This is a genomic window from Okeania sp. SIO2B3, assembly GCF_010672525.1.
GTDB lineage: Bacteria > Cyanobacteriota > Cyanobacteriia > Cyanobacteriales > Microcoleaceae > Okeania.
Window position 1 is genome coordinate 140946 of record NZ_JAAHGH010000004.1, and the last position, 49587, is coordinate 190532.

Genomic DNA, 49587 nt, shown 5'->3' on the forward strand with positions numbered 1-49587 from the left:
GAACGTCCCTACAGGGTTTTGCTTGTGAATATGTGGTTCATCAATTTGAAAAGCGCTGTAAGCGGACATGATCTAATACCAAATTCAAAAAAGGTAGTTACATCTTAATTTGTGATTTATTCCTAAAAGAAAAAATTATAAATTCCATAAATTCTAAAATTTTCACCTTTTTTCCTCTTGAATATTTATGTTTTTCTTTCCCTGTTGCCTGTTCCCTGTTCCCTGTTCCCTGTGTCGTCACGCTTTGCAATATTTTATGAAATTGGTATAATTGGGTAGATCAGGATAATTTTTTGTCAATTTAACTAGACAAATTTTGCCTTTAATATCTTGGCAATTAGACGAATTTTTCTCTGCATTCTAAATTGGGGAATAGACTTTTTCTATCCCCCAACTTCTTAATATTAGGAACTAACTTTGATTGTAATCTGAATCTTATTTGCAGCAGAGGGAACACGCCATTTTAATAGCGATCGCTTAATTTCCTCTACAATTTTTTTATCCTTCAAAGTGGAAACTTCATCATCTAAAATTACTCGAAGTACGCGATCGCCTTTTACCTGCAATTCCAAAACTATTTCACCATGAATATTTGGCGGTAAATTCACATTCTGTAGATGCTGTTGCAGATTTTTTTGCCCTGCTGCATCTAACCCGATAACTTGGATAATTTCCAAAGGAGCATCAGTTGACTTGCTTGAAACTTCTTCATCTATATCGTCTAGAACGATATCATCATCTGCATCTGAAAAGAGATCGATATCATCTTCTTCATACATACCGGAATCGATAAAATCACCTGCGCCGAGATCGTAAGACAATTCAATTGTTTCGGGAATTGTAATCGCTCTTTCCATTTCTTGCTCCATCCAATTTGTTGCTTGAGGTGCTGATGCTTGTATATTTTTACTTGATCGCTTCTTTAGGCTAGCATTTGAATATGACATACTGTGAGCTGCATATTTGTGTACTTGAGGTATTGGAGATGCTGCACCAAAAATTCCCTCATAACTCACTCCCTCTGCCATTTCCACAGGAACTTCCATCGAAATACTCTTACCACCAGGTTCAACTCGCACCTCTTGACTCACCGCAACAAACGCCGTATATTCTGACAACAATTGATAACTTAAAGCAGTCTCCGTCACCTCCTTTACCATCGACTTCTTATCATAATCAAACATCTGATTCATCAAATGCTTAATCTTTTGCCTGGCCCAAATTTGAGCAACTGCCATATTACCACTCTCAGCAAAATGAATATCGAAAGTCTGCTGATAAATTTCCCCACCAGCAGCAATACCATTAACCTGTAACTCACCTCCTACAGCATCCTGTTTGTACCCAAATAAAACCAAAGGTTGCTCGGCAAACAAATCTGGAGTTGTCACCGGATAAATTTCTGGTACTTCACCCCAACCATTCCACTCAACCTCAATTTGAGTCAATACTGGATTATTAATTTGCTGAAAAAATTTCTCTGCTACTTCCTCAGTCGGTTCATCCTGTCGTACAACCCTAGCAATACCCTGCCCAATTTCTGCCAAACGGTTAATCAAATATCGATTTACCGAACTACCCACACCAAAACTATAAAGTCGGTTGCCTGGTTGGAGTTTGTCTTGCACTTCTGCCAATACTGCCTTTTCATTGCCAATATAACCATCGGTCAACATCACAATACTCCGTAGTCTTCCCGCAGGTGGAGGCGGAAATTGCAAAACTTCCTGGATGCCATTAAGTAATTCAGTGCCACCATTTGCAGTTAATCTGTTGATATAGTTAATTGCAGTGGCAATATTTTTAGGTGTATTCGGTAGAGGTTGTTCTGACAGTTTTCTGGCAGTATTGGCAAAGTCGATAATTGTGAAAGTGTCGTTGGGGTTAAGTCCGTGAATAAAACGGCGCATCAATTCCTGACATTTCAACAATGGTTCTCCCCTTTGGGAACCGGAAGTATCCATCAGGAAAACAACATCTTTCGGCACAATTTCATCACTGCGATACCGTAAAGCGGGAATTAGATAAACGGCAAAATATCCGCCACGTTGGTCTGCTTGAGTTAATACTGTTGCTTTGGTATGATTGCTAGCAACTTGATAGCGGAGAATGAAGTCTTTATTTGGGATGGTGTCTTCATTTCCTAATTTAACCGTAACAATTTCTCTTCGCTCAGATGTTTGAATTTGGTGGGATGTAGAATTAACCTGGAAAATTGGCATCCCACAGTCTATTTCTACTGTCATACCAATATCATGTCCTGAACGAGTCGCCGGGGGAACTATTGGCGGTGTAATTTGACTAGCATCGGGAACTTGGTCTGTATCGCCACTTCCATCTATAGGTGTTCCGGGAATATAGCGAGGTCCGACTACCATGGGAAACACAAATTCATAGTCCCCACCTTCAAATTTGAGGGAGTCTGTATAGCGAATAATCACATCTATTTGTTCCCCTGGTTTAATATTTGCCAGAGACTGAGTGAAAATATTATCGCGCTGTTGTTCGAGTAACCCCGCAGTGCGACCTTGTTGTTTAGCTTGTTGATAGATTTTTTTTGCTTCTTCTCGTTTTTTGATATTGCCTTTGATTAAGCGATCGCCGATTTTGATTTCCATTTCATCGACTGCTGCTTCGTCTGGTAGTGGGAAGACATAAGTTGCTTCTAGGGGTTCGGTGAATGGGTTTTCAAATTGTTGAGTAACTTCTACCCTGGATAGGTTGCCCGCTATTTTGGCCTTAACTTCCGTGTGTTTGAGCGGAAAAGTCAGTTTCTCTTCTGAGGATAGAATGTATAATCCAGTTATAGTTGGTATGGTTGCAGACATGAATTTCTATGCTCCTAATAGCTATAGATTTTTTTTGTAGTATTTTAATTCTTCTTGTAACACATCCTAACAATAATTGTCTGTTAAGAATTGTGTTTTATAATTGTCACCCTAAAAATATAGGTTCAGTAGCTGTTGCTTGCTAACACCAAAAAATATAGACTATCCTAGATAAACATCTACAAAATGTCTAGGAGGGGTGAGTCCCCATCTTCCCACCTCCCCTTTCAAATTGATGAACCACATCTTCACACATCAAACCTTGTAGGGACGTTCCATGGAACGTCCCTACTGTGGTCTACCCAAATGAAAACTGCTGTAATTGTAATTAAACAAACTGGATATAAAAATAGGTAGATGATTTCCAAATATCCCCTACCTAATATTTATTAGACATCTGGTGATAATCAAAAATAAAATCAATTATTGCACATAAATTATCAATTATTTTTCCCTACTCCCTACTCCCTATTCCCTACTCCCTACTCCCTACTTCCTTTTTTCCGGAGATATTTACAGGATTTACGCACGGATAGTAAATCAAGAGGGCGAATGCCATTCGCCCCTACATATGGCGTCTTCAAGGTTGATTTGCGTAAGTCCTGATTTATTTATAGCAAAAAACGGTTGTGTATCCTTGGTAAAATTACAAATTTTTCTGTTTATTCTTAGCAAATATCAACAACTCTTGAGCTTCTTTATAATAAGTTGTTCCTGGCTTAATATTCTCTAACTGATTAATAATTAATTGAATTTTATTCGCCAGTATACCACGATTAGAAGTATTATCAACAGCATATCTTTGCCAATCTGCAATTAAATTTTTAGCCTGTTTAAAAGCTATTTTTGACTCTTTTTCTGCTTGCAACCGCATCTTGACATTAGCTAAATTAACCTGATATTCTCCCAGTTTAGTCTGTGCTTCCAAATAAGCTGGGTTATCTCCTGGTATTTTCTGTAATTGATTAATTGCTTGTTCCCATAAACTCGCGACCACTTGCCATTGTTGCTCTGGATGGGGTCCATTTTGGGCAGCTATAGCCGCTTGCATACCAAATTGTTTTGCCACTTGCATAAAAGTGAAACTGAGTTTACTTCCCTTAGCTAAACCCGCCTCTATTTGAAAATCTCGCTTTGTCGCTGCTAACTTTGGTTTCACCATTTTTCCGGCGAGAGTAGTAGGAGGAATTTGCTCTAACTTATCTATTGCCGCTTGCCAGTCAGCGATCGCTTGTTGTTTGTCTGTTGGCGTTGTCGCTTGCTCATACTGTTGTTTAGCAGTTGTAATAGTTTTCTCTGCTTCTGTCAACAATTTTTGAGCATTTTTCTCTTGAAACGCCCTTGCTTCTATTTGCCCCACTCTTTTTCTCGCCCTATCAAATTCATCTACAGTAAATTGCCAAGAACAACTAAAAAAGGTGCAATATCGTTGGGGATAATAACCCAAAAACCATACTGGCAAACCATCAAGGTGTTTTTGCGCTTCAGCAACTCTCTCTGACCCCAAATTAATATCAGCACTAGAAGTTGCTTTATTTATCAATTGGTCTGCTTGTTCAGTTTTAGCGATCGCCTCTCGATAGTTACGATCCATACTTATATAGCTAGGTAATAACACCATTGGTGCGACACTTGCTACTGGTCTACGAATCATGGGATAAGGTAAATTTGCTACCCAAACTAAACCAGCTACTCCCAAAACAGCTAAACCTCCTAACTGAAATAATATGGCTTTTCCTGTGGGATGGTTTTCTTTTACAGCTTGTTTGAGAACTTTTTCGCTAAAAGTGGGATATTGGTCTATAATCAATGGTCGTAATTCTTCTAATTTAACAGGTTCGCCAGACTGCATCCGTAATTTTTCTAATCGTTTCATTACGATTTTCTGGCCTATTTCCCCTGTTAAATCTTCTTTGGATAATTTTTTGATTTCTTCGCTTAATATTTCGTAAGCATAATTATAGAGACGTGGCATAACTTAATCTCCAGTATATCATTATTTCTAGTTTAGCCGAAATAAATTGTTAAATCATCAGAAAAAATATTAATTTTACTTAACTATTTAGGAGCAAAAATATCTGTAAAAATACTGATTTATATCAATTAGATAAATATTTGCTACAAATAACAATCTGTAGGGGCGAATGGTATTCGCCCTTGCTATATGCAGAGTCTCTTCGTAAGTCCTGTTTAGGTTACTATTTACTCAAGGAGTAATTACGGAACAACGTCTTAAACTAATTATTTATAATGTAGAGTAGGAGATAATTATAGAATGGAAAAGTTAGAAAAATACAGAAATTATATTGAGCAAATAATTAAAGAATACGGACAATATAAACCATCTTATGGAGAGGTAGAAGTACAAACAATTTTTGACCGCGATCGCGACCATTATCAACTTTTAAATGTTGGTTGGGATGGCAATGAAAGAATATGAGGTTGTGTTTTACAAATAGATATTAAAAATGAAAAAATCTGGATACAACATGATGGTACGGAAATTGGTATTGCGGGTGAATTAGTAGATTTAGGAGTGTCTTCATCAGATATTATTCTGGCTTTTCATGCTCCTTATAAACGAAAATATACAGGTTTTCCTGTGGAGTAAAAAGAGGTAGTAGGAATTAGGTAGAGATGTTGTATATAACGTCCGTACAAAGTAGGAGGAAATAATTAATTTTATTTTTTATTATTGGAGATGTTTAAGATAGCATTTATCATTAAAGATGAGGTACATTTACGATCCCTCTAAATTCCACTTAGAAAGGGGGACTTTGAAAGCTCCTCCTTTTTGAAACGGTTCCCCCCTTATTAAGGGGGGTTAGGGGGGATCTAAATTTTTGTTGACCGCTGAAGCACTTAATTTACTTTTTTCTACAAGTTTTTGCGGAGAATATCTAAGTACAATTTTAAGACTTTTTCTTTTATTCCTTTATCTGAATTTATATTTGTGATTAAGAGATTTTTTTGCTCTTTCTTTTGTTTTGTTTCTAAACTAGGTATTTCGGCAGTCCATAAACACGGCAGTACACCGTCTAATTCTAAGTTAAGGTCTTTATATGATGACCACCCCTCCTGCTTTTGCCAACCCAAATTTTCGCAAAAATTATTCAAAACCTCTATTGGCGAGTTTTTTGTCTTATCCTTCTTACGGTAAATTTTCTTTTGAACACTGAAGCCAAATTTACCCCCGCTATATTTCACCCAAAGTTGATCGATAGTACGAAGGTCATCAGAAGAGAAGTTTTCAATGGCTTTTGAGTATTGTGAGTATTCAAAGTCGCTTAAGCTTAAGCGCAATAATGGAAATCTGTACATTTGTATTACTCCGTATCCTACTATTGCTCCTCCTCCTACTACTCCTGCTATTGCTCCTGGTACTGCTGCTCTTACTGTTAATGCTACTCCTGCGGCTACTCCGTATCCTACCATAAATCCAGATACTGCTCCTGCTAATATTCCTGAAGGCAGAGATTCACTAAATTCCACTTCCATTTTTGCTTTCTTTACTCTTTTCACTCCTTCTGCTTTTTCTATTAATGCACATAATAATCCCCCTACTCCTGCTAACCCTAATACTAATACTGAAACTTCTAATAATCCTCTCCATATCGCCACTCTTACTCCCACTACTGCTCCTAATAAAGCTGCTGGAACAAACCCTACTATTATTTCTCTCCAAGCTGATAAGTATTTTTTAATTTTATTTGCCTGAAGTATGAGATCAAAAGTTTCATCATTAGCTTCTTTCCACTTACCTGCTGCTAGTAACTCACGAAGCTTGAAATATTTAGGAGATATCCCTTGTGATGAAACTTGCAGTAGCTTTTTAACCGCTCCATTTTCAAAAATATACTTTTTGTCATTATTATTTGATGTCATTTTAGAGCAAAGTAACTGTTGAATTTTTGGGTAATTATTAATCCAATAATTTGCATTTCCTTTGTCCTTTAATGGCATTATTGAGTTATTTACCTGAGAATATCGATCGATAGCAGATTTTTCTAACTCAGCAAGTAGTTGATTATTATTTTTAAGTTCAACAAGAAGACGGGGGTATTTAAGTGTTAGTGCAGTAAACTTACCTATCTGTTCTATAGTTATCGTTTGTCTCTCAGCAAAAGTAACTCCAATAGAATAATAAGCAATATAAGTTTTTAATGTCAGGGCATTAACATATTGTTTTAAGCGACGGGGGTTATTATCAAAAAAAGGAGCAACTATTTCGATCAGGTTAGCAAGATTTTCTGGTTCTAAGTCTTTTTCAATAACTGGGAAAATAGGTAATTCTGTATAGGAAATCTCTGTTTCTTGAAATTCTGATATTTGCTCTAAAATTGCAGATTCTCTTACTTCTGCTTCTGCCTCTTCTTGTGGTGAAGAATATCTGTTGAAAATTTTGGCAATTAAACTATAAAGAATCCCAAAAAGGTATTTTTTTTCGTAATTTTCTATTTTTCTCTGATTTTCAGATACTTTTTCCAGAAAATTATTTAACGTATTTGGAGAAGATTCAGGAACAGAGAATGATAATTGCACAAACTTTTCCAGAAAACTAAAACCATAGTCTACTTGTTTGATCGACCTATCATTTCCATTTTCCAACTCTTGATTTTCTTTAGCAATTGAAGCTAGAAAAGGAATCACATTTTTTTGTTTAAAAGTTATAGATGCTGCCACCTTTTCCCGATCCATTCCCAAAATAAAAATCAAATTTGGGTCATCAGGAATCATCATATTTAGACCTTGCAATAGATCGGCAGCTTTACCTAATTCACAACGGTCAAGGTCATCAATAAAAACATAAATTTTCTCATCTTTACCTACATAAGCACCAACAATTTTCGAGAAATCTTCGTGAAACTTTTCAATAAAAGCAACTTTCTTTTCATAATCAGGAGACTCAAGATATTGAGTTAAATCCATTTTCGGGTCGCCAATTAAATCTCTTATTATTCCCAAAATTTTTCCTATTCCAGCAGCAGAACTACTAATTCCAACCAGTTGTAACAAAATATTTAAAGAAAGATTATTTGCATCTTCATTATTCGTTGATTCTGAATCTTGATTATTATTTTCCTCTGTCTCATTATTAGTTGTTTCAGCATCTTCCTTTTGACTTTTATCTTCCTCCTTTGAATCCGATTTCAGAATGTCAGCCAAATTTTCAGACAACTGATAAATTCCCTCAAAGCCAAATTTCCAGTATACAATTGGAATAGCTACAGTAATACTAGAAATCAACGAAACCATCACTAAAGTCTGAATAGCTTTAAACGGTTTATCTTTAAAATTTAAACGATAAATAAATAGCTGAAACCGACTGTATAAATTATAGAAAAAATCAGGAATATTACGATTTTTAGATAACTCTTCCAAAAAAGAAAGAGCAAAAGTCGCCCAAAGTGACTCTGATTTTTCATGTCGCCAAGCATTAAACCAAACAGTTTGTGTTTTTTGTTTAAATCCTAATCTAATAAATTTACCAATATCTGATAGATTGCTGAAAATAATCTGGTCTTCTTTAATTTTATGCCAAACCTCTACTAAATCTTTTTGATCTAATTCTTCAGACTTCTTAAAAATCTCCTTTTCCAACTGTTTCATAAAAGAAGATTTACCACTACCCCATTCACCTTCGATAGAAATAGTCAGTGGAGGTTTTGTATTTTCATTAGTTAAAAATTCAGCCATAGCTATCACATAAGGAGCAAAACCAAGTTCATCTTCTGTTGTTGCTTGGTCTCCGACAGTAATAATTTTGTTGGATTTATCTGTAGATTCTGACATTAGTTGATAAATTAAAAATAATCTTGATTTCTAATGATTTGTTGATAACAAAATAGGTTCAATTCCTCTTGCTTTTTCTTCCCTCCTGTCTCCTGTCTCCTGTCTCCCGTCTCCTTCTTTATGTTTAGAGATATCTATTTTTGGCGTTGTTGAATTGAAGTATGAATGCGCGATTGTTTGCTTCTGGTCAAGCCCCCGCGCATCCCCCAAAATTGGGGGACTTTTAGAATTTTATTCCCCCCAAAATTGGCTTGCTCGGCTAGCTCTGCATCATACCCAGAAAGCAACGCCCTATTTTTGTTGGGTTTATCCTCCGGATAAGCTCCGCTAACCTGACGTCAACCAAACCTACACTTGTGCTAAATAGCTAAATGCTTACGTTCAGTTTTTCCCATAACGAGTAAATTGACGCTTAAAAGCAGAATGAAAACCGATAACTATATCTGAAGTAGGTACACCCATCTGCTCTAATCTCTCAGCAACAGACTCTTCCGTACCATTATATTGAATCCAAATTTTGCCATCTATAATATCAAAGTGCATCACAGGACCAAATACTCGTTTATCCCCTTGCCAACCTACATAAGCTAGTTGATAATGGTCACGTTCTGTATCAAATATTAATTCATCTTTTACTGTATTATTAGTATTTGCTATTTCTGCGTGTGAACTCAAAATTTCCTGAACAAATTGTCGATATTGTTCTAATTTATCCATTCAGAAATCACCTCCAATTTAGGATTATAAATAATCAGTTTGACTTGATAACGTTTCAGAGAACGTTGGATAAAAGGAAGCTGAAAAAAATCTTGATAAGTTTCCACAGGAATAGCTAAATAAACAATTCGATCTGCTTCCTGTTCTTCAAGTGCTTGACAATAGTTAAGATATTGTCCCAATGCAGTATGAAATGAGCTAATATCTGAGTCTGCAACGCCAGCTTTTAATTTCTACAGCAATTTTTTCAGAACCTCTTTCTACTGCAATAGCATTTTCTGCTGCCAAATCTATTTGTAATTTGATAGCTTCACTAATCTGAATTGTCAAAGGATCGTGGGTGATATTCCATCCATCCTTGATTAGAGCATTTTTAACCTGTTGATGGAAAATGTCTTTTGCCATTGTAGATAATTTTCATAATATCAGGACTTACGCACGGATACTAAATCTAGTGAGGGCGAATGCCATTTCCTAAGGTCATGCTCCGCAAACGCCCCTACATATGGAATTTTCAATGTTAATTTGCGTAAGTCCTGAGATATTTATTTTTGTTGGGTTTATCCTCCGGATAAGCTCCGCTAACCTGATGTCAACCCAACCTACACAACCTTCTTCTCCTCTTGCTTCTTCTTCCCTCCTGACTCCTGTCTCCTGTCTCCTGACTCCTTCTTCAACCTAAACATACCGTGTCAAATTAACCCGATAACGTTCTTTTTTCGTAATCGCAACATCCCCTACTTCTAACCTTCCTTTACCCCGAATAGCAATTAAATCTCCAGTTTTTACCGTATAACTTGCCTGACTAACTTCTTTCCAATTTACCCGCACATCTCCCCCTTCAATAAAACCAACCATTTTACTGCGAGACATTCCAAAACCAGCAGAAGCAACTGCATCTAATCTCATAGAAGCTTCCACAGTTGTTAACTCTTTCTTTTTCGGTTCTCTTATTCTTAAATCACTCAATTCTAAAGGTTTAACTTTCACAGGAACAGACCGAACTTGTTGCAGATTCATTTCTAAATACTCCACCAATTCAGGTACTACTATTACCTGAGCGCCACGTTCTCCCAAAACAATAATATCCCCCGTTTTTTCTCTGATAATTCCCGTACCTAACATCGAACCAAGAAAATCTCGGTGAGTAGCAGTATCAAACAGAAAATTGCCCTCAATATTAATCGCTGTTAATTCCACACTCGAAGTATCAATAGGTAAATCTGAACGAGCGATCGCTAATCTTTTTCGTTCAGCTTGAGGATAACCACCCCAGGAAACTAACTCTACTTCTGTCAACTTTTGAAAAATTGCTTCCGACTCAAATATTTCTGGCGGTGACAAAAAATCACTCTGAGTAATTTCCCAAGTTCTGATAGCTTGTTCTGCTAGATCAATGATGCGAGTAATAGTTTCGCGATTTTCAATTCCTTTGAGAAGTTCTTCTTTTGGTAACATAATTATTTATTTAGGGAGTAGGGAGTAGGGAGTAGGGAGTAGTTAGGATATGTAGTGCGGGCATCTTGCCCGCAACCAGATTTGATATAACCCGATTTCAAATAGCGTTTAGGAGAACCTTTGTTCTCTCCAGTTATTAATTATGGTGTTGGTGATTTTGGCTATGATTGTGCTTTAATGGCAATTGCTAAACTATTAACTAAAAAGCATTTTATATTTGGCAAAATTTAGGTTTCATAGCTTGATTCACCAACGCCTTAATTATTAATTATTAATTATTAATTATTAATTATTTGAAGTATATCCTTGGATATTTTCTGGTTTAAACTGATATAAAGTACGAGTTGCTAGACGAATCAGAGCTTCTGAACCCTCAACAACAATCAAATACTTACCAGCATTAAGGCGGTTACGATAGGGAACAGCATCACCACCACCAAAAATTAGACCCACTCCACCACCAACAAAAGTTCCACCCATTGCACCAGAAATAGCCCCCAATATACCACCAATAAAATGATTACCAAATTCTCCTGCCCAAGCAAAAGTATTCAATCCTGTAATGACACTAAAAGTAACACCAGCAGCAAAGCCAAAAGGTGCAAGCCAAGTAACCATTTGTTTTGCTTGTTTACGGGCCTGTTCATTAGGATCGATTAGGCCATATTCATCAGCAGTTTGATAGCCCCGGCCCAATATTGCCACTTGTTTCATTGGCAAGTCTTCTTTTTCCAAAGCAGAATAAGCAGATTCAGCTTGAATGCGGTCTGATAATACAGCAACGAGATAATTCATAAAATTTGATCGAAGCAATCTAAAATATTTCTGACAATCAATAAAATTATAGGCCCATACTGATACTCTGAAGGGTGAGGTTAAGTCAGCAGCTAATGTTTTTGCTAAATAAAGCTGTTTCAGAAACTAAAAAATTAAACTGAAGCGGAAGTTTCAGTAGGTAAAAAAGTCACATCACTCAATTATTCAACTAATTTCCTATGCCAAAAGTTCTTGTATCCGATTCAATAGATAAAACTGGAATTGATATTATCTCCCAAGTAGCTCAGGTAGATGTCAAAACAGGTCTACCCGCAGAAGAACTTGTTAAAATTATACCAGAATATGATGCTTTAATGATTCGTTCTGGTACTAAAGTTACTAAAGAAATTATTGAAGCTGCTACTCAATTAAAAATTATTGGTCGTGCTGGAGTAGGGGTAGATAATGTAGATGTAACAGCAGCAACCCGCAAAGGTATTGTAGTAGTTAATTCCCCAGAAGGAAATACGATCGCCGCCGCAGAACACGCCCTTGCCATGATGTTATCTATGTCTCGCCATGTTGCAGAGGCTAACCAGTCAATTGCCAGTGGTAAATGGGACCGCAAAAAGTTTGTTGGGGTAGAGGTCTACAAAAAAACTCTCGGTGTTGTTGGTCTAGGTAAAATTGGTTCCCATGTAGCTAAGGTGGCGAAAGCTATGGGTATGAAAATTCTGGCCTACGACCCATTTATCTCTAAAGAAAGGGCAGACCAATTGGGTTGTAATTTGGTAGATATGGATTTATTGGTCCAAGAGTCGGACTACATTACTCTCCACATACCCAAAACTGATGAAACTTATCATTCAATTAATGCTGAAACTTTTGCAAAAATGAAGCCCACAGCTCGTATTATTAACTGCGCTAGAGGTGGCATTATTGATGAAGTTGCTTTAGCTGAAGCTTTAAAAGAAGGCAAAATTGCTGGTGCTGCTATAGATGTGTATGAAAATGAACCTCTAGAAGCTGAGTCCCCACTACGAGAGCTAGGACAAAAAATTGTGATGACTCCTCACCTGGGAGCTTCTACTGCTGAAGCTCAGGTGAATGTGGCAATAGATGTTGCGGAACAAATTCGAGATGTGTTGTTGGGTTTACCTGCTAGAACTGCAGTCAATATCCCTGGTATGTATCCTGATACATTAGAAAAACTTAAGCCATATTTGTTATTGGCTGAAACTCTTGGTAATTTAGTTAGTCAATTGGCAGGTGGACGAATTGATTTTCTGAATGTCCGTCTTCAAGGAGATTTGGCCACTGGAGATAGTAAACCAGTAGTAGTGGCAGCTCTCAAAGGTTTACTATCTCAAGCTTTGCGAGAACGTGTAAACTATGTGAATGCTTCAATTGAAGCAAAGGAAAGAGGTATTCGAGTCGTGGAAACTAAGGATGCTTCGGTCCGGGACTATACTGGTTCGTTGGAGTTGGAAGCTAAGGGTTCTCTGGGCGACCATATTGTTAGAGGTGCTTTACTTGGAGAAGATGAGATTCGGATTACTAATATTGATGGATTTCCAATTAATGTACCCCCAAGTCCCTATATGTTATTGACTCTGCACCGAGATATGCCTGGAATTATTGGTAAAATTGGTTCACTTTTGGGTAGTTTTAATGTCAATATTGCCAGTATGCAAGTAGGTCGTAAAATTGTTCGGGGTGATGCGGTTATGGTATTAAGTATTGATGATTTATTGCCGGAAGGAATTTTAACTGAAATTCTCAAAGAACCAGGAATTAGGGATGCTTATACAGTTGCTCTTTAATAGACATCTCGACCAAAAGAGGGAGTAGGAAGTAGGGAGTAGGGAGTAGGGAGTAGGGGGAAATAATTGATGATTTATTTACGATAATTGATTTTATTTTTGATTATTGGATATGTCTAATAGGTAATAAGTCATTTCAGTTATCAGTTATCAGTACCTCTGCAATTAAGGAGGCAAGAAAATCAGAAATTCTCTTCTTTTCCAGGAGATGTAATTGTTAATTATTAATTATTAATTATTAATTATTGAACCTACGACCTACCACCTACGATCTAAAACCTAATCTAAAATATAACAATCTAAAAGCTGAAATTTTTATGGCATATAACTGGTGGGAAATTAGAGTATTGTGTCACCCAAGTCTTGAGGAAGTCATTGCTTGGCGTCTAGATACTTTTGGTTGCCGAGGTACTGCAAGTCAGGTCAAAGATAATCAGTGTTTGATCTGGGCCTATATACCAGAAGAACAAGCTCAAATGTTGGACTTGTCAGCTTTGGCCGTACATTTACGTCAGGATGCCCTATGTATGAATTTACCAACTCCAGCAGTAGATTGGGATTTAATTGAGGAAGAAGACTGGGCAAGTAGTTGGAAACAATATTGGCAACCTCAAGAAATTGGCGATCGCTTTCTGATTCATCCTGCTTGGCTAGATTTACCAGAAAATTTAGATAGAATTATCCTTCGTTTAGACCCAGGAGCGGCTTTTGGTACAGGAACTCATCCTACTACGGAGTTATGTTTGGAGTCATTGGAAATGCGCTTGGGGTTGGAACCTAATCCGGAAGCTATTATTGCTGATATTGGTTGTGGTAGTGGTATTTTGTCTATTGGGGCAGCATTATTAGGGGTACGTCAGATATATGCAGTTGATATTGACCCACTAGCAATTAGATCCACTATTGGTAATCGGAAATTAAATGATATAACGGCTGAAAAATTAATTGTTGAACATGGTGATATTGAGCATTTAATTAAGTTAGTTTCTGGTCCGGTAGATGGTATAGTCTGTAATATTTTAGCTGAAGTAATTATTGATATAATTCCGCATCTGGAAGCGATCGCTAAACCTACAACTTGGGGTGTTCTGAGTGGCATTTTATTAGAACAAGCTAAATCAATTGCTGATACTTTGGAACAAAATGGTTGGGTTGTGGCCACTCTTTGGAAACGAGGAGATTGGTGTTGTTTTAATATTCGGCGTTCTTAATTTAAGAAGGTGGTAGGTCGTAGGTGGTAGGTGAAAATTTGAGAACGATTTAAGAAGGTTTTAGCTTTTATATCAAATCCGTTTAATTAGGTATAAAAATATTGTCTATCTTCACAATTACCAAATCTTTATAACTGTTTTTTCTCCTGACTCCTGACTCCTAACTTCAAAAGATTTTATACCGATGCTAACAGATTTGATATTAGGTGGTAGGTCATTTCAGTTATCAGTTATCAGTTATCAGTTATCAGTACCTCTGCCTGAAGTCAGAGGCTTGAAATATTGAACTTGATTTTTTTTCATCCCCTTGTAGAGCGGTAGCTCGCGGCGCAGCCAAGGGGAGGCTTCAGACCTTATTTTTTGGTGAAAATTTTAAGAACGAAGATATAGCAGTGGAAGGAAAGGGCGCGGACATATCAAAAACTGAAAACTCAGACAACGCCAGATTTTTCTTTCTTCACTTCTTCCCTCTTCCTTCTTCCCTCTTCCTTCTTCCTTCTGCTATAAAAATAAATATAGCTACTACAATAAAAAATATTAACTAGAACTATCAATATTTTTCCTATTGCAGAATTAATACTAGGAAATATCCACAAAGTTGCTAATAACACCAGCAAAATTTCTATCAAAGCCACAATATTTCCATAATGTTTCGGGTCCCAATAAGAAATAGGACTAATAAATCGATAATTACTAAAAGGGAAAAAATGTCTATGAGCATCATTATTATGTACTGGTAAATCACCCAGAGAATGAAACACCAAACTAATACAAAAAACTTGCATAATTTCCCAGCCAAAATAGTAAGAAATTAGTAATAAAATTATCGCTAAAGGAATAGAATGAAAAGTCGCAACAAGATTTTGTATTAATGGTTGATAATATGCTTCTGACCAAATTTTTGCTTCTGGTAACCGGACAATAAATTTTGCCCAAAAGTAGAAAATAAATATTGGAATATCTGGTAAAACTCCACCTATTACAATAGCAAGATTAGCTTGTGGTAGTTGTGGTTTAGCAAGAATAGCTAGATTAATAATGGCATGACTTGGTGTATTCATATTGAAGAAGGAAAAGGGAAGAAGGAAGAAGGAAGAAAGAAGAAAGAAGAGGGAAGAAGGAAGAAGGAAGAAGGAAGAAGATGATTTTTTTCACTACTAATTAGGGCTTGCTGATTAAACCTAAACGTCTTTAAAGTTCAAGGTTTTAGCCTTTTTAAGTATCAAAAAGTTCAAGGTTTTAAGTGGTAATGGTTCAAAAATTCAGTATTTTGGTCAAGATTTGGGCAGAAAAATTAAGGGACAAAACGCCCGCTCCTACCTCCTCGCTCATTCCAATTTCTCCCCTCCTGGGAGGGGTTAGGGGTGGGTTGTCTCCTGTCTCCTGTCTTCCCCTCCACGGTCGGGGGAGGGGCGAGGGGTGGGCTGTCTCCTGTCTCCTACCCCTACTAAAAGACTTTTGAGGGCAAACCCTAATTATAGTTAAACAGACATGATATAAAACCTGCTTCAATAAAATTATTGCTATAATAAAAGTTTGAATAATTGGTGTTGGTGAATCAAACTATGAATTAAGATGTTTGGGCGAACCGTAATCAAGATATGTAGGGACGTTGTATGCAACATTCCTACTTATTCCCTATTCCCTATTTCCTAAGCACGAAAATTATAGCTAAATTCACCAACACCGAATAATTTATATTTAGCTAAACTAATTAAAATTAACTATGTCTTTACCTATAGTAGCTATTATTGGCAGACCAAATGTGGGAAAGTCCACAATTGTGAATCGCTTGGCCGAAAATCAAGATGCAATTGTCCATGACGAACCAGGAATAACTCGCGATCGTACTTATCGTAACGCATATTGGCGAGACCGAGAATTCCAAGTTGTAGATACAGGAGGTTTGGTATTTGATGATAATACAGAATTTTTACCGTTAATTCGCGAACAAGCTATGGCAGCTCTCGTAGAAGCAAGTGTTGCTATTTTTGTAGTAGATGGACAAGCAGGCCCAACTGGAGGAGATGAAGAAATAGCTAGGTGGCTCCGTCAACAACCTGTCCCTACACTCCTAGCGGTTAATAAGTGCGAATCTCTGACAGAAGGATTAACCCAAGCTGCGATGTTTTGGGAATTGGGTTTAGGAGAACCTTATCCCATTTCTGGCATTCATGGCAATGGTACTGGAGAATTATTGGATGAGTTAATTACCCATTTACCACCTATTACTGAAATTCCAGAAACAAATGAGGTTAGAGTAGCAATTGTTGGTCGTCCTAATGTGGGTAAATCTAGTTTATTAAACGCATTTCTTGGAGAAAATCGTGCAATTGTTAGTCCTATTTCTGGTACTACAAGAGATGCTATTGATACTGTAGTAGAACGTAATGGAAAAACTTATCGTTTGATTGATACTGCTGGTATTAGAAAAAAGAAAAATGTGGAATATGGTGCAGAATTTTTTGGTATTAATCGAGCTTTTAAAGCTATTCGTCGTACTGAAGTTGTTCTGTTTGTAATTGATGCTTTAGATGGGGTAACGGAGCAAGACCAAAAGTTGGCAGATCGAATTATTGAGGAGGGTAGAGCTTGCGTTATTGTGGTGAATAAATGGGATGCTGTGGAAAAGGATGCCTATACTATTTATACTTATGAACAAGAAGTAAGGTCGCGACTATATTTTATGGAATGGGCAGAGATGATTTTTATTAGTGCATCTACAGGAAAACGAGTAGAGAAAATTATAGATTTAATAGATAATGCCGCTAATGAATATCAGCGTCGGGTAACAACTTCAGTGATTAATGAAGTTTTAGAGGAAGCTGTTAGTTGGAATTCTCCTCCAACGACTCGTCAGGGTCGTCAAGGAAAAATTTATTATGGAACTCAAGTGACAAGTAAACCACCAACAATTGCTTTATTTGTAAATGACCCCAAGCGTTTTCCTGATAATTATCGTCGTTATATACAAAGTCAGTTTCGTCAACATTTAGGATTTACAGGAACACCTATAAGATTAATTTGGCGTGGCAAAAAAGCTAGGGAAGTAGAGCATAATACTGTTAATAGAGCAACTCGTGTTTAGGAATAGAAAGAAGGAAGAAGAAAGAAGGAAGAAGGAAGAAGGAAAAGCTTGCTTTGTCTAAGTTTTAAGCTTTTGATACAGCAGATTTCGGGCAAATGATGTACAGGATAAATCGTGAAAATATTGTAGTGTGGGCATCTTACCCGCGCGGGTGTACCTCATAACAACGAAAAGCGCTGTATGTCCTAACCTTTGTTTAGACTGCTATAATTGTCAATTCAATTATTAATTAATCCCTTCAGAAAGAAGTATGTTAACAGTACTTCCTGCAATAGAAAGGCGAGAAGATGCAGAGTTTTTTTCAAAGTTAAAGATTAATATATTTGGCAGTTTTTTTATTGTCTAAATAATATTATGTCCGTTGAATACTTAATATAAAATCAATATTAGAAACAGGAAATAGGAGGATATCAGGGAGATTCAAATTTCAAGCCTCCTTATTGCAGAGATACTGATAACTAATAAATGATAACTGAAATAACCTACCACCAAAGTAAAAATGGATTTATTACGATCGCTTCCCCTTGGACTATACTTAGAAAAACCCATAACATGGCTACATAAACTCGACCCTAGAGTTAAATTAATCTGGCTAATGAGCTTTCTAATTAGCCCAGTTTTGAGTAGTTCCATCTGGCGTTTAATATTAGTAGCTATGTTAATTGTATTAACATTTAGTGCCTCAATTCCTTTACGAGTTTGGCAACGACAAATGGGTTGGTTGCTGACATTATGTTCTTTGGTTTTTGTCATGAGCGCAGCTATTGCCCCTGATGGACTTTCAATTAACTATCAACCCCGTTTACCAAAAGATGAATTAACCTTTGCTGAACAAACTACTAATTTACCACCAGTACCAGAAGCGAGAAATTTTTCCAATTTTTTTGGATTAATAAAAACAGAAACTTCAACTGAATCAACTTCTGAAACACAACAGCAAAAACTAACAGAATTACCTCAACCTACCTCTTATAAATACGTCCTTTTTCAACAAAGACCACTAACTATAACTCGTCGTTCAGTAGATTTAGGTATTAGGATTGCCACTTTATTATTTACCGTTATTTATAGCACAAACTTATACCTTTTAACCACCGGTTCGGAAGAAATTACAGCAGGTATAGAAGACTTAATGCAACCTCTGAATAAATTAAATTTACCTGTAACAGAAATAAGTTTAACTTTGACGTTATCTTTAAGATTTATTCCCCTAGTTTTAGAGGAGATACAAAATTTAGTTCGTTCAGTTAGAACTAGGGCAATTAACTGGAAAAAACTAGGACTGCGACAAGCTTCTCAGGTGTGGTTAATAGTAGCAGAAAGACTATTAGAAAATTTGCTATTGCGAGCAGATCAAATTGCCAGTGCAATGAAAGTGCGAGGTTTTACAACTCCCGATCAACATAAAGTACAATGGCACGATCTACAGTTAAAGATATTGGACTGGTTAGTATTGGTTAGCTTAGTGTTATTCTGGTGGGTTAGGTTAGTTTGGGGAGGACAAAGTTAAAACAAAATTATATATTCTTATAGATAATTATTTATCTGGTATTGTTATGTAGTAAAGTAAAAAATTTTCAAAGTCACTGATTTATGTTGTTGATAATTTTCAGACAAAAATTATACGTTGATATTTGAGCTGAATATCAAATAATTATAATTGCAGAAAATATATTTTCTGGGTCTATTTAATTCTAAGAGCATTTAATAATTTACAGAAAAAACAAAAACCTAAATTTATCTGTTAAGCTGTAATATCTAAAATCTAAAAAAATTAGGGTCTTTCAATTGACAAAGGCCACTAAGTTATTTAAAAATCCTGTCATTATCTGCTGATTTTAAGCCTAAATGACCAACGAAACTTACATGAACCATCCTAACTTTGGCCTTTTATACAGGGTGTGCTTAGTTGAGGATAACAAAGAATTGTTTACTACCCTCTATGCCCAACGCTTATTTTTTTTAGTGACAAATGGAATAGGAGGTATTAAATTTGAACCTTTAGGTCGTTCAGACGCACGTTTAATGGTGGAAATTCGCCTCCGCCAACTGCGTCGAAATGGTCAAGCAATTGAATACCAAAAACTTCAGACAATTCACAAAAATACTTTTCAATAATTAAGGTGTTCTCTGCTTCTACTCAACTAAAGTAAAGTTAACTATATTGTCCGGCCTAATCTTGAAGAAGGCAGCTATGCTGTTTGCGCAGCATTCCGCAGGAAAGGCAGAAGGGAAAATTGCATGGGTATAGTCAACGACTGCCCACGGGTGTGTCCGACCGCCCCAAACAATTTTAAGTATCCCCCTTAACCGGAATTGGGTAGTTATACCTCTTTCTCTAAGAGGATAAAAAAAGAATATCCTGTATTTCAATCGCAATGACTCAGTTAGAGGTACTGATAACTGATAACTGATAACTGATAACTGAAATGACGGTGGGGTATTAAGCCCGGCACAGATAAAGATAATAAAAATTCTCAAATCTCAAGATAAAATGGTTGAGTCCATTACTGAATGTATTACTAAAATCCGCTCTAACTTACCTACATCAATACGCTTAATTGCTGTAACTAAACAGGTATCAGTTGACGCTATTCGTGCTGCTTATGCAGCAGGAATAAGAGATTTTGGAGAAAATAAAGTTCAAGAAGCAGAAGAAAAGCAAGTCCAACTACGAGATTTACCAGAGATTACCTGGCATCTGATTGGCCACTTGCAAACCAATAAAGCAGCAAAAGCTTTAAAGCAGTTTCAATGGATTCATTCTGTAGATAGTTTAAAATTGGCTCAACGCCTAGACCGTTTAGCAGAAGAATTATCTTGTAGTCCTAATATTTGCCTGCAAGTCAAAATTTTACCCGACCCTAATAAGTATGGGTGGAGCATACCAGAATTAATTACTGACTTACCACAGTTAAACCAATGTCAAAATCTGAAAATTAAGGGTCTTATGACTATTCCACCCCAAGGATTAGACCATGGGCAAACCTTATCAGTATTTGAGAAAACTCAGGAGTTAGCCCAGGAAATTAGCAAAAAAAATTTGTCTAATATAAATATCCAAGAACTTTCAATGGGAATGTCAGAAGATTATAATCTAGCCATAACTGCTGGTACGACTATGGTCAGACTAGGTAGAATTCTATTTGGTGAGAGGAGGATTACACATAAAAAGGTTGAAAACTCCTCGCCTTGAGGCGGGAGATGAAAATGACAGTGCGGGATAAATCCGGCCTAAGTGATAGAATTAAATTTTGAATAAGGCGTTCATTTACACCTGGAACTGTCCTAGTATGGAGAAATCCCGGCAAAGAAGAAACAACGGTTGATACATTCAACGGCAGTATGACCATAATTACTTCAAGCAATTATTAGGACAGGGAGCGTACCATTTTGGCATAGTGATAGAACCTCCCGAAAGCTAACAATGTGAATACAAGTGAGTGTCTAGGGGTGTTTTGACTGGTCTGACCTGGATAAGTCTCTGGGTGACAGCTCAGAACAAGCAAGTAATGTGTATTTGTCCCATTGCTGAGTATCTGCTAGTCAAAAGGACTGATATGCTATCAAATACAACTTAAAAAGTAAAAATAGTAGTAAACCTACGATTAAGCTACCTTGGGACAATAGTCCGAATTTGACAGTAGCGAAGGAGTAATTTAATGGTGAATGGTATTTTTTCCAAACTAAAAGATTTTGTGGGACTCAACGAACAAGTTGAGTACGAATATGATTACGATGAAGTGGAAGGAGAACAATATCAAAGTGTTTATCCTCCACAAGAACAAGCTCCTGCTGCTGTACCAGTAGCAGAAGAGGAAAGTCGCAATAGTCGCCGATTAAGAAATAGGGCCACTGCTGCGACAACAACAACAAGCAGCACAGGTATTACTGGAGCTGTTAAATCAGAATCTGGAATGGGATCGGTTATGAACAATGTAATTGGAATGCCTGGCGCTTTAAATGGAATGTCTGAAGTTGTGGTTATGGAACCACGAACTTTTGAAGAAATGCCTCAAGCAATTCGTGCTCTACGGGAGCGCAAGTCCGTGGTTTTAAATTTGACCATTATGGACCCAGACCAAGCTCAAAGGGCAGTGGACTTTGTAGCAGGTGGTACTTATGCTCTGGATGGTCATCAAGAACGCATCGGAGAAAGTATTTTTCTGTTTACACCAAGCTGTGTACAAGTCAGAACTCAAGCAGGTGTAGTCAACGAGATGCCTCAGGCTCAACCACGCCCTCGTGTGGGAACTTCTGGGTCTCAAGTTTGGCAACCGGAGCAAAATCAAATTCAAATGATGCAATAATAGCTAGGGAATTTTGGGTATGGGGTCAGAAAAAATATAATTAGCGCTAATAATTATATATATCTAATACCAATTCACTCTAAGGATGTCACAAATAGTCAGCAACTGATGATGTGGAATAATAGGCTGAAACTATTGTTTAGTTAACACTTTAAGTCTATCAACTTTTACTTCTAACTTCCGTGAACGGTACCCATTCCCAATTCCCAATTCATACATTTTAGTTGAAAAATGAGGCGTTGGTGATTTGAGGTATGATATCATATCCCTATTGCAGTTTGATAGAACGACCTTCCGCGCTCCGCGACCAAAAAACTTTCTTCCTCTATTCCTCTTTCTTCCCTTCTGACTCCTGAGTTCCCTTCCTGGGAGGGACCCGCGGGTGGGTTGGCTCCTAAGTAATTAAGACTAATATCATACACGCTATTCAGCAACGCGAAAAATGACAACTGCAAAGTTTGGTTTAATTGGTGGTGGGGTAATGGGTGAAGCTTTATTATCCCGACTGCTCGAACAGAAAATTTATCAACCCTCAGAAATTTTAGTTAGTGACCCGCAGCAACAAAGGCGGGATTTTTTAGCACGGGAATATGGGGTAGAGGTAACTACTGATAATCGTTTGGTTGTTACTTCTACAACGGAAGTTTTATTACTGGCGGTTAAACCTCAAATATTTGATACTATAGCATCGGAATTGGCAGACTGGCAAGTTGGTGGTGAGACTATAACGGGAGCTTTGGTAATCTCAATTATGGCAGGTGTACCTCTGCAAAGGTTGGAGGCAGCTTTCCCATCGCGACCTATGGTAAGAGTCATGCCTAATGCTCCAGCAACAGTAGGTGCAGGAATGAGCGCGATCGCTCCTGGTAAGCATATTCAACCGGAACATCAGGAGTTAGCTACTCGCATTTTACAGTCGGTAGGACAGGTAGTGGAAGTTCCAGAAACTTTAATGGATGCAGTTACGGGTTTATCTGGTTCCGGACCTGGTTATGTAGCAATTTTAATTGAGTCCTTGACAGATGGGGGAGTTCGTGCTGGTTTGCCTAGAGCGATCGCTTATCAGTTAGCATTACAGACAGTTTTAGGGACGGCAGTTATGTTGCAGAAGTCGGGAATGCACCCAGCACAGTTGAAAGACCGGGTCACAAGTCCTGGAGGAACAACTATTGCCGGAATTGCGGAATTAGAAAGTTTGGGTTTTCGTTCTGCTTTAATTGAAGCAGTAGTGGCGGCAAAAGAAAGGTCTCAAGAATTAGGGAATAGTTAAATATAGGAGAAGGAAGAAGGAAGAAGTCCAGTAGTGGACTGACACAGCTAAAATGCTGCAATAAGTGTAGGTTAGGTTGAGGGACCTGAAACCCAACATTAGTAAGGTTTTGTTGGGTTTCCCTTCGGGAAGCTACGCTAACACTGCCGTACCGCTACTTGGTGTGCAAGCTACAACCCAACCTACATTTTAGGCGTGTTAGTCCAGTAGGGTGCGTTAATGAAATGTAACGCACCATCTGGATCGGAACTTAAGCCACTGACAATATATATAGGGTTTTGGTGTGTTACGCTACCGCTAACACACCCTACTGGACTACTGATAACTGATAACTGAAATGACTCCTCCCTGATTAAAACACAATTGTTGGATGAACTAACTCAAAACCTTCATCCCTCAATTTTTTATTTGATACTCTGGCATTAAAAGGGCGCATTGATGAGGGGGAACCATCCCAAGAAACTTTTTCTAAACCTTGATATTTATGTAAACTATCAAGTAATTCTTTACCTTTCATTGGTACATCATTAACTAAGTTGTAAATACCCTGCAACTGTTTGTCTCTGGCAAATTCTACAGCGCCGACGATATCATCTAAATGAATCCAATTAGTTACATCATCACCAGTACCAGGGCGAGTTTTGCCTCCCCACCTACTAAAAATTTTTATTAGCTCTCTACCAGGACCGTAAATTCCCCCTAAACGCAGGATACACACTCGTTGTTGGGGAGTGGATGCGGATAATAAGACTTGTTCTGTTTGATGGAGAATATTACCATTTTCACTAGCGGGGGTAACGGGGGAGTTTTCATCTATCCATTCACCATTTTTGTCACCATAAACTGAGTAACTACTTGTGTAAATTATTTGCTGTATATTGGGAGTTTTTTTCAAGGTGGCAACTAGAGTTTGGGCAGTTTCTAAGTAGGTTTGTTTGTACTCCATGCCAATATGAGAGCGGAAACCGACACTCAACAATACTATGTCTTGGTTTTGCAATACATCCTGCATCGCTTGGGGGTCATTGCCTTTCATTACTACTACTTGTGAGGTTATATTTTTTAGTTCTGAAACTTTTTCTGGAGTAGTAGTAGTCACTGTTACTTGATGACCGTTTTGACTCCACAGTTTGGCAACTTTAGTGCCTACATAACCACAACCGATAATTGCTATTTTCATTCTGTTATCCAATATATTACTTACTTTTGATACTATTGTTATCATACAAGGTTATCGAAATTTTTGATAGTAGTTAAACTCTTGAGTTAGTTAGTTAATTTTAAACATAAAAAAGGGTATAATATTTCCGATTTTCAACCAATTTACGACGAAGATTTATTAGAAATATCGTTGCGTGAAAGACAGAAAATTATCAATGAAATTAAGTAAAAAGAAGTAAGCAATTTTTGAGAGGAGCTTAAAAAAGCAGGGTTTAATCTTAGAGAAGATTTGCCAGGACTTGACTTAAGTTATACTAATTTAAGTAATGCTAACTTAAAGGGGTGTAATATCATGTCCGGTTGAATACTTACACTTTGGAAGAGGTAAGGCAGGAGGCAGGAGGCAGGAGGCAGGAGGAAAGAAAAGGTCAGAAGGGAAAAGGTTTTTTTATCACTGATTATCCGGACATGATATAACCTTTATAAAACCAATTTAGTTGGTGCAGGTTTAAGGGGTGCAATACTTCAAGGTGTTTTTTTGGAAGAAAGTAAAATTGATGAAACGACTGTTTTATAGTGAGAGGTCTTATATCATGTCCGGTTGAACAGTTATAAATAAACGACGAAGGAGTCAGGAGACAACCCACCCCTAACCCCTCCCAGGAGGGGAACTCAGGAGTCAGGAGGAAATAAAGAAGAAGAAAGAGGAGGAGAAGGAGAAAGTTTTTTTATCACTAATTATCCGGACATGATATTACATTATCTCTGGATAATAGCGCGATCAAACTTCGTTCCGCTTACGCTATGAACCAAAACTTCCTTCTTCCCTCTTCCTTCTTCTTTCTTCTTTCTTCCTTCACCTCTAAGGATGAAAATAATCATAAATTTGCTGCGCCAACTTCGGTCCGACTCCTGATACTTCTGTCAACTGCTGCACTGTTGCCATCCGAATATAATCAACAGAATGAAAATGTCCCAATAACAATTTTTGTCGATGATGTCCTAAACCAGGAATCTCATCTAGGCGCGATCGCTTCATTCTTTGACTTCTTTTATCTCTATGGAAACTTACGGCAAACCTATGTGCTTCATCTCTCAACCTCCGCAATAACTGTACTCCTGGTTGTTCCGCATTAGTTGTTAATGGTAGGGACTCTCCAGGTAGAAAAATTTCCTCTCGTTGCTTTGCTAAACTCACTACCCGCACTTCTTCTAATAGTTCCATTTCTTGCATCACTGTCATCACTGCTGAAAGTTGTCCTTTTCCACCGTCTATCATTATTAAGTCTGGTTTCTCTGTAGTTGGTTGTTTTTCATAGTCGCGAAACCGTCTTTGAATGACTTCTGCCATACTGGCAAAGTCATCAGAATGACCAGACTGCACTTCTGGGTTTTGAATTTTGTAATGTCGATAATGTTGTTTTGCTGGCAAACCGTCAATAAAAACGACTCGCGATGCTACTGCATCTGAACCTTGAATATGAGAAATATCATAACCTTCAATACGGTGGGGTAATTCTGGCATATCTAATATTTCTGCTAAGTCTGTCATTGCTGCAGTGTTGCGATCGCTCATTTTATTCAACCGTGCTAACTCATATTCAGCGTTCTTTTTTACCATTTCTATTAATTCTGCTTTTCCCTGACGTTGAGGTACGAAAATTTCTACTTTTTTACCTTTTTTTTCTGTTAACCAATTTGTCAAAAATTCACTTTCTAGTAATTCATATTGCACAATAATTTCTACGGGAATTTCTACAGATTCTACTGTTTGATAATGTGATTCTAAAACCCGTTGTAAAATTACTCCTAATTCTCTACTTTCTCCGGTTACTAAATTGGGTGTTTCAGCAATAAATCCTAATCTACCTACTAATTTACCTGCTCGAATTTGGAATAATTGAACGCAAGCAAATTTATCATTGCCAGCTAATGCTATTGCATCTCTGGAAATTCTATCGTCTGGCAAGGAAACTTTTTGGTCGGCATTTAGAGAGTCTAAACCTATGATTTGGTCGCGAATAGCTGCAGCTTTTTCAAAATTTAAAGCTTCTGCTTCTTTTGCCATTTGAGTATTCAATATATCAATTAATTCTCCTGTTCTGCCTTGAAAAATCATTGCTACTTTTTGCACAATTTTATGATATTCATCTGGTGTAATTAATGCCTGACAAACTCCCGGACAGCGACCAATATAATAGTTTAGACAAGGGCGGTCTTTAAATAAAGGTTTTGGTCGTTGGCGTAGAGGAAAAATTTGTTTGACTAAATGTAAGGTATTTCTTAAAAGTCTGGTATCTACATAAGGACCGTAATAACGGTCTTGAACTTTACCTAATCGTCGTTTTCTAGTAATAAAAACTCTGGGATAATCTTCAGACCAAGTTATACATAAATATGGATATTTTTTATCATCCTTGAGTAAGACATTAAAATATGGTTGATGCTGTTTAACAAGATTAGCTTCTAATGCTAAAGCTTCTGCTTCTGTATCTGTGACAATAAATTCAATTTCCACCACTTGTTGTACCATTAAGCTGATACGATGACTGTGGTTTTTGCTTTCTCGAAAATAGGAGCGGACTCGATTTCTCAGCTTTTTTGATTTACCAATATAAAGAAGGCGATCGCTACTATCGCGCATTAAATACACTCCCGGAGTTTGGGGAATTTCTTTGAGGCGATTTTCTAAACTTTCTGAGTCTTTTACTAGGGGTAAAATTTTAGTAATCATATTTTTAATTATCTTCAATGGAGAATATTTTACTGAGCTATCAATTCAATTTGAAAAAATTATCCTAGTCATAAGATTTTTGCTAAAAACCATAAAATTTTTGAGAGGTAAAAACGAAAAATCAAGCTTTTTCAACACATTTTACTTAAACAAATAAGCCTGTGAGGTAAGCATTCAGCTGTCAGCACTTCAGCAGTTCATCTATTGCTTTTAGTATTAGATAAAAGCTTTACTAATTGAGGTGGAATTTATACTTACTACCACAGTCGGCTTTAAAGTCTATATTAGACATCTCCAGAAAATAGACTTGCCCTTTATTTGCTATAAACTAGAGTGTAATAACTAAAAAAATCATTTTTCGTGTTTTTTTCCTAAAAATATCTTCCCTGTTTCCTATTATCTACTTTTACAAAAAGTATATATCTTTAATTCATGCCTATGTCTATTCATTTAAACCTCCTCATAAGAGCTGAGAGCTGACATCTAATAGCTGTTTGCGCAGCATTCCGCAGGAAATGCTTACCCTGTGATACCAATTCCTAAAAGTAACGCTATACTTGGGTAAGACTTCAGTTATTAATTAATCAAAACAGGTAGAATCACCTTTTTGCTAAAAATAGCCCAGTTAATGTTAATGATTCTTACTTTTTACTTCTCCCCTACTCCCCCACTCCCCCTCCTGGGAGGGGTTAGGGGTGGGTCCCCTGCTCAACAAAATGTAGAAAAGTTTTTGATAAATGGTATGAGAAATAGTGTGATAGGTTAAAAGAATAAAAGAAGAAAAATAACTGTACCTCAGTAACTTGAAAAATGCTCTAGAACAAATATTATATTATTCCTCCTATTATTTTTACTTTTTACTTAGATAAAATATAGAAATTTAATTCATTCCATAATTTATATTATACTCTATCTACTAATCTTGTTTAGCAGGGTGCATCTCAATTTTGAATAAAGCCAAAAATTTATCGCTTTTAGGGAACAGGGAACAGGGAATAGTGAATAGGGAATAGGGAATAGGGAATATGGAGTAGGGAATATATAGGAAAAAAGTATTTTTGCAAATATGAGATACACCCGTTTAGCATCCATCAATTATTTAGATAATGTTTGTAAAATAAAGATTAAATCGTATAATTTGCGCCGATTTTATCGAAAGTAAAACTATAACTATACCATTTAATTTTAGATCTATTTATCAGTATTTATCGAGAAGATTCCAAAAGTATAAAAAGTCAGTAAACCTTGAAGAACTACTCACCGAATATGTCAAAATTTTTTATTTTCAGTTAAAGTTATTGCATATATATATCAAGCCCACAAAAATGAGTAACGACTTGAATCAAATCCGTCCGTTAAATACTACCTTTGGGAAATCATCCTCTCCATCTACTACCCCTCTTCTCAATAACCTTGAAGCAGTTAAAGAATACTTACTATATGGTGAAGTACAATTGAGGATAGCAGCAGTTTCTGAAACCCTCAAATACGGAGATTTAGGACTAGATTTGTTACTCATGGCCTTGCAGGACCAGTCAATAGAAGTGCAATGGGCCGCATATTCAATACTCCTAGAACAACAACAACCTAAAGCTAAATTGGCATTGTCCCAATATACTTGGGATATATCTAAACTACTAGAGCTATACGCTACAGGAAAACGGAATTTTATCAGAGCTAACATCAGAGGAGCAAACCTTAATGGTTTAGACCTACAAGGTATAAATTTCAGTTTTGCCTATTTAAAAAATGCCGATTTAAGTAGTATTAATCTTCAAGATGCTAACCTCACAGAAGCTCACTTCAGAGGTGCTATCCTGAAGGATGCTAATCTCAAAAACACTAATCTTGAAAATGCGAATCTTAGCCTGGCAAAACTTAGGGGTGTTAACCTAACTAATGCTAATTTAACTAATGCAAACCTTAGTGGTGCAGAACTAAGTCTTGCTAACCTAAAGAATGCTAATTTAACTAATGCAAATCTTCGTGGTGCAGACTTAAGAGGTAGTAAATTTAAAGGTATAAATCTTCAGGGTACTAAACTAAATAAAGAAACAAAACTCGATCGTAAATTGTTATTAATCTGGGAAATAGTTAATCAGCAAGCTATCGGTAAAAACTTCGGAAATATTAATCTAATAGGCATCTACCTTGAAGGTGTAAATTTGAGTAATGCTAACTTGAGTGGCGCTCAACTTAGAAGAGTGAATTTGAGTAATTCTAACCTCAGTGGCAGTAACTTTAGTGCTGCAAAACTTATAAGTATTAATCTCAAGAATACTGATTTTAGTAATACTAATCTAACTGATGTAAATTTGAGTGATGCCGACCTCAGTAATGCAAATCTCCTCAATGCAGACCTCAGTAATGCAAATATTAGTAATGCTAATCTTAACTACGTTAACCTCCGAGAAACAAAAATAAATAATTTGACAAAAATAGACCATAAATGGCATTTGGTCTGGAAAATTGTTAACCAGCAACCTATAAAGAACAATCTCAAAGGAGTCAACCTTAGTCAGTCCGATCTTCGAGGTGCTGACCTGAGCAATATTAACCTCCGGAGTGCTAACTTAGAAGGAGCAAATTTTGGGATGTGCGATCGTAATATTCCCTATTGCCAAATCCAAAATATTGATAGCAACTACCACAGTCACTCAAATCTCAGAAGAGTCAATCTTTGTAACGCTAACTTGAAAGGAGCTAACCTAATTGGAGCTTATTTAGAGGAAGCTAACTTGAGTGTAGCCAATCTCATGTTAGCTCAACTCAACTATGCTGAAATGAGCGGTGCAAACCTTACTGCTGCTGAACTCAATGATGCAGACTTGAGAGATGCCAACCTCAGTAGTGCCAACCTCAATGCTGCTGACCTTAGTAACGCTGACCTTAGTAACGCCAACCTGACAAATGCTCATCTGAGTGCTGCTAAATTCTGCAATGCTCAACTTAATGGCGCTAAAATGAACCAAGTCGATCTGAGCACAGCTAATCTCACCAATGTTAATCTCACGAATGCTAAACTCCGTTATGCCAATCTTCGTAATACTAATTTAACAGGTGCTATTCTTAGGGGAGTCGATCTTAGCAATGCCGATCTTAGTCATGCTCACCTGGAAAATGTCGATCTTAGTCATGCTCAACTTAAGGGTGTAAAAATCAGTGAAACAACTAGACTTGACCAAAAATGGTATATAATTTGGGACATTGTAAATCACAAGGTGGAAGGAAGAAACTTACAAGGTAATGACCTCAGTAATGCTCAACTAAATCGTGTCGATCTCAATCGTGCTAACCTCAGCAATGCTAATCTCTGTGGTGCTAGTTTACGAGTAGCTGCTCTGTGGGATGCTAACCTAGAAAATGCTAATATTAGCAATGCTAACTTGGGTGGTGTGAATCTTAGTGGTGCTAACCTCAAGGGTGCTAACCTCAGTGGGAGTGACCTTAATCGTGCCCACCTTTGGCATACTTATCTAAGTGATGTTAATCTCAGTGGTGCTAACTTGATGGGAGCTGACTTGTGGGGTGTTAATTTGAATGGTATCGACCTTAGTGGCGTTAACCTGAGTTATGCTAACCTCAGTCATGCTAATCTTAAAGATACTAACCTGATTGGAGCTAATCTCAGTCGTGCTAATCTTAGCAGTGCAAATCTCAATGGTGTTAATTTCAGTGACGCGAATTTAAGTGGTACTAATTTTAGTGATGCTAATATTAATAATTGCATATTACCAATATGAAGAAGGAATAAGGAAGAAGGAAGAAGGTTTAAAAGCTGGAAAAAACTTAAATTTAAGGAAGAAGTAAGAAGGAAGAAGGAAGAAGTTTTAAAAGCTGGAAAAAACTTAAATTTAAGGAAGAAGTAAGAAGTTTTAAAAGCTGGAAAAAACTTAAATTTACTGTAGATATTCACCGAATATAGAACCCATTTGAGATCTATATAATTATGGTAGTCAAGTCTTTTCGCGCATCAATTTTGAGGAAAAATCATCTGAAGGAGTGTTGAATTTTTTGTATTATCTCTCCCCACATCTTCCCTCTTCCCTCTTCCCTCTTTCCTTTTCCCTCTTAATATCATGTCCGGATAATTAGTTATAAAAAAACTTTCTCCTTCAACTCCAGTTCTTCTTCTTTCTTCCCTCTTTCCTCCTGACTCGGTCCTTCCCCTCCCCTCCTGGGAGGGGTTAGGGGTGGGTTGACTCCTGAGGACTCCGTAGTTATTTATTTATCACTGTTTAACCGGACATGATATAACTCCTGTCTCCTGTCTCCTGTCTCCTGTCTCCTGACTCCTGACTCCTAGCTAAAAAAACTTGATATTTATGAAGATACCAAATGGGTTCTATACAGCGCTTCCCGTTGTTATGAGGTACACCCATCGCGGGCAAGATGCCCGCACTACAATATTTTTATCATTTATCCTATACCTCATTTACCCGAAATATGCTGTAAATAATCAATCTTCCTGGTTGTCCCTTCTTCCCTCTTCCCTCTTCCTTCTTCCTTCTTCCTTCTTCCTTCTTCCTTCTTCCTTCTTCCTTCTTCCTTCTTCCTTCTTCCTTCTTCCTTCTTACTTCTTACTTCACAAAAATATCTGACATTAACTGTTGCCAAATATCCGAATTTGTTAAAGCATAAGCATCAAATTCATAACCATATTGTTGATAAAGACTATTAAAACTATCAATCCAATGATAAATAGTTTCTGTCATAGATAAAGGAGTATATTTTACAGCTTGTCGTAGATATTTACTCATCTCAACTAAATTCTCATTTCGATGTGCCTGCCATGCTAACCAACTCAAAGTATAATAACGAGATTTTCCCTCTAATTTACGAAGAGATACTGATAAATTTGGTCTGCTAAAAAAGTCATCTAAAACAGACATCATACTAACAGCTTGGTGAGTAGATTTTCTAGTAGCATTCCGATGATGTTGACGATAACAATAAGTAACTTTTGGCAACCAAACTGCCTCACAACCATTTACAGATAAACGCAATACTAAATCTATATCTTCTCCATGATGCCAACGAGTATCAAAACCTCCCGCACTTTTTATCCAACTCCGACGAAACATCATAGAAATAGTTACAGGTTTCCAAACTACCCAAGTTTCTAAATTTAATTCTAGGGAGTTATGCCATAATTCTATATCGGAAATTTTTTCCCCTTTTTCATTAACTAAACGCCACCCACTATGCACGATACCAAGAGAAGGACGAGTATCAAAAATAGCTACCTGTTTTGCCAGTTTATCTGGTAGAAAAAAGTCATCAGCATCCAGAAAAGCAATAAATTCTCCCCCTGCCATTTCTAAACCTAAATTTCGGGCGTGGGATACTCCTTTATTCTCTTGATAAACATAGCGAATTTTATCTAAATAAGGTTCTAAAACTTCGCGAGTATTATCAGTAGAACCATCATCAATTACGATTATTTCATAAGAGGTATAAGTCTGATTAAAAACACTGGCGATCGCTTCTAGTATATAGTGGGCATTATTATAGGTGGCAATAATTACACTGACTCTTGGTACTACTGGATTAAAAATATTACTAATTAATTTTTTCCACTCTGGTAATTGACTAAAATTATAGGCATTAAATTGATTTCCTTCTTGACGAGCAAGTTTGCTAAATAATTCTATCCAAGTACAAATTGCTTCGGTAGTAGAGGCGGAAGTATAAGTTAAAGATTTTTGCAAATAAGCAGCCATTTCGAAAAAGTTACCTGCCTGATATAAGCGCCAAGAATTCCAAAGTAGGGAGCGATATTTTACTTGATTTTCTATTTGACTTATTGAGGCAGGTAAATTAGGTTTGCTAAAAAAATCATCTAATAATTTTTCCAATTCTTGAGTAATTTTTTGTCGATTTTCTAATCCAGAAACACTACTATTACGCTGTCGATAACAGACACAAACTCTCGGTAACCAAGTAGCTTTTCCTCCAGTTAAAGCCAAGCGCAAAACTATTTCTAAATCCTCAATACCAAAATATCTTTGGTCAAACCCACCATTAAGCTTTAACCACTCACTTCTAAACATCATTGCACTAGGCAAAGTTGCTTGCCAGATTAACCAATTTTCTAAGTCTAATTCTGCACCATTTTCCCAAGGTTTTATATCTTTAATAATACTACCTTTTTCATCAACAAATCTCCAACCACTTTGCACCATAGTTAAAGTAGAATCTTCTGCAAAACATCCTACTTGTTCGGCTAATTTTTCGGGTAGAAAAAAGTCATCGGCATCTAGAAAGGCAATATATTTTCCCTGAGCTATTTCTATGCCATGATTCCGCGCTTTTGATGGTCCTTGATTTTCTTGATATACATATTTAATTTGATTTAGGTAGGGTTCTAAAACTTGATAAGTCTTATCGGTAGAACCATCATCAATAATAATAATTTCATAAATGGTATAAGTTTGAGTCAGGATACTTTTAATAGCTATGAGAATATAATCAGCATTATTATAGGTAGGAATAATAACACTAACCATTGGTAAGCCATTAGGGATAACTTTAGTTATTAATTTTTGCCATTCTGGTAATTGATGCAAAAATACAGAATTAAAATCATAGTTTTCTAGAGCAGCATAATATTGAAAATAATAGAGCCAATTACAGATAGTTTTAAGGACAGAAAAAGAGGAAAATTTTAAAGACTTATATAAATAATCAGCCATTTCAGCGAAGTAGCTAGATTTATATAAACACCAACAATTCCAAATTAGAGAACCGTAGCGTAACTCCTTTTCTAACTGTTGAATTTTTGGGGGAAGATTGGTGTTAGAAAAAAGTTCATCTAAAATTTTTTCTTCTACTGCTATTTGAGCAAGTAAATTTCTAGTCATATTACTGCTATGTTGACGATAACATACAGCTACTTTAGGAAACCAAGCGGCTTGGCAACCTGCTAAAGCTAATCGAATGACAATATCAAAATCTTCTAATCTGCGTAATTGTTCATTAAAGCCACCTACTTTTTCTAACCATTCTTTGCGAAACATCATCCCACTAGGGTTAGTAGTTTTCCATTTTAACCAACTTACTAAATCTAATTCTGGAGATTTATGCCAAGGTTCAAGATCTTGAATTTTTTCTCCTTTTTCATTGACAACTCGCCACCCACTTTGTACTAAACCAATATTTGGTTGAGCATCAAAAATAGCAACTTGTTCTGTCAGTTTATAAGGTAGAAATAAATCGTCAGCATCAAGGAGAGCAATTAATTCTCCTTTTGCCAATTTAATGCCACGGTTACGAGTTGCAGATAATCCTTTATTTTCTTGATAAAAATAGCGAATTTTTGTCATGTATGGTTGTAATACTTGACAGGTATTATCTGTAGACCCGTCGTCTATAACAATAATTTCATAGTTAGTATAGGTTTGTTTAAATACACTTTCTATTGCTTGGGCAATGTAGAGTTCACAATTATATACTGGGATAATTACACTTACTTTTGGAGTTAGAAATACTTGGGACATTATAGTTATTAATTTTGAAGTTTGTGGGATAATTTTAACGAAGTCAGAAGTCAGAAGTCAGAAGTTATTTTTGTAACGGGGATTTGAGCAACCCTCCAAAAAAATTTTGCCTTAAAAGGCGGGGTTTTATACCCAATTATTTTGATAAAAGTCTATAAAAAGTTCTACTCTAAAAAGAAACTCGAATAACTATTTATTCCACGAAAAATTAGGTTATGCCCTGAAACAAGTAAATGTATCTTATCTTCCCAAAATTATCGGGGTATATAGGAAAAATGTCTATTTTCAAGAAATACCAGACTATTTAAAATTATCTTGGGAAACAATGAAAATTAATTTGAGAATAGCTAATGTTATTAGACATCTCCGATCATATAATGTTTCTCAACCTAATCAGATAGACTTATACTTATTTATCTTCTATTTCCTATTCCCTATTCCCTATTCCCTGTTACCTCTGATAGGAAAAATATCTATTTTCAAGAAATACCAGACTATTTAAAATTATCTTGGGAAACAATGAAAATTAATTGGGGAATAGCTGATGTTATTAGACATCTCCAATCATATAACGTTTATCAACCTAATGAGGTAGACCTATACTTATTTCTCTTCTATTCTCTATTCCCTCTGGGTATATAAAAAAAATGTCTATTTTCAGGAAATGCCAGACTATTTAAAATTATCTTGGGAAACAATGAAAATTAATTGGGAAATAGCCGATGTTATTAGACATCTCCGATCGTATAACGTTTATCAACCTAATGAGGTAGACCTATACTTATTTATCTTTTATTGGTACTTAGACATTTTTTGGTAGGAAAAATGCGTCAAAGTCAGTCTAGACAATGGAATTACGTCAAAGCCTTAAAAATGGCTAGAACTCTTGGTAACTCAGGATTTATGCCTTTTCGACGTAAAAGCCTCTGCACATCTATATTTGAGCCTATTTTCTGCCTTGATTTTGTGTAAGTCCCATTATTCTCTATTCCCTGTTCCCTCTGATAAAAAAAATATCTATTTTCAAGAAATACCAGACTATTTGAAATTATCTTGGGAAACAATGAAAATTAATTGAGAAATAGCCGATGTTATTAGACATCTCTGATCATATAGGATTTCTCAACCTCATGAGGTATGCCTATACTTATTTATCTTCTATTCCCTATTCCCTGTTCCCTAAAAATGAAGTTAGTTTATACATAAATGAAAATGAAAAAACAACAGGAAAATTCACTATATGAATTAAATAAAAAAGCAGAAATATATTTAGCCCAAGGAAAATTAGAAGAGGCAATAGAAGCTGGTAAACAGGCATTAGAAATAGTGCCATATTTTCCACCCATCTATAAAACATTGGGAAATATTTTCCACAAAATGGGTGAAATAGACAAAGCAAAAGAGTGGTATCTCAAAGCAATAAATCAACAGCCAGAATGGGCGGAAGTTCATGCAAATTTTGGCAGCTTATATGCCCAACAACAACAATGGCAATTAGCAATAAAATCTTACCAAGAAGCCATCGGAATCAAACCAAATGTACCAGGTTTTTATCGTAATTTAGGAAAAATCTGGCAACAAATAGGAAAAATAGAATTAGCAAGAGTTTGTCAGGAACAAGCATTAAATTTAGAAGCTCAATATCCCAAAGCCTCACAATATTTGAAAAAGGGAAAAAGTTTGCTAGAAAATGGGGAAATAGAATCAGCGATCGCTCATTTCCAGCAAGCTATAAAATTCAATCCATCTTTGGCAAATGCCTATCAAAAATTAGGGGATGCTTTAGTTGAAAAAAAAGAATTACATCCAGCAATTAAATCTTATCAACAAGCAATAGAACTGAAGCCAGACTTGTGGATAGCTCATCATAAACTAGGAAAAGTATTTCAAGAAATAGGAGAGCTAGATACAGCTATTATAGAATTTAAACTTGCTATAAAACTCAACCAAAATTCTCCTTTGTCTTACAAAAAATTAGGTGAAATTCTAGAAAACCAAAAAAAATTAGACGCTGCAAGACACTATTATCAAAAAGCGATAGAAATTCAGCCAGATGCTTGGAATATTCACCGCAAATTAAATCAGATTATGCTGAAGCAAGGAAAATTAAAACAAGCCATTATAGCTTGTAAAGTTGTTATAAAACTCAATCAAAAGTTATCTTGGCCTTATAAATTAATGGGAGACATTTATCAACAAAATCAAGAATGGGATGAAGCAGCTTTAGCTTATTCTAGTGCCTTAAAACTTGCCACAAATCAAGATACACTCCACAAAAAATTAGGGGATGTTTTACAGAAAAAAGGCTTGATAGAAGAAGCGATCGCCAGTTACAAAAAAGCCATAAAAATCAATCCCAATTCTTGTTGGTATTATGGAGCATTAGGAGATGCTTATGTTCAACAGCAAAAGTTTTCTGAAGCAATACCTTATTTAATCCAAGCTCTGAAATTGAGACCAGATTATGATGAAGTGCATAAAAATATAGAATATATTCTCACAAAACAAGGTCGTCAAGATGCAGCTAGTATTTGGTCTCTTGAAGAAAAATTACCCCTAGATTGGCTAGAAAAATTTTTTAAATTAACAGGAGACTGGGAAATTATATCTAGTTCATTAGAAAGTAATATTATTCAGATAAAAATCTATCCAGAAATGCCAGTAACTTTCTTCGTATCTCAAACAATAGATGCCAAACTTCATCCCAGTTTTCAAGAAAAAAAACTTAAATTAGTAGAAGCATTTATAGCAATAATACCAGAAGGAAGAGGTTGTGTAAAATTAGGAACAACTGCAGTTATTAGCTCAGATAATAAATTAGTATCAGACGTTTCTACAGGTTGTGCCACAGTAATTATATCCTCCTCCCAATTACCTCCTATTTATTACATAAATAAAAATGTAGCTTTTTTGTCAACAAAGTGGGGAGAAAAAAATTATTTTCACTGGATGTTTGATGCAGTGGCACGGATAGATTTATTACGCCGAACAGATGTTGAAATAGATAAGTTTATTTTGGGTAGTTGCGAAAAAAATTTTCATAGAGAAAGTTTAGAAGCATTGGGAATTTCCCAAGATAAAATAATCGAAAGTAGATTGTATTCTCACATAAAAGCAAAGCAATTAATAGTGCCTTCATGTTCGGCTAAACAAAGAGGAATATGGGTGAATAAATGGAGTTGTGAGTTTCTCAGAAGTTTATTTTTGAAACCTCAAAATATTAAAGAATTATCTCATCAACCAAAACGTATATATATTAGTAGAAAGCTAGCATCATGGCGTAGAGTTCTTAATGAGGAGGAAGTTATGAATTTGTTAGAGAAATTTGGCTTTGTTAGTCTGACCTTAGAATCAATGTCAATAGCAGAACAAGTATCATATATGGCTGCTGCTAAAGTTGTTATTGCACCTCATGGAGCTGGATTAACAAACCTCGTATTTTGTAGTCCAGGAACTAAAGTAATTGAAATTTTTTCTCCCAAATATGTTAATTCTTTATATTGGCGGATTAGTAATTTTTGTAGTCTTTCACATTATTATTTATTAGGGGATTTTTTTGATAATGATAATTTAGGAAAACAGTTATGGATGCCAGATATAATTGTCAATTTAAAACAGCTATTAAAAATTATGGAATTAGCAAAAGTAATTTCAACAATTAATAATTAATTATTAATTATTACCTCTCCTTGAAAGCGGATAGGATTGACTCAAAGGAAATTTTTTCTTGTTTCTCCTTTAAAGGAGAGTAAGCATTAAGCAGTCAGCCATCAGCTAGCCTCCTATCGGAGGAACTGCGTTAACAGCTATTGCTTTTAGTTGAGAATAAAAGCTTTATTAATTGTCTTACTACAAAAGTATTATGCCTAGGAGCTGTTCAATTGATTATTACTCCTCATGGTGCTGGACTGACAAACCTGGTCTTTTGTACTCCAGGAACTAAAGTAATTGAAATTTTTTCTCCCAAATATATTACCCCTATATATTGGCAAATTAGTAATGTATGCGGCTTATTACACTACTACTTAATAGGTGAAAATTTTGATAATCCTAATTCAGCTAAGTCAATGCGCTATACACCAGATATTCTGGTCAGTCTAGACAAGCTATTAAAAATTATGAAATTAGCAGAAATTGAATGAATTTAAGTCATATTTGTATCCCAGAATAAAACTAGAATAAATCTCATACCAAATTCATTTCTAAGTTGCATAGAATAATATTTTAATCAGAGTTGACTGTAGCTCGATATAAACAAGTTAATATTAGTTAACTGTAAAAAATGGCAGGATTTTTTCAAACAAGGAAATGCAAATACAGAAAAATATTTATGCTGCTTTCTCTACAATGCCTTGATGTTCAAAGAGTTAAAACACACCAGTAGAAAAGAAATTCTGTCAACTGATATCCTACTCTGTAACTTATATAAACAAGTAGGGATTAGAAGTTAGTTTATCAATAAATTAAAATGACAAAACAACAGCAAATGTCACTATGTGAGTTAAATAAAAAAGCAGAATTATATTTAACTCAAGGAAAATTAGAAGAGGCAATAGCAGCTTGTCACCAAGCATTAGAAATAGTGCCAGATTTTCCACCTATTTATAAAACATTGGGAAATATTTTCCACAAAATGGGTGAAATAGACAAAGCAAAAGAATGGTATTTAAAAGCAATAAATCAACAGCCATACTGGGCGGAAGTTCATGCAAATTTAGGGAGTTTATATGCCCAAAAACAACAATGGCAATTAGCAATAAAATCTTACCAAGAAGCCATCGGTATCAAACCAAATGTACCAGGTTTTTATCGTAATTTAAGAAAAATCTGGCAACAAATAGGAAAAATAGAATTAGCCAGAGATTGTCAGGAACAAGCATTAAGTTTAGAAGCTGAATATCCTCAAGCTTTAGAATATTTAAAACCGGGAAAAAATTTGTTAGAAAATGAAGAAATAGAACAGGCGATACAGCTGACGCCACGCTCCGCGAACGCTTATTTCCAGCAAGCCATAAAATTAAATCCGTCTTTGGCAAGTGCTTATCAAAATTTAGGCGACGCTGTTGCTAAACAAGGAGAGTTAACTGAAGCAATAAATTATTATCAAACAGCAATTAAAATCAAACCGGACTTGTGGATAGCTCACCATAAACTAGGAAAAATATTTCAAGAAATAGGAGAGTTAGATGCAGCTATTAGTAATTTCCAGCTCTCTATAGAAATTAATCCACATTTTCCTTGGTCTTACAAAAAATTGGCAGATATTTTCCAAGAAAAAGGAGAATTAGAATCAGCAGAAAAATATTATCAGAAAGTAATAGACATCAAATTTGATGTTTGGGAAGTTCACCGTAAATTAGTAGAAATTCAGCAACAAAAAGGAAACTTAGACAGAGCTATTTCTAGTTGTAAACGAGTCATAGAAATTAATCCCACCTTAAATTGGTTTTATCAGAGATTAGGAGATAATTTATCAAAATTGGAACCACACGATCTAGCTATAGATTATTACCGAAGCTTACTAGAAACTGAACCAAATAATATAAAATGGCTCCACGATCTAGGACAAAAGCTAGTAAAACTTCAAGAATGGGATGAAGCAATTATTATTTACCGTCGTGCTATAGAACTAGAAGTAAATAATCATTTATTTCACAGAAGATTAGCAGACGCTTTACAACAAAAAGGATTATTAGATGAAGCAATTTCTAGTTATCAAACAGCCATAAACATTAATCCAAATTTATCTTGGTCATATTACAAATTAGGAGAAACACTGAGTAAATTAACCAAGTGGGATGAAGCAATAATTGCTTACCGTCGTGCTATAGAGTTAGAAACAAATAACCATTTATTTCACAGAAGATTAGCAGAAGCTTTACAACAAAAAGGATTATTAGATGAAGCAATTTATAATTATCAAACAGCCATAGAAATTAATCCAAATTTTTATTGGTCATATTACAACTTAGGAGAAACACTAAGTAAATTAACCAAGTGGGATGAAGCAATAATTGCTTACCGTCGTGCTATAGAGTTAGAAACAAATAACCATTTATTTCACAGAAGATTAGCAGATGCTCTACAACAAAAAGGTTTATTCGATGAAGCAATTTATAATTATCAAACAGCCATAGAAATAAATCCCAACTCTTGTTGGCATTATGCAGCATTAGGCAATACTTATGTCCAAAAACAGAATTTTTCTGAAGCAATACCCTGTTTAATTGAAGCATTGAAAATGAAGCCAGACATTGAGAATGTTCACCAAAATATAGCATATATCTTGAAAAAACAAGGTCGTCAAAATCAAGCTCGCCTCTGGAATTCTCAACAAAAATTACCCAAAGACTGGCTAGAAAAATTTTTCAATTTAACACAAGATTGGGAAATTACTTCAGATTCCCCACAAACTAATATTACTAAGAAAAAAGTCTCAGAGTCCAGTTATATAAATCTATCAGCATCTCAAACAATTGAATCACAAATTTATCCAAATTTTCAAAGCAAAAAAGCAAAATTAGCAGCAACTTTTGTAGCAATAGTCGTAGACGGAAGAGGATGTGTTGATTTAGGAACAACAGCAGTTATTACTTCAGACAATAAATTAGTAAGAGATATTTCCACAGGTTGTGCTGAAATAATGATATCTTCTTCCAAATTACCGCCAGTTTACAACATCAATGGAACGGTAGCTTTTTTACCAGTAAATCTGGGAATAAATAATTACTTCCACTGGATGTTTGATATATTTGTCAGGTTAGACTTGTTACGCAGAAGTAATCTTATGCCTATCATAGATAAGTTTGTTTTTACTAACTGTAGTAAAAAGTTTCAAAAAGAGAGCATACAAGCTTTGAAAATACCTCCGGAAAAATTAATAGAAGCTCAGTTGTTTCCCAATATAAAAGCTCGCAAATTAGTGGTTCCTTCACTAATGACTAAACAAGGTAGCATTAGGATAACAAAATGGGGTTGTGATTTTTTAAGAAGTTTATTTTTAAACGCCGAAAATATTGGTAAATTACCTAGCAAAAAAGAACGTATATATATTAGTCGGAAACTGACACCCTACCGGAGAATAGTTAATGAAGAGGAGGTAGTTAGTCTACTGGGAAAGTTTGGTTTTGTTACTGTTACTCTAGAATCAATTTCAGTAACGGAACAAGCATCACTTATGGCTGGCGCTAAAGTAGTAATTTCTCCTCATGGTGCAGGACTTACAAACCTAGTATTTTGCAGTCCAGAAACTAAAGTAATTGAAATTTTTTCTCCAAAATTTATTAATTCTATATACTGGCAAATTAGTAATATATGTGGCTTGTTACACTACCACTTAATTGGTCAAGATTTTGAAAGTGACAATTCAAATAAAAGTCAGTGGGGACCAGATATTATTGTTAATATTAAACTGCTATTACAAATTCTAGAGTTAGCAGGAATTTAGTTGAATAATATTATGTCCGGTTGATTACTTAGGGTTTGCTGAAAAAGTCTTTTAGTAGGGGTAGGAGACAACCCACCCCTAACCCCTCCCAGGAGGGGAGAAATGGGAATTATAGAGGAGGTAAGTCGGAAAAATTGTAAGAGTGATTTTTCTGCCATAATCGTCCCCAAATACTAGCTTTTTGAGCTTTTTGAGCTGAAAAGCTGGCACTTTTTAAAGGCCAAAAAATGCTAAAACCAATATCAGTCAATGCTTTGATATTTAATCAGCAAGCCCTACTTATAACCTACATTCCGCACGACAAAACGTAGCATAAAAATATAGGTCAAAAGTCAAAAGTCATGCATTAAGAAGAAAATTATAGTGGTTAATAGGAGTCAACGATTCAGCAAGTATTTATGCTTAAGTCAGGAGGGAAGAAAGAAGTAAGAAATAAGAGGAGGAAAAGGAGTAAGTTTTTTTATCACTAATTATCCGGACATGATATAAGCGGATATTAATGAAAATTAGCGACTTTAAAAAGATTAAATAAAATGAATAAAAAAAAAATTGCACTAGATTTATATCAACAGGCAGAATTATATCTAGAACGAGGAAATTTAGAAATATCACACAAGTTATGTAACCAAGTAATAGAGATACAATCAGACTTTTCCCGCATCTACAATACCTTGGGAAAAGTGCTAGAAGCAATGGAAAAATTAGAGTTAGCAAAAGAAAATTATCAACAAGCGATCGCCATAAATTCTAGCTTAGTAGAAGCTCACATTAATTTAGGTAATTTATCTTTTCAGCAACAACAATGGCAAGCTGCAATTGAGAGTTATGATCGAGCAATTCAGTTAAACCCAAACCAAGCAGAAATTCATCACAAATTAGGAGAAGCATTCCTACAATTAGAAAAATGGGATGAAGCTGTTATTTCATATCAAAAAGCTACAGAACTAAATCCAAATTTTCCCTGGTCTTTCCATAAATTAGGAGAAGCATTCCTACAATTAAAAAAATGGGATAAAGCTGTCATTGCATATCAAAAAGCTACAGAACTAAATCCAAATTTTCCCTGGTCTTTCCATAAATTAGGAGAAGCATTCCTACAATTAAAAAAATGGGATAAAGCTGTCATTGCCTACAAAAAATTTATTGAACTAAATCCAGATTTTCCTTGGTCTTACCAAAAATTAGGCACAGCTTTGATGCAGCTAGAAAAATGGGAGGAAGCTGTTAAAGTTTATCGTCTTACTACTGAATTAAAGCCAGATTTATATTTGCCTCACAAAAATTTAGGAGATGCTTTAATGCAATTATCAAAATGGTCGGAAGCAGTAACAGCTTATCGCCGACTAATAGAAATAGAACCTAATATAGATGTGGCTTACTATAATTTAGGTGAAGCTTTAGTCAAACTTGAAAAATGCTCAGAAGCAGTAGCAGTCTACCGTCAAATTGTTAAAATGAACTCTAACTCTTATTTAGCTTATAGTAAATTAGCAGCAGCATTAATTAAAATAGCTGAAGTAGAAAAAAACAGAAAAATTGAGATTTATCCAGAAGCGATCGCTTGTTATGAAACTTTAATCCAACTTCAACCAAATCAAAGAGAAAATTATCATCAATTAGCAGATATATTACAAAAACAAGGAAAATTAGAAGCAGCAGTTGATAGTTATGTAGAAGCTATAAAATTAAAACCAGATGTACCTTGGTCTTATAACAATATCGGGGAAATTTTAATGAAATTAAAAAGGTGGAATCAAGCAATATTCACCTTTTTAATTTCATTAAATATGGAAAAAAATATGCCTTGGATATATCAGACACTAGGAGAAGCATTCGCACAAATATCCCAAAGTAATTTAGAAGATAAAATTAACTATTATTGTTCTGCACTTCAAAACGACCGGATAGAGATAATTAATTCTAAATTAGCACTTCATTTACCGCGAAATCCAGATTTATATCTATATTTAGGAAATTCCCTCAGCAAAAAAGAAAAATATAAAGGGGCAATCATTATTTATAATATGGCTCTGCAACTGAAAGTAAATGACCAAGAAATTACAAATCAACTTCAGAAAACTTTAGAGAAAAAAGTAAAGTTAGAACTAGAAATAGAAAGATGTCGTAAAACTATCGAACAAAACCCAAAATCTTCTAAATCTTACTATGATTTAGCCATCGCTCTGACTCGACAAGAAGAATTGGAAAAAGCAAGTCTAGCTTTCCTCAAAGCCATCAAATTAAACCCAGAAATTAACTGGTCTTATAATCGTTTCTGGAATTACTTAAAACAGTCCGATAAGCTTGATGAAGTAGTCAGTTTTTACCATCAAATTATTCAAAAGAAACCCCACTCCGTTTTATCTCACTTAAACCTAGGAGAAGTTCTCAGCGAGCAAGGTAAAATTGACTCAGCAGTCACCTCTTATCGTACTGCTTGTTACGAGCAAACTTTAAAATCTCATCCCAATTTTGTAAAAAAATATTGGCATCAAGAACAAGTAACAAATCCTAACTTTATAATTATTGGCACTGGCAAAAGTGGCACTACTTCTCTATATAACTATCTAACTCAACATCCCCAAGTTTTACCTGCCATTAAAAAAGAAATATATTTTTGGTCGAGACATTTTGACAAAGGAATAAATTGGTACTTAGCTCATTTTCCTCCCATTCCAAAAGGAACAATATTTTTAACAGGAGAAGCAACTCCTACCTATATTAATAGTTGGCAGACCCCGACACGACTATCTAGTATTTTCCCCAAAATAAAGTTGATTATAATTTTGCGAAACCCAGTAGATAGAGCAATTTCTCACTATTATCACGAAGTCAGATCGAAGATGGAAAATAAATCTTTATCAGAAGCAATATATTCCCAGTTAGAGAGACTTCAGCAAATGTCTGAATCTACTCTTGAACAAGCTTACTGGAATCATATATCTTACTATATAAGTTATGGAATTTATGTAGAATTTATCAAAAAATGGATGACTATTTTTCCCAGAAAACAATTCCTGATTTTAAGAAGCGAAGACTTTTATCAAAACCCAGGAACTATCATGGAAAAAGTTTTTAACTTTCTAGATTTACCCAAACATCAACTCAAAAATTATCAGAAATTAAATTCTGGTTCTTATCCTACTCTTCCTCAATCAATTCACCAGAGTCTAAGTAATTATTTTCAACCCTATAATCAAAAGCTTGAAGAATATTTAGGTATGAAGTTTAATTGGGAATGAACGAAGGCAGAAGGCAGGAGGCAGGAGGCAGAAGGCAGAAGGCAGAAGGCAGAAGGCAGAAGGCAGAAGGGAAAATTTCTTATGAATTCAAGTTTCAAAAATCTTAAGCACCTTCATTGATGGTTATTAAGTAATTAATACTGAAGAAGGCAGGAGGCAGAAGGTAGAAGGGAAAATTTCTTATGAATTCAAGTCTCAAAAATCTTAAGCACCTCCGTTAACGGTTATTAAGTAATTAACACTTAGATTTTATATAGCAATCAGGAATGAGTTGTTAGAATTGAGATGTTACTTAAAAGTATAGAATATAGCAATTATTATATTCATATGATATGTTTTTTTCTTCTTCTCTGTTCCCTGTTCCCTAAAAGTTTTCAATATCTCACAACTCAAATCATATTGCTATAGCAATCCTAAATTGGTTGCGGGTAATCAAAAAGTAGATAAAAAAACTGAAACTCTTACCTGTTCCCTGTTCCCTAAAATCGGTAAGATTTTTATACACAAATAAAATAGGATTGCTATATATGAAAGTATTCACCTGGGGTGCTTATTATTTGTAACATTCTTTTTTTTTAATGGTATTATTGCTAATTATTCTTATGTTTACTTCTCTCCCACTCCTCTACCTTTTGCTCAAGAAAATGATATGAAGCTACCTATTCTTAATTATGAACATTGACTTCTGACACCTCTAGAATTATGCCCTCAAATACAGACTTACAAATAATAGTATTACAAAGCCAAAAACAGGCAGAAATCTATTTATCCCAAGGCAAAATAGAACAAGCGATCACTTGTTATGAAAAAATTCTAGAACTTCAACCTGAACATTGGGGAATTTACCAAAAATTGGGAGATATTTACCTACAAGAAGGAAATTTTTCACAAGCTATTACTATTTATCAAAATGCCATTCAACTTAATCCTAATTTTTCCTGGTTTTATCACAAATTAGGGGAAGCTTTAATGCAACTTCAACAGTGGGAAAAAGCTATCACAGCATATCAACGTGCTATAGAACTTAACCCTGATTTTTCTTGGTCATATCAGAAACTGGGAGAAAGCTTGATTCAACTATTAAAATGGGATTTAGCAACTACAGCATTTAGACAAGCAATTAAACTGAATCCTGATTTTTATTTGTCTTACGAAAAATTAGGAGAAGCACTGACTCAACAAGATAATTTACATGAAGCAGTAACTGCTTACCAAAAAGCTATAAAAATTAATCCTAATTCTTACTGGTCTCACAATAAATTAGGAGAAACTTTAATTAAATTAGGTAAATTAGACCAAGCTGAGACTACTCTGCAAAAAGCCATAGAAATCAATCCTAAAATTTACTCTGCTCACCATAATTTAGGAGAAGTTTTATTCAAACAACAAAGAGAAACAGAAGCCATTATCAAATATCATCAAGCCATCAAAATTAATCCTAATTCTTATTGGTCTCATAACTCATTAGGAGATACTTTAGTAAAATTAGAAAATTGGGAAGAAGCCATAACAGCATACCGTCGTGCCATAGAAATTAATCCTAACTATTATTGGTCTTATAATTTATTAGGAGATGTTCTAGAAACTACAGGAAAATCAGACCAAGCAATTACCAGTTACTTAAAAGCAATAGAACTTAATCCAGAAATAGATAGACCTCATTTATGTTTATGGAACTTGTTTCTCAAACAAGATAAATGGGAAAAAGCAGAAAATATCTACCGCCAAGAAATTGAAAAAAATCCTCGTAACTTTTGGCTATGGAATTACTTAGGAAATACCCTAGTAAAACAACAAAGATTAGATGAAGCCATCGCCTCTTATCAAAAAGCTATTTCAATTAAACCTAATATTTCTGAAATTTATCAATTTTTAGGAGATGCTTTTATTCAACAACAAAGGTGGGATGAAGCTGCTATTGTTTATCTGCGCGCTGTAGAACTTAACCCTGAATTATCCTGGTCAAATTATAATTTATGGCAAACTTTAGAACGTTGCGGAAAATTAGATGAAGTAGTCAATTTATATCGACAGTTTATTCAACAAAATCCAGATTCATATTTGTCCTATATAAATCTCGGTGAAATTCTGACAAAACAGAATCAAATAGATGAAGCAATTATTTATTACCAAACTGCTTGTTATCAACAAATTTTAAAATCTTACCCCTCCCTTTACCAAAAACAGTGGAATTTGACAGACATTCAAAATCCTAACTTTCTAATTATTGGAGTAGGAAAAGGAGGAACGACCTCCTTATTTAGTTATCTCATCCAACATCCTCAAATTTTATCCCCTGTTGTCAAAGAAATAAATTTTTGGTCGATGAACTTTGACAAAGGAATAAATTGGTATCTCTCTCATTTTCCTGCCATTCCAAACCATGAAAATTTAATCACTGGAGAAGCAAGTCCTAGTTACTTAGGAAACTGGGAAGCACCAGACAGAATATTTAATTACTTTCCCAAAATCAAATTAATAATTATGTTGAGAAACCCTGTAGATAGAGCTATTTCTCACTACTATCATTGGCGAAGGATAAATAGAGAAAATCGCCCTTTAGAAACAGCATTAAAAGAAGAATTAGAAAATTGGCAAATGATTTATAAAAATTCTCCCTTAGACACCAATTATTGGCATCATGAATTATATTATTTAGGCACTGGCATATATATAGATTTTATCCACAATTGGATGAGAATATTTCCTCAAGAACAAATTCTAATTTTGCCCACAGAAGAATTTTATAGAACTCCAACAACCATGATGAAACAAGTATTTGATTTTCTCGGTCTGCCAAATTATAAAGTTCCCGACTACCAGAAATTAAATTTAGGTTCCTATCCCCCTATCAGTAAATCACTGCATCAAAAATTGAGCAATTTCTTTCGACCTCATAATCAAAAATTAGAAGAGTATTTAGGGATAACATTTAACTGGGAAAGTTTAGATGGATGACTAAAATTTAGGAGAAAAATTTCGATAAAAACAGTGGAGTGAAGTTATTAATTTCTCCCACAACTATGATCGAATTAGTATTTGATTTTTTGGGTTTGCCAAACCATCAAATTCCCGACTACCAGAAATTTAACTGAGGGTCTTAATTTTTCCTACAACACCTGATTAAAGGAGTCTTTGATTTTCTCAATTTGGCAAACTATCAAATTTCCAACTACCAGAAATTTAACTGAAGGTCTTATCCATCTATCAAGAAATTACTGCCTCAAAAATTGAGAGATTTTTTTTCAAGCTGAAATTTACAAATTAGAATCAGACTTAGAGGTAGAATTTAACTGAGAAACTCGAAGATGAAAGGAGTCTTTGATTTTCTCAATTTGCCCAACCATCAAATTCCCGACTACCAAAAATTTAACTTATGCTCCTATCCACTTATTAGGAAATTATTGCCTCCAGAAATTTAACTGAGGGTCTTAATTTCTCCCACAACTATGACGAAAGGAGTCTTTGATTTTTTCAATTTGCCAAATTATAAAATTTCCAACTACCAGAAATTTAACTGAAGGTCTTATCCATCTATCAAGAAATTACTGCCTCAAAAATTGAGAGATTTTTTTCAAGCTGAAATTTACAAATTAGAATCAGACTTAGAATAGATGATTAAAATTTAGGAGAAAAATTTCGAGAACAACAGTGAGTTGAAACTCTTAATTTCTCCCACAACTATAATGAAACGAGTCTTTGATTTTCTCAATTTGCCCCACTATCAAATTCCCCACTACCAAAAAATTCAACGTAGAGTCTTATCCACCTATCAAGAAATTACTACCTCAAAAATTGAGAGATTTCTTTCGAGCTGAAATTCACAACTATAAATCAGACTTACAGATGAAATTTAACTGGGAAACTAGAGATAGATTAGATGACTCAGAGTTAGGAGAAAAATTTCGATAAAAGCAGTGCCATAAAGCTCTTAATTTCTCCCACAACTATAATGAAACGAGTCTTTGATTTTCTCAATTTGCCCCACTATCAAATTCCCCACTACCAAAAAATTCAACGTAGAGTCTTATCCACCTATCAAGAAATTACTACCTCAAAAATTGAGAGATTTCTTTCGAGCTGAAATTCACAACTATAAATCAGACTTACAGATGAAATTTAACTGGGAAACTAGAGATAGATTAGATGACTCAGAGTTAGGAGAAAAATTTCGATAAAAGCAGTGCCATAAAGCTCTTAATTTCTCCCACAACTATAATGAAACGAGTCTTTGATTTTCTCAATTTGCC

At 35.4% G+C, this 49587-nt stretch carries 33 protein-coding genes and 1 pseudogene; 19 read left to right on the plus strand and 15 right to left on the minus strand.

Going from position 1 to position 49587, the window contains the following annotated elements; all coding sequences use genetic code 11:
- Positions 1–404: 404 nt before the first annotated feature.
- Positions 405–2828: a VIT domain-containing protein gene (locus F6K15_RS04845; protein WP_293057773.1), complete on the minus strand. Its 2424-nt coding sequence runs from the start codon at positions 2826–2828 to the stop codon at positions 405–407.
- Between the two features lie 646 nt (positions 2829–3474).
- Positions 3475–4803 (minus strand): hypothetical protein, encoded by a 1329-nt coding sequence (locus F6K15_RS04850; protein ID WP_293057776.1) that lies wholly within the window; start codon positions 4801–4803, stop codon positions 3475–3477.
- Between the two features lie 300 nt (positions 4804–5103).
- Here F6K15_RS04850 and F6K15_RS04855 point away from each other — a divergent pair.
- Positions 5104–5439: pseudogene (locus F6K15_RS04855) on the plus strand (XisI protein).
- Positions 5440–5705: 266 nt separating this feature from the next.
- Here the strand turns inward: F6K15_RS04855 and F6K15_RS04860 are convergent.
- The 6 genes from F6K15_RS04860 to F6K15_RS04880 form a co-directional block, all read right to left on the minus strand.
- On the minus strand, positions 5706–8621 hold the full coding sequence (locus F6K15_RS04860) for a P-loop NTPase fold protein (RefSeq protein ID WP_293057779.1): 2916 nt from the start codon (positions 8619–8621) through the stop codon (positions 5706–5708).
- Positions 8622–9002: 381 nt separating this feature from the next.
- Positions 9003–9338, minus strand: coding sequence for a XisI protein (locus F6K15_RS04865; protein WP_293057782.1), 336 nt, complete (start codon positions 9336–9338; stop codon positions 9003–9005).
- Positions 9326–9520 (minus strand): element excision factor XisH family protein, encoded by a 195-nt coding sequence (locus F6K15_RS38130; RefSeq protein ID WP_363267291.1) that lies wholly within the window; start codon positions 9518–9520, stop codon positions 9326–9328. The genes F6K15_RS04865 and F6K15_RS38130 overlap by 13 nt, the downstream gene beginning before the upstream one ends.
- Before the next feature lie 16 nt (positions 9521–9536).
- Complete coding sequence (locus F6K15_RS38135) at positions 9537–9743, minus strand: element excision factor XisH family protein (RefSeq protein ID WP_363267293.1); 207 nt, start codon at positions 9741–9743, stop codon at positions 9537–9539.
- 273 nt (positions 9744–10016) lie between these two features.
- Positions 10017–10796 (minus strand): photosystem II S4 domain protein, encoded by a 780-nt coding sequence (locus F6K15_RS04875; protein ID WP_293057785.1) that lies wholly within the window; start codon positions 10794–10796, stop codon positions 10017–10019.
- 285 nt (positions 10797–11081) lie between these two features.
- A complete protein-coding gene (locus F6K15_RS04880; RefSeq protein WP_293057788.1) occupies positions 11082–11591 on the minus strand; it encodes a hypothetical protein in 510 nt (169 codons plus the stop codon).
- A gap of 200 nt (positions 11592–11791) precedes the next feature.
- Between F6K15_RS04880 and serA the strand changes: the two genes are divergently transcribed.
- Positions 11792–13375, plus strand: coding sequence for a phosphoglycerate dehydrogenase (gene serA, locus F6K15_RS04885; protein ID WP_293057791.1), 1584 nt, complete (start codon positions 11792–11794; stop codon positions 13373–13375).
- Between the two features lie 317 nt (positions 13376–13692).
- Positions 13693–14586: a 50S ribosomal protein L11 methyltransferase gene (prmA, locus tag F6K15_RS04890; protein ID WP_293058213.1), complete on the plus strand. Its 894-nt coding sequence runs from the start codon at positions 13693–13695 to the stop codon at positions 14584–14586.
- A 431-nt stretch (positions 14587–15017) separates the two neighbouring features.
- Here the strand turns inward: prmA and F6K15_RS04895 are convergent, their stop codons facing one another.
- Complete coding sequence (locus tag F6K15_RS04895) at positions 15018–15647, minus strand: hypothetical protein (RefSeq protein ID WP_293057794.1); 630 nt, start codon at positions 15645–15647, stop codon at positions 15018–15020.
- A gap of 665 nt (positions 15648–16312) precedes the next feature.
- Between F6K15_RS04895 and der the strand changes: the two genes are divergently transcribed.
- From der to proC, 6 genes are all read left to right on the plus strand, one after another.
- Positions 16313–17674 carry a ribosome biogenesis GTPase Der gene (der, locus tag F6K15_RS04900; RefSeq protein ID WP_293057797.1) on the plus strand — a complete coding sequence of 454 codons (1362 nt, stop codon included), beginning with the start codon at positions 16313–16315 and terminating at the stop codon, positions 17672–17674.
- 499 nt (positions 17675–18173) lie between these two features.
- Positions 18174–19184 carry an energy-coupling factor transporter transmembrane protein EcfT gene (locus F6K15_RS04905; RefSeq protein ID WP_293057800.1) on the plus strand — a complete coding sequence of 337 codons (1011 nt, stop codon included), beginning with the start codon at positions 18174–18176 and terminating at the stop codon, positions 19182–19184.
- A 338-nt stretch (positions 19185–19522) separates the two neighbouring features.
- Positions 19523–19792 (plus strand): transcriptional coactivator PipX, encoded by a 270-nt coding sequence (gene pipX / locus F6K15_RS04910; protein WP_293057803.1) that lies wholly within the window; start codon positions 19523–19525, stop codon positions 19790–19792.
- Positions 19793–20168: 376 nt separating this feature from the next.
- On the plus strand, positions 20169–20870 hold the full coding sequence (locus F6K15_RS04915; protein WP_293057805.1) for a YggS family pyridoxal phosphate-dependent enzyme: 702 nt from the start codon (positions 20169–20171) through the stop codon (positions 20868–20870).
- 469 nt (positions 20871–21339) lie between these two features.
- Entirely contained in the window at positions 21340–21984 is a 645-nt protein-coding gene (locus F6K15_RS04920) for a cell division protein SepF (RefSeq protein WP_293058216.1), read from the plus strand.
- 442 nt (positions 21985–22426) lie between these two features.
- Positions 22427–23254 carry a pyrroline-5-carboxylate reductase gene (proC, locus tag F6K15_RS04925; protein ID WP_293057808.1) on the plus strand — a complete coding sequence of 276 codons (828 nt, stop codon included), beginning with the start codon at positions 22427–22429 and terminating at the stop codon, positions 23252–23254.
- Positions 23255–23606: 352 nt separating this feature from the next.
- On the opposite strand, the gene F6K15_RS04930 is transcribed toward proC, so the two are convergent.
- A complete protein-coding gene (locus F6K15_RS04930; RefSeq protein ID WP_293057811.1) occupies positions 23607–24479 on the minus strand; it encodes an SDR family oxidoreductase in 873 nt (290 codons plus the stop codon).
- 225 nt (positions 24480–24704) lie between these two features.
- On the opposite strand from F6K15_RS04930, the gene F6K15_RS38140 reads away from it, so the two are divergent.
- Entirely contained in the window at positions 24705–24779 is a 75-nt protein-coding gene (locus F6K15_RS38140; RefSeq protein ID WP_363267349.1) for a pentapeptide repeat-containing protein, read from the plus strand.
- A gap of 395 nt (positions 24780–25174) precedes the next feature.
- Here the strand turns inward: F6K15_RS38140 and F6K15_RS04935 are convergent, their stop codons facing one another.
- Positions 25175–25297, minus strand: a complete 123-nt coding sequence (locus F6K15_RS04935; RefSeq protein WP_293057814.1) for a hypothetical protein — start codon at positions 25295–25297, stop codon at positions 25175–25177.
- On the minus strand, positions 25278–27149 hold the full coding sequence (gene uvrC, locus F6K15_RS04940; protein ID WP_293057817.1) for an excinuclease ABC subunit UvrC: 1872 nt from the start codon (positions 27147–27149) through the stop codon (positions 25278–25280). Before uvrC ends, F6K15_RS04935 begins: the two co-directional genes overlap by 20 nt.
- A 1325-nt stretch (positions 27150–28474) precedes the next feature.
- Here uvrC and F6K15_RS04945 point away from each other — a divergent pair.
- Positions 28475–30892, plus strand: a complete 2418-nt coding sequence (locus tag F6K15_RS04945) for a pentapeptide repeat-containing protein (RefSeq protein ID WP_293057820.1) — start codon at positions 28475–28477, stop codon at positions 30890–30892.
- A 688-nt stretch (positions 30893–31580) separates the two neighbouring features.
- Here the strand turns inward: F6K15_RS04945 and F6K15_RS04950 are convergent.
- Positions 31581–31766: a hypothetical protein gene (locus F6K15_RS04950; protein ID WP_293057823.1), complete on the minus strand. Its 186-nt coding sequence runs from the start codon at positions 31764–31766 to the stop codon at positions 31581–31583.
- Positions 31730–34648: a glycosyltransferase family 2 protein gene (locus F6K15_RS04955; protein WP_293057826.1), complete on the minus strand. Its 2919-nt coding sequence runs from the start codon at positions 34646–34648 to the stop codon at positions 31730–31732. The genes F6K15_RS04950 and F6K15_RS04955 overlap by 37 nt, the downstream gene beginning before the upstream one ends.
- Positions 34649–35312: 664 nt before the next feature.
- Here F6K15_RS04955 and F6K15_RS04960 point away from each other — a divergent pair.
- The 4 genes from F6K15_RS04960 to F6K15_RS04975 all read left to right on the plus strand — a co-directional run bounded on the left by F6K15_RS04960 (position 35313) and on the right by F6K15_RS04975 (position 42095).
- Positions 35313–35468 carry a hypothetical protein gene (locus F6K15_RS04960; RefSeq protein ID WP_293057828.1) on the plus strand — a complete coding sequence of 52 codons (156 nt, stop codon included), beginning with the start codon at positions 35313–35315 and terminating at the stop codon, positions 35466–35468.
- Positions 35469–35860: 392 nt separating this feature from the next.
- Positions 35861–38317, plus strand: coding sequence for a tetratricopeptide repeat protein (locus F6K15_RS04965; protein ID WP_293057831.1), 2457 nt, complete (start codon positions 35861–35863; stop codon positions 38315–38317).
- Between the two features lie 212 nt (positions 38318–38529).
- Complete coding sequence (locus F6K15_RS04970; protein ID WP_293057833.1) at positions 38530–38790, plus strand: DUF563 domain-containing protein; 261 nt, start codon at positions 38530–38532, stop codon at positions 38788–38790.
- Positions 38791–39116: 326 nt separating this feature from the next.
- Positions 39117–42095: a tetratricopeptide repeat protein gene (locus F6K15_RS04975; RefSeq protein ID WP_293057836.1), complete on the plus strand. Its 2979-nt coding sequence runs from the start codon at positions 39117–39119 to the stop codon at positions 42093–42095.
- Between the two features lie 109 nt (positions 42096–42204).
- Here F6K15_RS04975 and F6K15_RS04980 read toward each other — a convergent pair whose 3' ends face one another.
- Entirely contained in the window at positions 42205–42345 is a 141-nt protein-coding gene (locus F6K15_RS04980) for a hypothetical protein (RefSeq protein WP_293057839.1), read from the minus strand.
- A 283-nt stretch (positions 42346–42628) separates the two neighbouring features.
- Between F6K15_RS04980 and F6K15_RS04985 the strand changes: the two genes are divergently transcribed.
- The 4 genes from F6K15_RS04985 (at position 42629) to F6K15_RS05000 (ending at position 49515) form a co-directional block, all read left to right on the plus strand.
- Positions 42629–45337, plus strand: coding sequence for a tetratricopeptide repeat protein (locus tag F6K15_RS04985; protein ID WP_293057842.1), 2709 nt, complete (start codon positions 42629–42631; stop codon positions 45335–45337).
- 702 nt (positions 45338–46039) lie between these two features.
- Positions 46040–48295 (plus strand): tetratricopeptide repeat-containing sulfotransferase family protein, encoded by a 2256-nt coding sequence (locus F6K15_RS04990; RefSeq protein ID WP_293057844.1) that lies wholly within the window; start codon positions 46040–46042, stop codon positions 48293–48295.
- Positions 48296–49036: 741 nt separating this feature from the next.
- Complete coding sequence (locus tag F6K15_RS04995) at positions 49037–49249, plus strand: hypothetical protein (RefSeq protein WP_293057846.1); 213 nt, start codon at positions 49037–49039, stop codon at positions 49247–49249.
- A gap of 53 nt (positions 49250–49302) precedes the next feature.
- On the plus strand, positions 49303–49515 hold the full coding sequence (locus F6K15_RS05000; protein ID WP_293057846.1) for a hypothetical protein: 213 nt from the start codon (positions 49303–49305) through the stop codon (positions 49513–49515).
- Positions 49516–49587: the final 72 nt, after the last annotated feature.

Excerpts from the sequence above, each read along its gene's own strand:
- F6K15_RS04915 (WP_293057805.1), top strand. The coding sequence starts at position 20,169 with ATGGTTGAGTCCATTACTGAATGTATTACTAAAATCCGCTCTAACTTA.
- pipX (WP_293057803.1), top strand. The coding sequence starts at position 19,523 with ATGACCAACGAAACTTACATGAACCATCCTAACTTTGGCCTTTTATAC.
- prmA (WP_293058213.1), top strand. The coding sequence starts at position 13,693 with ATGGCATATAACTGGTGGGAAATTAGAGTATTGTGTCACCCAAGTCTT.
- F6K15_RS04905 (WP_293057800.1), top strand. The coding sequence starts at position 18,174 with ATGGATTTATTACGATCGCTTCCCCTTGGACTATACTTAGAAAAACCC.
- F6K15_RS04860 (WP_293057779.1), bottom strand. The coding sequence starts at position 8,621 with ATGTCAGAATCTACAGATAAATCCAACAAAATTATTACTGTCGGAGAC.
- F6K15_RS04985 (WP_293057842.1), top strand. The coding sequence starts at position 42,629 with ATGAATAAAAAAAAAATTGCACTAGATTTATATCAACAGGCAGAATTA.
- F6K15_RS38135 (WP_363267293.1), bottom strand. The coding sequence starts at position 9,743 with ATGGCAAAAGACATTTTCCATCAACAGGTTAAAAATGCTCTAATCAAG.
- F6K15_RS04945 (WP_293057820.1), top strand. The coding sequence starts at position 28,475 with ATGAGTAACGACTTGAATCAAATCCGTCCGTTAAATACTACCTTTGGG.
- serA (WP_293057791.1), top strand. The coding sequence starts at position 11,792 with ATGCCAAAAGTTCTTGTATCCGATTCAATAGATAAAACTGGAATTGAT.
- F6K15_RS04990 (WP_293057844.1), top strand. The coding sequence starts at position 46,040 with ATGCCCTCAAATACAGACTTACAAATAATAGTATTACAAAGCCAAAAA.
- uvrC (WP_293057817.1), bottom strand. The coding sequence starts at position 27,149 with ATGATTACTAAAATTTTACCCCTAGTAAAAGACTCAGAAAGTTTAGAA.
- der (WP_293057797.1), top strand. The coding sequence starts at position 16,313 with ATGTCTTTACCTATAGTAGCTATTATTGGCAGACCAAATGTGGGAAAG.
- F6K15_RS04965 (WP_293057831.1), top strand. The coding sequence starts at position 35,861 with ATGAAAAAACAACAGGAAAATTCACTATATGAATTAAATAAAAAAGCA.
- F6K15_RS04895 (WP_293057794.1), bottom strand. The coding sequence starts at position 15,647 with ATGAATACACCAAGTCATGCCATTATTAATCTAGCTATTCTTGCTAAA.
- F6K15_RS04875 (WP_293057785.1), bottom strand. The coding sequence starts at position 10,796 with ATGTTACCAAAAGAAGAACTTCTCAAAGGAATTGAAAATCGCGAAACT.
- F6K15_RS04935 (WP_293057814.1), bottom strand. The coding sequence starts at position 25,297 with ATGATTATTTTCATCCTTAGAGGTGAAGGAAGAAAGAAGAAAGAAGAA.
- F6K15_RS04975 (WP_293057836.1), top strand. The coding sequence starts at position 39,117 with ATGACAAAACAACAGCAAATGTCACTATGTGAGTTAAATAAAAAAGCA.
- F6K15_RS04845 (WP_293057773.1), bottom strand. The coding sequence starts at position 2,828 with ATGTCTGCAACCATACCAACTATAACTGGATTATACATTCTATCCTCA.
- F6K15_RS04865 (WP_293057782.1), bottom strand. The coding sequence starts at position 9,338 with ATGGATAAATTAGAACAATATCGACAATTTGTTCAGGAAATTTTGAGT.
- F6K15_RS04955 (WP_293057826.1), bottom strand. The coding sequence starts at position 34,648 with ATGTCCCAAGTATTTCTAACTCCAAAAGTAAGTGTAATTATCCCAGTA.
- F6K15_RS04880 (WP_293057788.1), bottom strand. The coding sequence starts at position 11,591 with ATGAATTATCTCGTTGCTGTATTATCAGACCGCATTCAAGCTGAATCT.
- F6K15_RS04930 (WP_293057811.1), bottom strand. The coding sequence starts at position 24,479 with ATGATAACAATAGTATCAAAAGTAAGTAATATATTGGATAACAGAATG.
- F6K15_RS04850 (WP_293057776.1), bottom strand. The coding sequence starts at position 4,803 with ATGCCACGTCTCTATAATTATGCTTACGAAATATTAAGCGAAGAAATC.
- F6K15_RS04960 (WP_293057828.1), top strand. The coding sequence starts at position 35,313 with ATGCCAGACTATTTAAAATTATCTTGGGAAACAATGAAAATTAATTGG.
- proC (WP_293057808.1), top strand. The coding sequence starts at position 22,427 with ATGACAACTGCAAAGTTTGGTTTAATTGGTGGTGGGGTAATGGGTGAA.